49 protein-coding genes and 1 riboswitch (2 of these 50 running past the window's edge) are annotated in these 57671 nt (G+C 36.2%); of the genes, 30 read left to right on the top strand and 19 right to left on the bottom strand.

Features of this window, described 5'->3' with window-relative positions:
• From RA0C_RS09780 to RA0C_RS09790, 3 genes are all read right to left on the bottom strand, one after another.
• Positions 1-1335, bottom strand: the 5' portion of a protein-coding gene (locus tag RA0C_RS09780) for a metallophosphoesterase (RefSeq protein ID WP_004918614.1). The gene continues 75 nt to the left of window position 1, outside the view; the window shows 1335 of its 1410 coding nt (coding positions 1-1335); its start codon is at positions 1333-1335; its stop codon lies off the left edge, out of view.
• Positions 1336-1407: 72 nt separating this feature from the next.
• Entirely contained in the window at positions 1408-3051 is a 1644-nt protein-coding gene (locus tag RA0C_RS09785; RefSeq protein ID WP_004918611.1) for a peptide MFS transporter, read from the bottom strand.
• A gap of 140 nt (positions 3052-3191) precedes the next feature.
• The gene (locus RA0C_RS09790) at positions 3192-3752 is read right to left on the bottom strand and encodes a hypothetical protein (protein WP_004918609.1); all 561 of its coding nucleotides are present in this window, start codon (positions 3750-3752) and stop codon (positions 3192-3194) included.
• Between the two features lie 342 nt (positions 3753-4094).
• Here RA0C_RS09790 and deoC point away from each other — a divergent pair, with 342 nt between their 5' ends.
• On the top strand, positions 4095-4841 hold the full coding sequence (gene deoC / locus RA0C_RS09795; RefSeq protein WP_004918606.1) for a deoxyribose-phosphate aldolase: 747 nt from the start codon (positions 4095-4097) through the stop codon (positions 4839-4841).
• Positions 4842-4972: 131 nt separating this feature from the next.
• On the opposite strand, the gene RA0C_RS09800 is transcribed toward deoC, so the two are convergent.
• The 4 genes from RA0C_RS09800 to RA0C_RS09815 all read right to left on the bottom strand — a co-directional run bounded on the left by RA0C_RS09800 (position 4973) and on the right by RA0C_RS09815 (position 9087).
• The gene (locus RA0C_RS09800; protein WP_004918604.1) at positions 4973-6571 is read right to left on the bottom strand and encodes a 2-oxo acid dehydrogenase subunit E2; all 1599 of its coding nucleotides are present in this window, start codon (positions 6569-6571) and stop codon (positions 4973-4975) included.
• Positions 6572-6645: 74 nt separating this feature from the next.
• Positions 6646-7647, bottom strand: a complete 1002-nt coding sequence (gene pdhA, locus RA0C_RS09805; protein ID WP_004918602.1) for a pyruvate dehydrogenase (acetyl-transferring) E1 component subunit alpha — start codon at positions 7645-7647, stop codon at positions 6646-6648.
• A gap of 139 nt (positions 7648-7786) precedes the next feature.
• Complete coding sequence (locus tag RA0C_RS09810) at positions 7787-8428, bottom strand: hypothetical protein (protein WP_004918601.1); 642 nt, start codon at positions 8426-8428, stop codon at positions 7787-7789.
• Between the two features lie 35 nt (positions 8429-8463).
• Complete coding sequence (locus tag RA0C_RS09815; RefSeq protein ID WP_004918598.1) at positions 8464-9087, bottom strand: hypothetical protein; 624 nt, start codon at positions 9085-9087, stop codon at positions 8464-8466.
• A gap of 107 nt (positions 9088-9194) precedes the next feature.
• Here RA0C_RS09815 and RA0C_RS09820 point away from each other — a divergent pair, with 107 nt between their 5' ends.
• Positions 9195-10193: a helix-turn-helix transcriptional regulator gene (locus RA0C_RS09820; RefSeq protein WP_004918596.1), complete on the top strand. Its 999-nt coding sequence runs from the start codon at positions 9195-9197 to the stop codon at positions 10191-10193.
• 69 nt (positions 10194-10262) lie between these two features.
• On the opposite strand, the gene RA0C_RS09825 is transcribed toward RA0C_RS09820, so the two are convergent.
• On the bottom strand, positions 10263-11765 hold the full coding sequence (locus RA0C_RS09825; RefSeq protein ID WP_004918594.1) for an APC family permease: 1503 nt from the start codon (positions 11763-11765) through the stop codon (positions 10263-10265).
• A gap of 199 nt (positions 11766-11964) precedes the next feature.
• On the opposite strand from RA0C_RS09825, the gene pnuC reads away from it, so the two are divergent.
• From pnuC to RA0C_RS09885, 12 genes are all read left to right on the top strand, one after another.
• Entirely contained in the window at positions 11965-12633 is a 669-nt protein-coding gene (pnuC, locus tag RA0C_RS09830; RefSeq protein ID WP_004918592.1) for a nicotinamide riboside transporter PnuC, read from the top strand.
• 3 nt (positions 12634-12636) lie between these two features.
• Positions 12637-12873, top strand: a complete 237-nt coding sequence (locus RA0C_RS09835) for a hypothetical protein (RefSeq protein ID WP_004918590.1) — start codon at positions 12637-12639, stop codon at positions 12871-12873.
• 137 nt (positions 12874-13010) lie between these two features.
• The gene (locus tag RA0C_RS09840) at positions 13011-16142 is read left to right on the top strand and encodes a SusC/RagA family TonB-linked outer membrane protein (protein WP_014411376.1); all 3132 of its coding nucleotides are present in this window, start codon (positions 13011-13013) and stop codon (positions 16140-16142) included.
• Positions 16143-16153: 11 nt separating this feature from the next.
• Positions 16154-17626 carry a RagB/SusD family nutrient uptake outer membrane protein gene (locus RA0C_RS09845; protein WP_013447181.1) on the top strand — a complete coding sequence of 491 codons (1473 nt, stop codon included), beginning with the start codon at positions 16154-16156 and terminating at the stop codon, positions 17624-17626.
• Positions 17627-17634: 8 nt separating this feature from the next.
• Positions 17635-18543, top strand: coding sequence for a putative zinc-binding metallopeptidase (locus tag RA0C_RS09850; protein ID WP_013447182.1), 909 nt, complete (start codon positions 17635-17637; stop codon positions 18541-18543).
• Between the two features lie 6 nt (positions 18544-18549).
• A complete protein-coding gene (locus tag RA0C_RS09855; RefSeq protein WP_013447183.1) occupies positions 18550-19461 on the top strand; it encodes a DUF4302 domain-containing protein in 912 nt (303 codons plus the stop codon).
• 14 nt (positions 19462-19475) lie between these two features.
• Positions 19476-20084: a hypothetical protein gene (locus RA0C_RS09860; protein WP_013447184.1), complete on the top strand. Its 609-nt coding sequence runs from the start codon at positions 19476-19478 to the stop codon at positions 20082-20084.
• A gap of 17 nt (positions 20085-20101) precedes the next feature.
• On the top strand, positions 20102-21283 hold the full coding sequence (locus RA0C_RS09865; RefSeq protein WP_013447185.1) for a DUF4856 domain-containing protein: 1182 nt from the start codon (positions 20102-20104) through the stop codon (positions 21281-21283).
• A 35-nt stretch (positions 21284-21318) separates the two neighbouring features.
• Complete coding sequence (locus RA0C_RS09870) at positions 21319-22080, top strand: T9SS type A sorting domain-containing protein (RefSeq protein WP_013447186.1); 762 nt, start codon at positions 21319-21321, stop codon at positions 22078-22080.
• A 10-nt stretch (positions 22081-22090) separates the two neighbouring features.
• Positions 22091-23254 (top strand): imelysin family protein, encoded by a 1164-nt coding sequence (locus tag RA0C_RS09875; protein ID WP_013447187.1) that lies wholly within the window; start codon positions 22091-22093, stop codon positions 23252-23254.
• A complete protein-coding gene (locus RA0C_RS09880) occupies positions 23244-24617 on the top strand; it encodes an HTTM domain-containing protein (protein ID WP_013447188.1) in 1374 nt (457 codons plus the stop codon). Before RA0C_RS09875 ends, RA0C_RS09880 begins: the two co-directional genes overlap by 11 nt.
• Positions 24598-26811, top strand: coding sequence for a TonB-dependent receptor family protein (locus RA0C_RS09885; protein WP_013447189.1), 2214 nt, complete (start codon positions 24598-24600; stop codon positions 26809-26811). The genes RA0C_RS09880 and RA0C_RS09885 overlap by 20 nt, the downstream gene beginning before the upstream one ends.
• A 101-nt stretch (positions 26812-26912) precedes the next feature.
• Here the strand turns inward: RA0C_RS09885 and RA0C_RS09890 are convergent, their stop codons facing one another.
• Positions 26913-28031 (bottom strand): leucine-rich repeat domain-containing protein, encoded by a 1119-nt coding sequence (locus RA0C_RS09890; protein WP_013447190.1) that lies wholly within the window; start codon positions 28029-28031, stop codon positions 26913-26915.
• 335 nt (positions 28032-28366) lie between these two features.
• Here RA0C_RS09890 and RA0C_RS09895 point away from each other — a divergent pair, with 335 nt between their 5' ends.
• Positions 28367-28939: a PepSY domain-containing protein gene (locus RA0C_RS09895; RefSeq protein ID WP_013447191.1), complete on the top strand. Its 573-nt coding sequence runs from the start codon at positions 28367-28369 to the stop codon at positions 28937-28939.
• A 227-nt stretch (positions 28940-29166) separates the two neighbouring features.
• Here the strand turns inward: RA0C_RS09895 and RA0C_RS09900 are convergent, their stop codons facing one another.
• From RA0C_RS09900 to RA0C_RS09935, 8 genes are all read right to left on the bottom strand, one after another.
• A complete protein-coding gene (locus RA0C_RS09900) occupies positions 29167-29553 on the bottom strand; it encodes an HU family DNA-binding protein (protein WP_004917454.1) in 387 nt (128 codons plus the stop codon).
• Positions 29554-29583: 30 nt separating this feature from the next.
• Positions 29584-31347 (bottom strand): hypothetical protein, encoded by a 1764-nt coding sequence (locus RA0C_RS09905; RefSeq protein WP_004917457.1) that lies wholly within the window; start codon positions 31345-31347, stop codon positions 29584-29586.
• Between the two features lie 552 nt (positions 31348-31899).
• Positions 31900-33201 (bottom strand): glycosyltransferase family protein, encoded by a 1302-nt coding sequence (locus RA0C_RS09910; protein ID WP_004917458.1) that lies wholly within the window; start codon positions 33199-33201, stop codon positions 31900-31902.
• Positions 33188-35713: a YfhO family protein gene (locus RA0C_RS09915; protein WP_013447192.1), complete on the bottom strand. Its 2526-nt coding sequence runs from the start codon at positions 35711-35713 to the stop codon at positions 33188-33190. Before RA0C_RS09915 ends, RA0C_RS09910 begins: the two co-directional genes overlap by 14 nt.
• Before the next feature lie 25 nt (positions 35714-35738).
• On the bottom strand, positions 35739-35960 hold the full coding sequence (locus RA0C_RS10600) for a hypothetical protein (protein ID WP_004917461.1): 222 nt from the start codon (positions 35958-35960) through the stop codon (positions 35739-35741).
• Between the two features lie 90 nt (positions 35961-36050).
• Positions 36051-37100, bottom strand: coding sequence for a DUF6263 family protein (locus tag RA0C_RS09925; protein WP_013447193.1), 1050 nt, complete (start codon positions 37098-37100; stop codon positions 36051-36053).
• A 38-nt stretch (positions 37101-37138) separates the two neighbouring features.
• Positions 37139-37915 (bottom strand): 23S rRNA (guanosine(2251)-2'-O)-methyltransferase RlmB, encoded by a 777-nt coding sequence (gene rlmB / locus RA0C_RS09930; protein WP_013447194.1) that lies wholly within the window; start codon positions 37913-37915, stop codon positions 37139-37141.
• Between the two features lie 10 nt (positions 37916-37925).
• Entirely contained in the window at positions 37926-38390 is a 465-nt protein-coding gene (locus RA0C_RS09935; protein ID WP_013447195.1) for a DinB family protein, read from the bottom strand.
• 215 nt (positions 38391-38605) lie between these two features.
• Here RA0C_RS09935 and RA0C_RS09940 point away from each other — a divergent pair, with 215 nt between their 5' ends.
• From RA0C_RS09940 to RA0C_RS09980, 9 genes are read left to right on the top strand one after another with little or no spacing between them, the layout of a single operon-like run.
• A complete protein-coding gene (locus RA0C_RS09940; protein ID WP_004917468.1) occupies positions 38606-39610 on the top strand; it encodes an AAA family ATPase in 1005 nt (334 codons plus the stop codon).
• A 30-nt stretch (positions 39611-39640) separates the two neighbouring features.
• Entirely contained in the window at positions 39641-40504 is an 864-nt protein-coding gene (locus tag RA0C_RS09945; RefSeq protein ID WP_004917470.1) for a DUF58 domain-containing protein, read from the top strand.
• Positions 40501-41403, top strand: a complete 903-nt coding sequence (locus RA0C_RS09950) for a BatD family protein (RefSeq protein WP_004917472.1) — start codon at positions 40501-40503, stop codon at positions 41401-41403. Before RA0C_RS09945 ends, RA0C_RS09950 begins: the two co-directional genes overlap by 4 nt.
• Positions 41396-42388 (top strand): vWA domain-containing protein, encoded by a 993-nt coding sequence (locus RA0C_RS09955; protein ID WP_004917473.1) that lies wholly within the window; start codon positions 41396-41398, stop codon positions 42386-42388. The genes RA0C_RS09950 and RA0C_RS09955 overlap by 8 nt, the downstream gene beginning before the upstream one ends.
• A 24-nt stretch (positions 42389-42412) precedes the next feature.
• Positions 42413-43420, top strand: coding sequence for a VWA domain-containing protein (locus RA0C_RS09960; RefSeq protein ID WP_004917475.1), 1008 nt, complete (start codon positions 42413-42415; stop codon positions 43418-43420).
• A 22-nt stretch (positions 43421-43442) separates the two neighbouring features.
• Positions 43443-44204 carry a tetratricopeptide repeat protein gene (locus RA0C_RS09965; RefSeq protein ID WP_004917478.1) on the top strand — a complete coding sequence of 254 codons (762 nt, stop codon included), beginning with the start codon at positions 43443-43445 and terminating at the stop codon, positions 44202-44204.
• A gap of 5 nt (positions 44205-44209) precedes the next feature.
• Complete coding sequence (locus RA0C_RS09970; protein WP_013447196.1) at positions 44210-45898, top strand: BatD family protein; 1689 nt, start codon at positions 44210-44212, stop codon at positions 45896-45898.
• Positions 45899-45940: 42 nt separating this feature from the next.
• A complete protein-coding gene (locus RA0C_RS09975) occupies positions 45941-46543 on the top strand; it encodes a MarC family protein (RefSeq protein WP_004917482.1) in 603 nt (200 codons plus the stop codon).
• Between the two features lie 14 nt (positions 46544-46557).
• Positions 46558-46752, top strand: a complete 195-nt coding sequence (locus tag RA0C_RS09980) for a hypothetical protein (RefSeq protein WP_004917483.1) — start codon at positions 46558-46560, stop codon at positions 46750-46752.
• Positions 46753-46795: 43 nt separating this feature from the next.
• Here RA0C_RS09980 and aroB read toward each other — a convergent pair whose 3' ends face one another.
• On the bottom strand, positions 46796-47839 hold the full coding sequence (aroB, locus tag RA0C_RS09985; RefSeq protein ID WP_004917485.1) for a 3-dehydroquinate synthase: 1044 nt from the start codon (positions 47837-47839) through the stop codon (positions 46796-46798).
• Between the two features lie 737 nt (positions 47840-48576).
• Here aroB and RA0C_RS09995 point away from each other — a divergent pair.
• The 4 genes from RA0C_RS09995 to metF all read left to right on the top strand — a co-directional run bounded on the left by RA0C_RS09995 (position 48577) and on the right by metF (position 54787).
• A complete protein-coding gene (locus RA0C_RS09995; RefSeq protein ID WP_004917491.1) occupies positions 48577-49749 on the top strand; it encodes a proline dehydrogenase family protein in 1173 nt (390 codons plus the stop codon).
• A 177-nt stretch (positions 49750-49926) separates the two neighbouring features.
• A riboswitch (SAM riboswitch) is annotated at positions 49927-50029 on the top strand.
• Positions 50030-50096: 67 nt separating this feature from the next.
• Positions 50097-51110, top strand: a complete 1014-nt coding sequence (locus tag RA0C_RS10000) for a homocysteine S-methyltransferase family protein (protein WP_004917492.1) — start codon at positions 50097-50099, stop codon at positions 51108-51110.
• Entirely contained in the window at positions 51107-53797 is a 2691-nt protein-coding gene (gene metH / locus RA0C_RS10005) for a methionine synthase (protein WP_004917494.1), read from the top strand. Before RA0C_RS10000 ends, metH begins: the two co-directional genes overlap by 4 nt.
• A gap of 33 nt (positions 53798-53830) precedes the next feature.
• Positions 53831-54787, top strand: a complete 957-nt coding sequence (gene metF, locus RA0C_RS10010) for a methylenetetrahydrofolate reductase [NAD(P)H] (protein WP_004917497.1) — start codon at positions 53831-53833, stop codon at positions 54785-54787.
• A gap of 44 nt (positions 54788-54831) precedes the next feature.
• Here the strand turns inward: metF and RA0C_RS10015 are convergent, their stop codons facing one another.
• Positions 54832-56016 (bottom strand): beta-ketoacyl synthase N-terminal-like domain-containing protein, encoded by a 1185-nt coding sequence (locus tag RA0C_RS10015; protein ID WP_004917499.1) that lies wholly within the window; start codon positions 56014-56016, stop codon positions 54832-54834.
• Positions 56017-56123: 107 nt separating this feature from the next.
• Between RA0C_RS10015 and RA0C_RS10020 the strand changes: the two genes are divergently transcribed.
• Positions 56124-57281 carry an aminotransferase class I/II-fold pyridoxal phosphate-dependent enzyme gene (locus tag RA0C_RS10020; RefSeq protein WP_004917501.1) on the top strand — a complete coding sequence of 386 codons (1158 nt, stop codon included), beginning with the start codon at positions 56124-56126 and terminating at the stop codon, positions 57279-57281.
• A gap of 4 nt (positions 57282-57285) precedes the next feature.
• On the top strand, positions 57286-57671 hold the 5' portion of the coding sequence (gene bioD, locus RA0C_RS10025; RefSeq protein ID WP_004917503.1) for a dethiobiotin synthase. 232 nt of this gene lie beyond the right edge of the window; 386 of the gene's 618 nt are visible here — the first part of the coding sequence; the start codon lies at positions 57286-57288; its stop codon lies off the right edge, out of view.

Below are 57671 nucleotides of genomic sequence, written 5' to 3' on the forward strand. Positions count from 1 at the left end.
GCCTTGGAAATAGAGAAGGTTAATAGGGTGGTAACCCTTTTCTAGGACTAATTCTTTTGATAAAGTTTTGGCAGAGTGTCCTCCATCATTATTAATTTGTTCTTTGCTATGTAAGTAAAGAATGCTTCCATCATCACTGCGGAGATTTAAACGGTAACGGTTCGTTTCGGGAATCAATAGATAACCATTAAATTCTAATCCAAAATGAGTGTTGCTTACATTATGTGGTATTTCTATGGTAGAGGCTATCCCTATTGATGAGGTTTTTAGCTTTTTAATTTCTTGTGCAGAAGTTATTTTGCCTTCTGCATATCGGTATGATATTCCTTTCTTGAACTCTATATGTGCACTTTTTGATATGGATTTTATAAGGGTGTCTTTGTCTGTAACTTCTTTGAGCCCAGAGGGATGGTGATAAGTTGTAGAAAACTGCAAGGGTATTCCTGATAAAATTTTGGTACGGAATGAGAGTTCATTTTCTTTTAAAGTAATTAATCTTCCTCCACGAGGTAAACTCCCATAGGCCTCTACTCCAGAAACATTTCCATAGACCAAAGATTTTCCTTGGTGTAAGATTTCAAAATTGTTATCGTGGTCGTGTCCGCAGAATGTTCCCAAAAATGTTTTGTAAGGTAAAAGGTGCGAAAATAATCCAGAATTAACTTGAGGCGAAGCAATACTTTCCTTTCCGAGACTTTTTCCTGCCTCATATTCGGGTAATGGAATATGAAGAAATAATAAAGTTGGTAAATGATATTCTTCGCTATGTTGAGCTTCTTTTTGTAACCATTGGATTTGGTCAAGTTTTACCCAATCGTATTTTCCAAAAGCGGAGTTATCTACATAATCGTGAGAATCTGCTAATAATAATTTAGCCTTTGAAATAGAGGAGTCTTTGTTAGAATAAATGTTTAACGAATGATTGAGTACTCCTGATACAGGCAAATTATAACCTTGGAAATATGGACATTTTTTTAAGTGGGACGCTATTTGGTCTTTAGTCCATTCTGCCTCGTGGTCATGATTTCCGAGAACAATAGTCCAAGGGAGTTTCTGTTTTGAGAAGAAGGTGCAAAAGTTCTCCCATCCCTTTTGAGATGGTGATGCTGTTACAATATCTCCTGTCAATATCACGAGGTCTGGCTGGGTTTTATTAATCAGATTTTGAAAGAGTAGAAAATTTTTATTGTCATTTATAGAGTTGGGTTCACTATGAATGTCCGTTAACTGAAGAATTTTAAATTCTCCGTTTGGATTAAATTTCAACTTTTGAGTTTGACCTAGAATAAAGCCCCAGAAAAGCAACAAAATTAGGCAAACAGAATGTGTTGTCATAGGAGTTTTTTTATACTATGAAAATAATTCTTTTTCTACTAGTGTATGTTATATGAAATATTGTTTTAAAATTTACTCTTTCATTGCTTTGTTCAATTTTTTCAGGATTGATAAGCCTAGTAGAGTTGCTAGTAAAAGCAATACAAAGTTTACTAAAAAGAAGTTAGCTTTGTTATCGTAGTTGTACCACATACTAGATAGCACTCCCGAAAGTTTGTTACCTATGGCTGTAGATAAGAAAAACCCACCCATCATCAAAGCTGTAATTCTAGGAGGTGATAGTTTAGACACTAAAGATAATCCCATGGGGGAGAGGCACAATTCTCCAACTGTAATCACGCCGTAAGCTGCCACGAGCCACATAGCAGAAACTTTTACTAAACCATTATCTCCTGCATATACCGCACCTACCATAACCAAACAGCTAAGAGCAGAGATGAATAGCCCTAAAACTATTTTAGCTGGAGTTGTAGGTTCTTTTCCTTTTTTCCTAAGCATTACAAAAAAGCCTACTACTATTGGCGTAAGCAAAATTACCCAAAATGGATTGATGGATTGGAATAATTCCGTGTTATAAAGATATACATTATCGTTAGGATTAGCTTCTAGTTTTTGTTTTTGTACCTCATCTATATTTCTAAAGTAGATATCTTTCCCTTGTTCTTTAATAGGGTTGCCATTTGCGTCTTTTACCGCTTGGTATTGCTCGTCATATACAGGTACCTCTTGTGTCTTGTAATCTTTAGTATCTACTAAATATACATTAGCCAAAGGTTTTTCTATGGCAGCAGGTACACTTCTATCAGTGTAGTACTTTGCCCACCTTGTGAGTGCAGTTCCGTTTTGTTTAAATACAGCCCAAAACATTAGGCTAACTGCAAATATAGCTAACAATGCACCGATAGGGGCTTTATCTTCCTTATTGGCTTTTATGTAAAGAGAAACATAGAATATAATTACAGGGATACACGCAAAAATAAATGCATCTGTACTATCAGCTCCAAAAATATTACCAGGAATAACCCATCCTAACACTCCCACTAAAATCGCAGGTAAAAATACTTTTGTGAGTATGGCACTAATCTTAGTATCACCTTCCTGAACAGGTTTAAGGATATTAGCATTTAAAATATGTTTTCTTCCTAAACTAAATATAATAAGTCCTAAAAACATTCCTACTCCTGCAGTGATGAAAGCCTCACCCCAGCCAAATTTATTCCTCATAAACGCCGCAATAATATTACATACAAAAGCACCAATGTTTATTCCCATATAGAAAATGTTGTATCCTGCATCTTTGTTAGCTTTATAAGGTTCTTCCGAGTATAAATTTCCAAGTAGGGTAGAGATACTAGGTTTAAAGAAGCCATTTCCTATAATGATTAGTCCTAATGAAGTATAGAACATCGGCATATCTTTAAAAACACCTAAACCAATGTAGCCTAGTCCCATAAGTAACCCACCGATGTAAACAGCTTTAATATAGCCCAACAGTCTATCCGCTAAAAAACCACCGAGGAAAGGCGTGAGGTAAGTGAGAGCGATAAAAGTACCAAATATATCATCGGCATTTTTATCATCAAAAGCGAGACCTCCTGTTTCCGTAGGGTCTATCATATAAAGCACAAAAATTCCCAAAATAAGGTAATAGCCAAATCTTTCCCACATTTCGGTAAAGAATAAAAAAGGAAGTCCTTTAGGATGTTTTGTTTTCATAAAATTATTGTTTTGTTTAATGGGTAACAAATATAGTTATTTTCTATAATAAATTTCAATTATATAGAAATAGCTAAAAAACAAATGCGATGTGGATTTTTTCCGCATCGCATTGTAATGTATAAAACTAAATTATAATCTTAGTTTCCTAAAGGAATGTTGTAAGAGAAACCAGCTCCTATACTTCCTGTATCGAAAGCTTGATTACCAATCTTACCGTTGTCTCCTGTAAATACCTTAGTATATTGGATAAAGAAATTCCAATCTCTATTATGGTAACCAATTTCTGGTCTTAAGTAGAAACCACCATCAGGCATTGCTGTTGTATAGTTAGAAGCTACTTTATCATTACCTACGATAAATCCGTAGCCCAAATCAGCACCACCATAGAAGCCAGTCTTTTGAGGATATACCCTCACTAACGCAGCAACAGGAACTACACCAAAATCGTTATTTTTTATGGCACCATTATCTTTAGCAAAAAAGTGATTGTATCCTGTAGCCAAACCTAGACCGAAACCTGGAGTTACTAGGTGTTGATAAGAGATGTTACCTCCGAGGTTCGCAGAAGTGTTATCTCCTGTAGCCACACCTGCGTTAAGACCTACTTTAATCATGTTCTTCATGCTACTACTTTGAGCACTTGTTACTCCTGCAGCTAAAATACCAGCTAAAAGAAGTGTTTGTTTAATCATTTTCATTGTAAAACTTATTTTTAATCTTACTTGCTGTATGTCAAAACTGTGCCAAACTTTATTGGTGAATGTGGTGCTTAATTGAAGCTTTTATACTGAAATAATATTAATTATATCTTGTAAATAATTTTTTCAATAGTTTGTTGGTTTAATTTAAATAAACGATTGTTTAGAGTTGTAGAATAATTAATTTGTATTTTGCGTAAATTAAACATATTATTGAGATTAATAGATGTGGATGGAGCTTGATTATCTTTTTTATTACTAAAGTCATTAGGTGATTTCAATTAGAAAAGGAGAAACTTTCGTATCTTTGACCTCCATTTTAACCTTATAAAAAATAAAGCGATGATAAATGTAAAAAACTATCTAGACTCTACTTATCTTAAAACCCCTGAACAATCTGGACTTACTCTAGAAGAAACTAAAGCAAAGGTAAGAGAACTAACTGATGAAGCAATTGATAATGGGCTTTTTGCTGTGATGATTCGTCCTAATTTTGTTAAAGAAACTAAAGATTATTTAGCTCAAAAAAATGCAAAAGTAGTATTAGGTACTGTAATTGGGTTTCACGAAGGTACGGCAAGTATAGAATCAAAACTAAATGAAGCTCAAAAAGCAATAGAAGATGGTGCTGATGAACTAGATTTTGTTATCAATTATACTGCTTACAAAAACGGCGAAAATGATTTAGTTAAAGACGAATTTTTGCGTTGTACAGAACTTTGCTTAAACCACAAAAAGATAGCAAAGTGGATTATTGAAATCGCTGCTCTTACAGATGCTCAAATAGAGGATTTGACTAAAAAAATAGCAACTTGGGCTACAGATACTTTTAAGGAAGAAGACCTAGAAAATATTTTTGTAAAATCTTCTACTGGTTTCTATCAAACAGAAGGTGGCACGCCTAATGGTGCTACTTTTGAAGGTATTGAAATAATGCTAGAAAACGCAGGGAAACTTCCTGTGAAAGCAGCAGGCGGTGTAAGAACACCAGAAGACGCCGAAAAAATGATTGCTCTAGGCGTGAAAAGAATAGGTACTTCTTCAGCAATGGCTCTTGTAAAAGGTGAAAACGCTTCGGAAGGATACTAAGAAATAAAAACATATTATTAAAAATAACCTCTGCTTCTTAACAGAGGTTATTTTTTATCCTAAATACAAACCATAAAAAACTCCATATCCTTTTGATATGGAGTTTTATTTTTATTAAAGTATTGCAAATATTAAACTAATAATGCAAACGGATTTTCTAGGTAAGTCTTTAATGTTTGTAAAAACTCTGCACCAGTAGCACCATCTACCACACGGTGGTCACATGCTAAAGACAACTTCATAGTATTGCCCACTACAATTTGTCCGTCTTTAACCACAGGCTTCTCTATAATAGCACCTACCGAAAGTATACAAGAGTTCGGTTGATTGATAATAGAAGTAAATGTTTCTATTCCGAACATTCCAAGGTTGGATATTGAGAATGTAGAACCTTCCATTTCGTTAGCTTTAAGACCTTTAGATTTTGCTCTAGAAGCCATATCTTTAACTCCTGCAGAAATTTGACTATAATTCATAAAGTCTGCACTCTTCAATACAGGTACTACTAATCCGTCTGGGATAGCCACTGCCACGCCAATATTGATGCTACCATGATGAATAATCTTATCTCCCGCCCAGCTACTATTGATTTGGGGGTGCTTTCTAAGAGCCATAGCTGTCGCCTTAATCACCATATCGTTAAACGATACTTTAGTGTCAGGAAGTGAGTTAATTTCCTTTCTAGCAGTGATGGCTTTATCCATATTCACCTCTACCATTAAATAGTAATGAGGTGCTGAAAACTTACTTTCAGAAAGTCTTTTTGCGATTACATTTCTAACTTGAGAGTTAGGTGTTTCTGTAGTTTCTCCAGCAACAAAATTCATAGCTACTTGTGCAGCTGGCGTTACAGAAGCAGAACGCTGTTCTGTTGCGTTTGGCTGATAGTTTTCTATATCTTTCTTTACTATTCTTCCGTTCTCTCCAGAACCTTTTAGATTTGTAATATCTATACCCTTCTCCTCTGCCATTTTTCTAGCCAATGGAGAAATAGCCACTCTATCTGTTGAAACACTAGCATTAGATGTTGAAACATTTTCTGCTTTTGAGCTAGAAGCTACACTTGACTGTTCTTGTTGAGCTTGAGGCTTACTAACCACTCCGCCATTAGAAACTATAGCAGAAACATCTGTTCCAGCAGGTCCTATAATGGCTAATATTTTATCTACTTCTGCTGCTTCTCCTTCTCCTACACCTTGGTATAAAAGAGTTCCGTTAAATTCTGATTCAAAATCTTGAACGGCTTTATCTGTTTCTATTTCAGCTAAAATATCTCCTTCTTTTACTGTATCTCCCACATTTTTATTCCATTTAGCTACTTTACCTTCTGTCATTGTATCAGACAGACGAGGCATATTAATTACCTCAACACCTTTAGGTATCTCTACTGATGACGTAGCTTCTGTTACTGTATTTTCTACAGAAGTATTTTCTGATGAAGCTGGTTGAGGTGTACTTTGATTACCGCCCACAAGCCCTGAAATATCTTCGCCTTCTTTCCCTATAATTGCCAAAATAGTATCCACAGGAGCTGCATTTCCTTCACTTACACCTACATAAAGTAGTGTTCCGTTAACCTCTGATTCAAAATCTTGAACGGCTTTATCCGTTTCTATTTCTGCAAGAATATCTCCTTCCTTTACAGCATCTCCAACCTGCTTATGCCATTTGGAAACCTTACCTTCTGTCATCGTATCAGAAAGGCGAGGCATTGTAATTATTTCTGCCATGTTGTTTTATTTATTATGTTTTAGATTTAATTCAAAGAATGAAAAATATTCCTTAAAATAATCTGCACTTAATTTTAGTTTTCTAATTTATCTAAAAAAGGATAATCTGGTGTAGAATAAACATATTCATAAACCTTCTCAGCATCTGGGAATGGAGAGTTCTCCATAAATTCCACACACTCTTCTACAAAAGCTCTAGAGTTTTCATCAAGTTGCTCTAGCTCTGCCTCTGTAGCCCATTTGTTATCTAATATTCTTTGTTTTACAAGTTCAATAGGGTCCTGCTCTTTATGAATAGCTACTTCCTCTTTAGTTCTGTAAGGCTCTGCATCAGACATTGAGTGCCCTCTGTAACGATAAGTTCTAGCCTCTATAAATGTAGGTCCATCTCCTCTTCTTGCTCTTTCTATAGCTTCAAAAGCAGCCTCAGCAACTTTCTCAGGATCCATAGCATCTACTGGTAAACAAGGCATTTCATAACCTAAACCTAGTTTATAGATGTCTTCGTGGTTAGCAGTTCTTTTCACAGACGTTCCCATAGCATACTGGTTGTTTTCACAAACAAACACTACTGGAAGTTTCCAGTTCATTGCCATATTAAATGTTTCATGTAAAGACCCTTGACGAACGGCACCATCTCCCATAAAACAAATATTAACCGCTTTTCTATCAAAATATTTATCAGCAAATGCAATACCTGCTCCCAAAGGAATTTGCCCACCAACGATACCATGTCCACCATAGAAACGGTGTTCTTTACTAAAAATATGCATAGAACCTCCCATACCTTGCGAAGTCCCCGTAGCTTTACCACATAGTTCTGCCATAATTCTCTTAGGGTCTACCCCCATCGCCATAGGATGTATGTGGCAACGGTAAGCAGTTATCATACTATCTTTGGTTAAATCCATAGCATGAGTAAATCCTGCTGGTATCGCTTCCTGCCCATTATAAAGGTGTAAAAAACCTCTAATTTTCTGTTTTAAGTAAAGAGAACGACACTTATCTTCGAAGCGTCTCCACATAGTCATATCTTCATACCATTTAAGGTAAACTTCTTTGGAAAATTCTTTCATAGCTATTTTCAAATATATTGCAAAAGTAAGAAAAATCTCATTTAATATAATACTCTTTCAAAAAGTTTATTGATAAGCAAGACTCTATATCTTGTAAGTCTTGATTATACGCGAAAAACATCTAACTATAAAAAGTATTCTAAAATGTATAGCCAAAACCTAAAGAAGCGGATATATAATTACCAAATTTTATACTATATTCTCTCTTTGACAAAAAATCAGTCCATGTATATTGGTAAACATGACCATAACTATCCTCTGGAAAAATAGGCATATTGTATTTTGCTCCTCCATAGATTACAAAGCTAGAACCATACTTATGAGGAATACGATAGGCTAAACCTAACCTAGGACCGTGTATAACTGTAGTAAAGCCATAGGTTTTTAAATCATAATCTAATGATGGAACTAAAGCTTTCTTGTTATTTAGTTTAATAGGGATTTGAAAGCCAACCATACCACCAACCATTGCAGAAAGTTTATTTTTTACTACATAATCATCTATAGATTCTGGAACATTATCAAAATAAAGAGGTAGTTTTTTCTCATCTATAGAGTTTGCAAACCCAGCTCCTACGCTAATTCCCCAATATAAAAACCTACTAGAAAACATAGGCACCTTAAACTCAATAAAAGCACTCTTAGGTGTTCCGTTTTGTATCCCAGATTCTACTGCTATCGATGCTAAAACAGATGCTTCTATGTCATCTTGAAATCTTCTTGTTGTAGAATCTTGAACCCTTTTAGTATATCTTATTTTACCTGTGTTGTAATCATTCACTACATCACATATATCATCAAATGCAAGTCTTGAATCTATATATTATCAGATAGTTTTTCATCATCGCTTAAGTACTTTACCATCCCTCTTCTTAGAGAAGAGTCTTCGTTAGCTACTCCTTTATGAAGACCTATAAAATGTGCGTAGTCTCCCTTCTTTTGAAGATATACCGAAAAACTATTAACAGAATAATTATTACCTATATTAACTAGATTGATTTTATCCTTTTCTAAAATATAGTTATCCCCTCGAATAAATGCTCTTAAATTTGGACCTTCACACATTTTTACCATCCAGTACTCTCCACCATTTTCTTTTGTACTAACAGAATGCAGGAAGTTAGGTTCCTCAGAAACAACTCCCTTTCTCTTATTAGCGTAGTAAAATTCCAAATAATCAACCTCTTTTGGACTAAAAGATTGAACTCTCCCTGTTTCCTGATGATGTAATTTTAATTTATTCCTTTTCTGAGGTAATGCTGCATATCCTTCTAAAGTTTTCTCATTCTTTAAATGAACTGTTACTGGATATTTTTGACTCGTTTTGTATGCTATTTTTAGAGTTTCGCAACTTGATAGTGATGAAAGTGTAAAAGCGATTACAAACCACGATAAGAAGTAAGAGAATACTTTTCTAAGGGGAGATTTTTGAGAACTCATAACTGTTTTTAAAGTTCACAAAATTACAATTAAATCATTATCTCTCAAAATTAGAATGATTTCTATATTTTGATAAATTGATGTAGCTTCGCAGAAACTAAAATATTATGTCCACTAATAAGAATGCTCAAATCCGTTATAAGGCTTTAGATGAATGTTTTTCAAATATCTATCATAAATATTTTATTGAGGATCTTATTGCCTATTGCAATGAAAAACTAACAGACCATTTTATGGAGGAAACGTCTATATCAAGGCGACAGGTACTGGAGGATATTAAATTTATGGAAAGTCAAGCGGGGTTTGAAGCCCCTATTGTTAGGTATAGAGAGGGAAAGCGGGTCTATTACCGTTATGAAGATGCGGATTTTTCTATTCTTAAGAAGTCTATGACCGATACAGAGCGCAATACTCTTAGACAGGCCTTAGAGACTCTTAATCGTTTAAACTCATTACCTGGTTTTGGCTGGGTGCAAAGCATACAAACCAAATTAGATATAGAAATAACGGAACTGCAGAGGCAGAACAAGATTATTGATTTTCAGGAAAATGAATATTTAAAGGGATTGGAGTTTTTGAATCCATTATATCAATTTATACTGAAAGAGCAGGTTTTAAGCATCCATTATAAAAGTTTTAGAGATAGGTTGAGCGTTTTTACAATGTCTCCATATTTTTTAAAACAATTTAATAATCGTTGGTTTCTATTTGGTTGGGAGCATCATTTTCATAAGGTACAGAATATTGCTTTGGATAGGATTGTTAGTATTGATGTTATTTCGGAGGTATATCATATCAATGAGATAGATTTTGTAAATTATTTTGATGAAATTATCGGAGTAACAAATGTTGAAAATGATGAAGTAGAAGAAATTAAAATAGAACTTACAGATTATATCCTGCCTTATATAGCTTCTAAACCGTTACATAGTTCACAGCGGGTTAAGGGTCATGTTTTACATCTATCTGTAAAAATTAATCAAGAGCTTAAGGCTTTGATACTTTCGCACGGCGAAAATATGAGGGTAATTTCGCCTTTATCTTTGGTAGAGGAACTTCAAAGAATTATCCAAAGAATGAAAAATAATTATGATTTCAAAAAATAAGATTTATAAAAAAATGATTCTGAAAAGCATTACTTCAGAATCATTTTGTGTGATTTTATTTACTTTTAATTATTCGTATTCATCGTAACCTCCATTATTCAGTACAGAGTTGCGTTTTCCGTAGAGTAAGTAAACCAAAATACCAAATACCAACCAACCTATCGCCATATAAATAGCGGAGGTCTCTAAGTTCCAAATGAGATAAATGTTGGTTAAAATCCCTAGACTTGCTATCACAGGTAGCATAGGTGTTTTAAAATCTCTTTTAAGTTCAGGTTTTTTAACTCTCAATAACCAAACAGCAAAACAAACCATTGCAAAAGCGAAAAGTGTCCCAAAACTACACATGTGTACTAAAGTGCTAATTGGCGTAGAAGCAGCTACTGTCGCTACAATAGCACCTACTAGCAGAGTGTTCTTATAAGGTGTTTTTCTTACAGGGTGAATATCTTTAAACATTTTTGGAAGCAGTCCATCTTTTGCCATGCCTAAGAAAATTCTAGACTGACCAAGCATCATTACTAACAGAACAGAGATAAGACCTACTGTTGCAGCTACGGTGATGAGAATTACTGCCCAACCCATTCCTGTCGCTTTTTCAAAAGCGATGGCAACAGGCGCAGTAAGTGCATCAGGTACAGAACCAAAATCTTTATAGTTCATCATTCCTGTAAGGACTAACGACATTAATATGTAAAGTGCTGTACACACCAAAAGAGAGGTGATGATGGCAAAAGGAATGTCTTTTTTAGGATTTTTAGCTTCTGCAGCTTGAGTAGAAACGGCATCAAATCCGATATAAGCAAAAAATACAGCAGAGGCTCCTGCTATAATTCCCGAAATACCATAGGCTTTACCGAGATGTCCATCGGCTTGTTTAATCAGTGTTTCTTCAGGAATAAAAGGCGTAAGATTATCCATATTGATGTACAATGCCCCAACAATGATAATGAAAACCACTACTGAAGTTTTTAATAACACAATCATATTATTAGCTCCAGCAGCTTCTTTAGTGCCTCTCACTAAAATAGCAGTTACTAACAGCACAATAAGAAAGGCAGGGAGGTTAAAAGCAAAAGAAGGTTCAGCTAAGCCGTGGTTAATTGCATATTGTTTGGCACTAGCAAAATCGTTAGTGAGGTAGTAAGGGATTTCTATGCCTATTATTTTTAATAATTTATTAAAGTAGCCCGACCAAGACACAGCCACTGTCATGGAGCCCATAGCATATTCTAGTACAAGTCCCCAGCCGATAAGCCATGCGAAAATTTCACCAATGGTACCATAAGCGTAGGCATACGCAGAGCCTTCCACAGGAAGTAATGAGGCAAATTCGGCATAGCACAAAGCTGCAAAAATACACGCTATACCAGCGATTACAAATGAAAGTGCTAAAGCAGGACCAGCGTGATAGTAAGCTCCTGTACCTGTAAGTACAAAAATACCACCACCTATAATGGCTCCTACTCCAATAGCGGTAAGACTCCATTTTCCAAGAACTCGTTTGAGTTCACTTTTTTTCATATCAGCTTCGTAGGCACCGATGGGTTTTTTCCTCCAAATATTAGACATAGTTTATAGGGTTAAATTTTATTAAACATTGCGAATATAAAACAAATTAGCTTAAGTAACTTATCTTTATAATAAAAATAATGAATGATAGGTGCGTTTTAGTTGATTTTATTTTTAAGTAATTGATATTTTTTTAATCTGTTTTTTGATGATTTTTAAATGACTATAAGGCTCAATATTTTGTACTATATTTGGGGCTATGAATTTTGAAGAGCTTTTTTTGAAACCTTACGAAACCTATGCGACTTATCAAATTATTTTGGAAATGGTAGCTAGTACTTTTGGATTGCTGAGTGTTTATTTTTCTATGAAGAAAAATATTTGGGTATATCCTACAGGTATCGTAAGTACCATTATCTATGTCTATCTTTTGTTCAAATTTGGGCTTTTAGGAGATATGATGATCAATTTCTACTATACTGTTATGAGTATTTATGGTTGGATATTATGGTCTCAGAATTCGGTGGATAATGTTTATATTCAATCAACTAAGGCTACGGCAAAAGATTGGTTAATATCGTTTGGGTTATTTGTGTTGAGTGTGGTTTTGGTAGGGATTGTCTATTACTTTAAACCTTATATAGACCAAAATTTTTCTATGGAAGGCGTTGAGTTAGGTTGGTATCATCTAGACTGGATGAACTATACCGATATTGTAACAACCGCTATATTTTTAGTAGGTATGTGGCTGATGGCAAAAAGGAGAGTAGAGAACTGGCTGTTTTGGATTTTGGGAGATTTTATTAGTGTGCCTATGTATCTCTATAAAGGGCTAGGGATAACCTCAGTGCAGTATTTTATATTTACCATATTGGCAATTATAGGGTATATAAAATGGAAAAAAAATATTTCAGTTGAAAATACATAACTTATGAAAATAGTACATATAAAAGCGAATGATTTTTTTGAATTACTAAAGTTAAAAGATGTTTCTATGTGGGATATTTTTGCCCAAATGATAAATGGTGAAGAAAAACAACTTCAGTTCATGGATAATAACGATGAAGTTTTGTTTTCTTATAATCTACCCACCACAACGGAACAACTACAGGAAGATAAAGCTATTTTCTCTAAACAATATGCTGAAAAACTAGCTCAGAATAACTAAGTTTAATTTATTCTTATTCTAAATAAGCTGATATTTATCATATAAATTTATTTATACTTATTCTAATTAATCTTTATCTTTGTCAAAAAAGATAAGACTTGAAAACGAAAAATTATTTTTGCAGGACTGCTTTACCTTTGTCTGTAGTATTCTTTTTGGGGCAGAGTGTTTATGCTCAAAAGGATACTTTAAAAAATAAAGTTATTGAGGAAGTAGTACTTACGGGGTACACCAAGGTAAAGAATAGAGTGTTTACAGGGTCTGCCATTCAGGTAAAAATGAAAGATATACAACTGGATGGAGTACCTGATGTTTCCAGAATGTTAGAAGGTCGTGTCGCAGGGCTGAATATTCAGAATGTAACGGGAACTTTTGGAGCGGCTCCAAGGATTAACATTCGTGGAGGAGCGTCTATCACGGGTAATGTACAACCGCTTTGGGTGGTAGATGGTGCTGTTTACGAGGATATTGTGAGTCTCACTTTAGACCAATTGGTTTCTGGAGATGCCGTTACTTTAGTAAGCTCTGCCATTGCGGGGATAAATCCTTCGGATATACAAGATATTCAGGTGCTTAAAGATGCTTCTGCAACCTCTATGTATGGGGCAAGAGCCCTTAATGGAGTTATTGTAATTAGTACAAAATCAGGTAGAAGAAATACACCAAATAAAATTTCTTACAACTACGAGCAGACTTACAGAAGCAGTCCGTCTTATGCAGATTATGATTTGCTTAACTCACAAGAGACGATGTCTATCTATCGGGAAATGGAGAAAAAAGGGTATTTCTCTATGGCAAATGCTTATTATGGAAGAAGGGGAGGCGTTTATTATAGAATGTATGATGCCATCAATACCTTTAATCCTAATACCAGTACTTTTTTATTGCAAAACACCGAAGAAGCGCGTTTAGCTTTTCTTAGAACTCACGAATATGCCAATACCGATTGGTTTAAACAATTATTCAATATTACGCCAACCCAAAATCATACCATTAGTTTTTCTGGAGGCGGTAAAAATACAGCCAATTATGCTTCGTTAGGATTTTTCAATGATGCGGGTTGGTCTGTTACGGATAGGGTCAGTCGTCTTACGGCCAATTTGAGAAATACTTTTTACCTTAATGATAACCTCAAGTTGGATATTGTAACGCAAGGAAATATAAGGGAACAGAAAGCGCCAGGCACTTTTTCTCAAAGAAGAAATACCGTCATTGGTTCTTTTGAGAGAGATTTTGATATCAATCCTTTTTCTTACGCCCTCAATACCAGCCGTACATTGCGTGCCAAAGACCAGTATGGAAATTTGGAGTATTATCGGAATAACTGGGCACCATTCAATATTCTTAACGAATATCAAAATAACTATATGGATATTAAAGTTTTGGATTTGAAGGTGCAGACGGAACTTGAATATAAACTCAATAAAAAATTAACAGGGAATTTATTAGCGGTAGCTCGCCGTGCACAGACGGAGAATAAGCATTATGTTAAAGAAAATTCTAATACCATTTTGGCATTTAGAGCCAATGATAATGCGGCTGTGGGAGCAGAGAATGTATATTTATTTAAAGATGCAGACCATCCTTTGGCTCAACCGCAATCAGTATTGCCACACGGAGGAATATTCAATCAAACCACCAATACTTTAGAAAGTTACTTGGTGAGAACATCGTTAGATTATAACAATAAATGGAACGAACACGATTTAAAACTATTTGGATTTGGAGAAATTAGATATGCTGACCGAACAGTAACGCCTTTTCAAGGTTATGGAATACAGTATGATAGAGGAAATCAGGTGCGTACTTCTCCATTGGTATTTCAAAAATTAATTGCAGATAATTTAGATTATTTCGGATTGATGACAAGGCAGGACCGAGGGGTTACTTTTTCGGCTAATGCCACTTATGCCTATAAGAATAGATATGTTTTTAATGCGGTGGGTAACTATGAAGGTTCCAATATTGCAGGAAAAGGGGCAAAGACTCGTTGGTTGCCTACTTGGAATGTGGGTGCGAAATGGAATGTGGATAAGGAGCATTTTCTTGAAGATGTGGCTTGGCTTAGCACACTGGCGATTCGTTCCAGTTATGGTCTAACGGCTAAAATGAACGAAAACGCCATCAATTCTTTGGCGGTCTTCAGAAGTGGTGTTACCAATCGTTACCAAATTACCGATAGGGAAAATATACTTAATATTTTGCATTTGGAAAACAGGGATTTAACTTGGGAAAAAATGTACGAACTCAATTTGGGGTTGGATTTGGGGCTGTTCAGAAATCGCATCAATGCTACCGTAGACGTTTATTCCAGAAAATCTTTTGATTTGATTGATTTGGTGAGAACTTCTGGGATTGGCGGACAGTATTACAAATATGCTAACTTCGGAGATATGGAAACCAAAGGGATAGAACTCACGTTTAATACCACCAATATTAAAACTGAGGCATTCCAATGGAAAACCAATTTGAGTTTGAGTTACTTTAAACAGAAAATCACGAGATTGCTTAATAATCCAAATACTTTTGATTTGGTTTCTGGTACAGGACGAGGCAATGTGGTAGGCTATGCCAGAGGGTCTATTTTCTCGTTTCAGTTTCAAGGGTTAGATGGGCAAGGTTTACCCACTTTTGATTTTGGGAATTATCCGTTTCAAGGAGGCGATTTATACGCTCACATTTCGGGAGCCGATTTTGCTGATACCAATTATTCTTTGTCCTATCTAAAGTATAATGGTGCGGTAGAGCCCAACTTTACGGGTGGTTTTTCTAACTCTTTTGAATACAAAAATTTTGATATTTCGTTTTTCATCACTTTTCAAGCGGGAAATAAAATAAGACTTCAGCCGACTTACGACCCTGCTTATGGCGACCTTAATGTATTTTCAAAATATTATTATGACCGTTGGCTCAATCCAGGAGACGAATACAAGACCAATGTACCTGTAATTCCGTCTCAAGATTTAATAACCCTTATGGGGAAAGAAAATATCGAAAGAGCTTATAATACTTATAATTATTCACAGTTGAGAATTGCGGACGGAAGTTTTATAAGAATGAAAAATATTTCCGTAGGATACAAAATTCCGCAGGAATATATCCAAAAGTGGGGAATGACTTCATTGGCGTTTAGGTTTCAAGTTACCAATCCGTTTTTAATTTATTACGATAAAAATCTAAGAGGGCAAGACCCTGAATTTTATCGTGCGGGAGGGGTAGCTACTCCGATTGCAAAACAGTATTCGGTAAGTCTCAATTTAGGATTTTAAAATCAATAGAAATGAAAAAAATAATATACTTTTTACTGGGAACGGCAATGCTTTCTTGTAACCGTTATTTAGATGAAATGCCAGATTCCCAGTTGGATATAGAAATAGATTCGGAACAAAAAGTAGAAGAGCTACTTACAGCGGCTTATCCCAGAGCCAGTTATTTCCCGTTTTTAGAACCAATGACGGATAATGTAGATGTGGTAGAAAAGGGAGTACATACAAGGCTAAACGAGGCTTCTTTTTATTGGAGAGATTTTGAGCAGGAAGATTTGGATACTCCATTGAATTATTGGAACGATTGCTACCGAGGCATTGCCCAAGCCAACCACGCATTGGAATATTTGAAACAGTTTCCCGATAAAACGGACAGAATTAAAGCCCTTTACGGAGAAGCGCTGTTGGTGAGAGCGTATCTGCACTTTATGCTCGTTAATATTTGGGCAGAGGCTTACAGTCCTAACTCTACGGCTTTGGGTATTCCTTATGTAACGCAACCTGAAAAAAAGGCATTACCAGAATATAAGAGGTTAACAGTGGCCCAAGTCTATGACAAGATAGAAGAAGATTTGCTATTGGGTTTGGCGGCAGTTGATGACCGCTACTATAAACTACCGAAGTATCATTTCAATAAAAAAGCGGGTTACGCTTTTGCTTCCAGATTTTACCTTTACAAAGGGGAATGGGATAAAGTCATTGCTTACGCTAATTATGTTTTGGAAGATAATCCATTGGCTAAAATAAGAGATTGGGCGGGCAAATATCAAACTTTTTTATCCACGCCAGAACTTATTCCTCAAGTTTACTCTTCGGCAGATGAAGAGTGTAATTTGCTGATTACCTCAACGGAATCTCGTTGGAAAAGAGAGGTATCCAAACTAAAATATGCCGTTAGCGAGAATAAAAGAAAAGAACTTTTCTCTAATTATGCTCCCAAATACTCGGCTTCGTTTTGGTACTTAACGAGAGGGAGTAATATGGGAAACCGATATGTGAATAAATTCAGAGAATTACAAAAATTCCAAGATGTAAGTGCCAATCCAAGAGAGCTTTATGTAGATAATGTTTTATTCACGACCGATGAGGTGCTCCTAAACCGTGCAGAAGCTTATACGATGAAGCAAATGTACGATTTTGCGACCAACGACATCATTATCTTTATGAAAGCCAAGTCGCAAAAAACATTCATCAAAGACGAGCTGATGGTGGCGTTTCAGTCAGGGCAAGAAAATTATACCCCATTTTATCATCTTACCTTCTATCAGGGAGCGTTGGTAAATGCTATTGCGGAGCTAAGAAGACGAGAGTTTGTGCACGAAGGGTTGAGATGGTTTGATATTAAACGCTTTTACCTTTCTGTGAATAGAAATACAGCGGGCGAAACTTATAGCCTTGATAAGATTTTAAGAAAAGAAGATTTAAGAAAACAGATTCAAATTCCGCTTCAAGCTCAAAAATTAGGCTTGGAGGCTAACCTTAGATAAATTAAAAGATGAAAAATATATTTTGGATATTGGCAATTATGACAGGTTTGGCATCTTGTAATGATAGAGATACCTTAAACTCGGAATCGGTGCTTGTGCCAGAAATCAAAAATACAGATGAATTAGATGGGTGGCTTTACCAAACTTATACTCAACCGTATAATATAGAGGTGAAATACCGTTGGGACGCCAATGTATCGGGGCTTAATAATGCGGCTACACCTCCGAGCAGAGCACAAGTGAAACCTGTGATGGAGGCGATGCATTCTCTGTGGTTACAAGCCTATGAGAATATTGCTGGAACTCAATTTGTAAAACAGTACGCCCCGAAGGAAATTTATGTTTACGGAGATAAAAACTTAGATTCGGAAGGTTACGAGCAAATTAGGAGCAATCACGCTCACGGGCAGATGCCATTATACCGAGTGAATGAGTTTTCTAAGTCCGATTCGGCAAGTGTGGTAAAGGTAATGCGTATGGCTCACCATCAGTTTGTGAAGGCTTTAATACAATCTAAACCTTTCGATAAAGAAGCGTTTTCCAAACTCAATTTCAATGCTTATAGCGAAACTTGGGGACAAACAAGTCCCAACAATCTTTACGACCTTACAAGCAGGGCTTCGGACTTCGGTTATTATAGCCTATTAGCGGCGAGAGGAGGAGTAGAGGAGGATTTTGCGGAAACGGTGAGTGCTTTACTTTGCAATACCAGACAGGAGGTCGATTATATGATATACAGCTATGCGGGGTACGAAGACCCTTATGATGCTGCTGATAGGGAGCGCGCTAAAAAAGCCGTAAAAACCCTCACAGAAAAAAGAGCTTTTGTGATTAAATATTTCAATGAAAATTTTGGAATTAACTTCAATAGGTTGCAGTTTGAAACCAATGTGAAATTAAAAACTTATTTAAAATAAAAATTTATGAAAAACACGATAATCGTCTTTGTAAGTTTGTTTCTATTAGTGGGAGCTTGTAGGGATAAAGATGAAACTATTTTCAGCGAAACACCTTCTCAAAGAACTCAAGAGCATATCGCTGCATTGAGAAATGAGTTGGTTTCAGCCGAAGAAGGGTGGTGGTTTACCTATTTTCCAGACGTAGATTCTTTGCGTTTTTCAGACCCGAATAAAAATATTAAAACGAGTGATAACGCCATTGTCTTTTTAGAAAGACAATTCGGGCAAGGAGGCTATACATTCTATATGAAATTTAATGAAAAAGGAACGGTAGAAATGCTAAGCGATACCGATTATAACGCTGCAAATAACCTCAAAATGAGTGATTTTGAAGTGAAACAAAGCTCCTACACTCAACTTAGTTTTACCACTTATAATTACATACACCAACTGAATAAAAGTGATTTTCTATTTTGGAAAAAAGATAGTGAGGGCAACTTAATATTCCGTACCAACCGTTATTTGGATACCAACAGAGAATATTTGGTAATGAAGAAAGCCATACTTAACGGAAAACAAGCATCGGATAGAATGAATTTGATGTATCAAAACAAAATAAATTACGAGAGACTCTACAATCCTATTTTAACGATAAAAGATTCGGAGGGCGGTGTTTTGTTTCAAAGCAATTTACCTTATAAAAAGCAAGATGTAAAGAATAGATACCAAGCCTTTGTTAAGAACTGGCAACCTAATCTTTACAATAGTTCTTATTATTCTGGGGTGGCTTCTGGTTATGTGGCTACGCAAGAGGGGTTGTTTTTCTATCCAGGAATACAGCTTACAGACCAAACGAAATTTAGGGTTTTTACTAAAGAAGGTGAGGCTTACAAATCGGTGGTAAACGGTTACGAAGCCTTAATTACGATAAAATAAAAAATACTAATCTTATGAAAAAAATAACTTATTTGTGGAGTTTGCTTGTTGTTATTTTATTTTCGTGTAACGAAAGAGTTGCCGATTTGCCAGAAGAAGACTATCACGCTTTATTTCCAAACAAAGGTAAAATTGATAAACCCAATATAGATTATACCAATATGACTCCTACGGTCTGTGAGCCTACGGAAACCGAACTTAATTTTGTTTATCCAGGGGTTGATATAGACCAAGACCTTAGAGATTATACTGTAACACTAAAGTTTAAATACACAGAGCAGCAGACCTTTCCTTTAGGACAGAAAATGTCCCAATTTGATTTGAAGTATGTGGGAGCGGATAAAAAATTGGTGGTTTTACGAAGCTATAAAGATAATAGAGGAACACCTCCAACCATAGAAGAAGGCAAGGACTACGAAATTAAATTTAAAGTTAAATCAGGGTATCCGCTTTATCTTTCCGTCCACGGGGGTGGGTATGATTTATTTTCCCTTAATGCGAGTATTCAAGCCAAATCGGACGATGGGATAGTGGTTTCTCCCGTTATTAAATACGAAACATCGGTTTATTCGGACGGTTTTACAGAGCTTACACCTTACTGCGAAAAAATCATTTTACCGTAATAAAAATAACTTGATAAATGATAAAAAGTTTAATTATGAAGAATAAAATTATTTTAGCTTTAATGCTTTCTGCATTGTGTTTTACCTCTTGTTCAAGAGAAACTTCTGGAGTGGAAACGCCTTCGGTTCTTCCGCCCGTTACTAAAGAGTCTTACGAGTACAAATTTTCAAGAAACGGTCTTTCCACAGTAGATTTGGAAACAGGAAAAGAAATGATAGACTTGTTTTATTTGTTGGATAACGGAATGAAAATCGCCAGTTCTCAATCCAGAAATTATTACGAAAGGAAGGGAAGTGTCTACGCTTTGAGTATGAAAGATATTACGGCAGCTTCCAGTTATTATACCTCCAAAACAGCTTTACAAACTGCAGTTCGCAACGAAATAGAGGTAATGTTTGGTGAGTTGAAAGCCATATCAGATAATAGCGGATTGGAAGCTAAAAAAGGTCAAGCAGGGTTCGTTGGGTACGAAGAAGAACGAAGATATGTAGATGCTTACGGTATAGAAACGGGGCAAGTATTGCAAAAAGCACTTATGGGAGTGGCTTTGTTAGACCAAGTACTCAATCAGCATTTAGGAGAGGAAATCCTTAGCGATGCCCAATTACAGAAAGATAACAGCAACTTAGTGATGGTTTCTGGGAAGAGATACACGGCTTTAGAGCATCATTGGGATAGGGCTTATGCGTATATGGGAAGGGAAAACTCTAAGTTTACGCCATTGTTTATTGCCTATTATTTGGAGAAAGGAACTAAAGATATGCCGTTTTTGGCGGGGATAGACGAAAGAGTTTACACAGCGTTCTATAAAGGAAGAAAAGCGGTAGTGGATAAAGACTATACCGAAATGAAAAAACAAGCAGCCATTATAAGAGGTGAATTAAACAAACTCTTTGCGGCCAGAGCTATTTATTATCTTAAGAAAGGCATTCCAGATTTAAGAGAAGATGTTCGAAATGCATTTCACGGTTTGTCGGAGGCTTATGGCTTCATCTACGCCCTTAATGCTGCCAGAAAAGAAGGCGGTTCGTCTTATTTATCACCAGCGGAAATCCATCAAATTTTAACCGAATTTAAGGGAGAGCACGGTTTTTGGGACGTGGACCGCTTAGCGGCTGATGAAAAGACCAAAGGTTCACTACTTAATTTGTCCAAACAGATAGCAGATAAATTCGGATTTAAAGTCAATGAAATTTAAAAATAAACACTAATCAATCTAAAAACTATAAAAAAATGAAAAAGTTTTTACTAACCATAGGGGTACTAAGCTCCTCGTTATTATTTTCTCAAAACCTGATAACCAACTCAAGTCTGGAGCAATGGAGTAGTAGTTGCTATTTAGGGAATTGCAGATATTATCCTAAAGATTGGAAAGGTAATGCTAAACAATCAGCGGAAAATCCGAAAGAGGGAACATATAGTGCAGAGTTAGGTTCTGGTAGGAATATAGAATTTGAGTTGAGACAAGGGATAGAAGCAGGTCAGAAATATATTTTAAGTTATTATGTGTATTCTACAGGTGCAGAAAGACAATTGGTTCATCGTTTCAGATGGAGAGATGCGAATAGGACAACTATAGCAACAAACGGAGATGACTATACTCATTCTGTAACGACTTTCGGACAGTGGGAAAAAGTAGAAAAAGAGTTTGTTGCCCCAGGGGGTGCAGCAGGATTTTACATTAACCTCAATACTTTGGGGAGTGGCTCGGAAGTCATCCGATTAGACGATTTCAAATTTTATAAGCAGGGAAGTTTGGGAACACAAGAGTGGTCTTCGCAAAAAGAAGTACAGCTCCATACCCAAGGAAAGGAACTCCAAGTTTTTACAACCAAACCCGTAACGATTAAAGTATATGGCGTTGGAGGACAATTATATGTTACAAAAACGGTGAACTCCAATGATAGGATAACTTTGTCGGCTTTACCTCACGGTATTTATTTGGTGTTGGTAGAAACAGATAAAGGGACATTCAGTAAAAAAATAAGATTATAAAACAGTCGTGATGAATTATTTTAAACTATTTTTTTCAGCACTCTTTTGTTTGGTATTGTTTTCTTGTGGCGGTAACGATTCCCCTACGGAAAACGCAAAGGTGGACGATGGATTTGACCGAAAAGAAATGCTCAGGCATTGGGCAGATAACTTTATCATTCCCTATACGGAAAAGTTTAAAGATGAGGCGACCAATTTGGATACAAAGATTAAAGCGTTTGCGCAAGAGCCCAATCAAACTCATCTTACTGCGGTGAGAGAAGCCCTTAACAAGACTTACGAAGCCTACCAGTATATTGGTTTTTATCGTTTGGGTAAGGCGGAAGAAGTTTCTATGAATTTTCTGTATAGGGTGAATACCTACCCTACCAATACGGAACGGATAAAACAAAATGCGAAAGACCACAACTATAATTTCCGTCAACTTTCGGAAATTCAGGGGGGTAAAATAGCCCAAGGGCTTCCTGCGATAGATTATTTGGTGAATGGCTTGGAGCCCGAAGATAACGCTATTTTAATGGAATACACTTCGGGGCAAGAGGCAGCGGATTATAAGGCTTATTTATCGGCGTTGTCTGCGGAAATTTTAAAATCGGCTACCGAAGTTTTAGCAGATTGGAAGGGCGGTTACCGAAACAAATTTGTAGAAAATACGGATAGCAACGCTTCAGGAAGCATCAGTCTAATGGTAAATGCCTATGTGCAGTATTACGAGAAAAATCTTCGTGCAGCTAAGATAGGTTATCCATCAGGTGTTTTAACGCCGATGTTTCTGGCACAAAGCGAAGCTCCTAAACCTCATTTGATAGAAAGCCAGTTTGCTCCCCAGTACAGTAGAGCGTACGCCCTCTTGGGAACGAAAGCAATGCTGGAATTTTTTCAAGGCAAAGGGATTAACGGTAAAAGTGGCAAGTCGCTACAACATTATATAGACTATATGGCGACCAAGAATGCTCATCACAAGACTTTATCACAAGACATTGTCCGCCAGTTTGAGGAAGCCATAAAAAATATAGAAGCTCTTAATCCTAATCTTAAAATCCAAATAACCCAAGATTTGGCTCAAATGAAAAATGCCTATTTCAGTCTTCAGCAGAATGTTTCTAAACTGAAAGTGGATATGGTACAATCGCTCAATATCACCATTTCTTATATGGATACCGATGGAGATTAAAGACTGGAAATATCAGTATTTTAAAAAGCCTGTAAGTTCTGCCGTTTTGGGGACTTATAGGCTGTTTTTCGGATTGCTAATGCTGGTAAGCATCGCTCGGTTTTTTCTGTACGGTTGGATAGAGCGTCTGTATATAGAACCTCGTTTTTTCTTTAGTTATTACGGTTTTCAGTGGGTAAAACCTTTGGGGAATTATACCTACGCTTTATTTTTGTTTGCAGGGCTAATGGCTTTTTTAGTAATGGTGGGGCGGTATTACCGAATGGCAATCGTTGGTTTTTTCCTTTCGTTTACTTACATCGAACTTATGGATAAGACTAATTATCTTAACCATTATTACTTTATCAGTATTTTGAGCTTTTTGTTGATATTTTTACCGATGAACGTGGCTTTCTCTGCCGATGCGGAAGCCAATCCCGAAAAGAAAAGAGAGTTTGTTCCAGTATGGACGATTAACGCCATTAAGTTTCTGGTAGGCTTGGTTTATTTCTATGCAGGTGTGTGTAAGCTCAATTCCGATTGGCTATTGGAAGCAATGCCGCTCAAGTTATGGTTGGCTTCAAAGTTTCATCTTCCGCTGATAGGTGGTTTGATGGATAAAACTATAACCGCCTATTTGTTCAGTTGGGCAGGAGCATTGTACGATTTGAGTATCCCTTTTTTACTATTATATCGTAAAACCAGAGGCTGGGCATTTGGGAGTGTGGTGGTTTTTCATACGCTCACTTGGTGGTTGTTTCCTATTGGTATTTTTCCTTTTGTGATGATGTTTGGAGCTACGATTTACTTTTCTTCCGAATGGCATCAGAAGTTTTGGTACAGGCTGTACTCTTGTTTCAAATGGGATTTTAAGGCTTACTTTAATGGCAAGGTTTACCAATATGCGCCGTATTTCAAGAAACCTATCTGTGGAATTTTGGTTTTATTTTTTACCGTTCAAGTGTTACTGCCTTGGCGGTATTTGCTTTATCCGGGGGAATTATTCTGGACGGAGGAGGGCTTTAGATTTTCTTGGCGGGTGATGCTGATGGAAAAAGGCGGTTATGCAGAGTTTAAAGTCTATAATCCTAAAACTAAGGAATATTACCGAGTGGAAAATTCGGATTTTCTCACCCCTACACAAGAAAAACAGATGGCATTTCAACCTGATTTTATTTTAGAATACGCCCACTTTTTAAAGGATTATTTTGAAAGGGAAAAAGGAGTAAAAAACGCCAAGGTCTATGCCGAGGTGTATGTGGCTCTCAATGGTAGGAGAAGCCAGTTGTATATTAACCCTAATGTAGATTTAACTAATGAAGAAGAATCATTTTTACCAAAGAAATGGCTATTACCTTTCAACGATGTTATTAAAGGCTTGTAACATTGCATTGCTTACCGCACCATTATTTTTGAATGCTCAACACAAAGAAAGAATCAAGGATATACAGGAGGTAGAACTGGTTAAAAGAAAGTTGGAAGCCTTTGAATCCAGAAAATTGAGGGAAGTGGAAGGCACCAGCATCTTTGCCGCTAAAAAAACGGAAGTGGTGCTAATGGATTTAAAGTTGGCTAATAAAGCCCTTAATAATCCCAGACAGGTCTTTTCCCAAGTATCGGGCGTTAATGTTTTTGATAGTAACGACGGGGGGCTTCAGCTCAACATAGGAGGGCGAGGGCTTAACCCTAACCGTTCAGCTAACTTTAACACCAGACAGAATGGGTACGATATTAGTGCCGATGTATTGGGTTATCCAGAGAGCTATTATACACCACCCGCAGAGGCATTGGAGGAGATTCAGGTGGTGAGAGGAGCGGCTTCGTTGCAATACGGAACACAGTTCGGAGGGTTGCTTAATTTTAAACTAAAAACGCCAACTAAAACACAACCGTTGGAGCTTATCAGCAGGAATACTTATGCAAGTTTTAATACTTATACGAGTTTCAATGCTTTGAGCGGAACGGTGGGCAAGTGGTCTTATTATACCTTTTTTAATTATAAGCAAGGGGACGGATTTCAAGAAAATTCGGAATATAATGCCAGAAACTTTTATGTTCATTTAAACTATGAGATAACGCCTCAAACAAGTATCAGTACGGAGTTTACCCGTTTTAATTATTTGGCACATCAACCTGGGGGGCTTACCGATTTTCAGTTCTACCAAAACCCTTATCAAAGCAACCGAGCAAGAAATTGGTTTAAAGTGGACTGGAACCTTTGGAATGTGTCATTAAAGCATCAGTTTACCCCTCGTGCCAAATTAAGTTTAAGTGGGTTTGGCTTGGGAGCGTCCCGTTATTCTTTAGGGTATCGTCCGTCCAGAGTTGCAGATGTGGATTATGAAGGGGCTATACGGGATTTGATTACAGGAGATTTTAAGAATTGGGGAGTAGAAGCAAGGTTCCTGCAACAATATGGGAATAAAAACCATACTTTTTTGGTAGGAGGTAAATATTATAAAGCTCAAAACTCGGGGAAGCAAGGACCGGGAAGTACTTTTTCTGGGGCAGATTTTAACTTTGACCAGACTAATAAAAACTATTTCTTTCAGTCGGATTATAGCTATCCTAACCGAAATATAGCGGTGTTTTCAGAGAATATATTTAAGTTGGGAGCTTCTTGGTCGGTAGTACCCGGTGTGCGTTGGGAGTTTATAGATACTGGTGCAGATGGGGCGTACCAAAGGGTGATAGAAGATAATGCAGGAAATGTAATCTATAACAAACGCTTTGAAGAACAAGAGAAACGCCAAAGAAATTTTGCACTATTGGGATTGGGTGTTTCTTATAAGCCTACCAAAGCGTTTGAATTTTACACTAACTTGTCCCAAAATTACCGCTCTGTAACCTTTAGTGATATTAGAGTAGAAAATAATTCCCAAGTGATAGACCCCAACATTAAGGACGAAACAGGCTATACGGGAGATTTGGGGATAAGAGGGAATTGGAAAAATACACTGTCTTACGACATCAATATGTTTGGATTGTGGTATAATAACAGAATAGATAATGTTTTTAGAAAAAGGGAAGGCTTGTTCTCCGATGTAGCAAAGGTACGAACTAATGTAGGAGCGGCATTTATTGCGGGGTTAGAATCGTTGGTAGACGTAAATATCAACAAACTTCTTTTAGGGAATTTGCAACATTGGAAATGGAATTTGTTTTTTAATACAGCACTCACGCATTCTCAATATGTAAAGTCCGAGATACCTGGGATTAAGGGCAACCGTGTGGAATATGTACCTAAAGTCAATTTAAAATCGGGGCTTAACTTTGGGTACCGTAACTTTTTAGGAAGCCTTTTGTTTACCTATATGTCGGAGCAATTTACCACGGCAACTAATGAACCTACGGATAAAACAGACCATCTGTGGGGGATACGAGGGAGCATACCAGCTTATAAGCTATTAGATGCCTCTTTTTCGTACCGCATCACACCTAATATCCGATTGGAAACAGGCGTGAATAATGTACTGAATGAAGTCTATTTTACCCGAAGAGCCACAGGGTATCCAGGACCGGGGATTATTCCTTCCGCTCCTCGCCAATATTATTTCACTTTGGAAATGAAGCTGTAGGCGGTTGGGGATAGGTTGGTTTTATGGAAAATAATATTTTAATGAAAAAGCCGCTGTAACAAATGTTACAACGGCTTTTTCGATATTCTATTTTTAGTAGTTTATTGTTTTATGATTTTTTTGGTTATCATCTTTCCGTCCACTTTTATTGATAGGAGGTAAACTCCTTTTTTTAGGTGATTTAGGTCAATAGTTTTGCCGTGGGCATTGGATAAAATAAGCGTTCCGGAAGCGTCGTAAAGGTTTATTTCGGAAACTGTTTTCTTGGAAGCAATGTATAGAATATCTTTTACAGGGTTAGGATAAAGCGTTACATCATCGCTTGAAGAAGATAAGTTGGAGGTGGACATAGTACCGCAATCTGTATTATAGGTTACACCACTATCTTGTTGCCACGTAGAACTTACTTTTTCGCCTTCGGTAATTTTTACACAAGTTAAGTTAGGGTTATTGGTAATATCTAATCCCGAAAAATTAGCATAACTTCCGAATGCAATGTTTAGACTATTGAGGTTATTGCTTGCCAGAGATAAATTAACCAAATCTGGATTTTTACTGGCGTCTAAAGTTTCTATTTTATTATTGCTTAAATCTACACTTACAAGTTTGGGGTTCTTATCAATGCTGATATTGGTAAGGCTGTTCCCGTAGCAAGATAGGCTGGTAAGTTTTGTATTGTTATCTATGTTTAGCGAAGTTAGTTGGTTGTTATAGCCTTCTAAGGTAATAAGTTCTGGGTTTTTGCTTAGGTCTATATTACTGATTTGGTTGTCGCCAAAATTTAAAATCTTTAGCTTTTTGTTTTGGCTTACGTCTAAGGAAGTTAAATTGTTATAGTAGCTGTTTAAATCCTCCAATTCTGTATTTTGACTAATATTTATGGAAGAAATATTAGACCCTTCTAAGTAAACTCTCTTTAGAGCTTTGTTCCCGCTGAAGTCTATTTCTGTAAGGCTCCCTGTATTGTAGTATAATTGTATTTCTTCCACATTTTTGAAGGCTTCTAATCCCGTAAGATTGTTGATTTTTTTATCTGATAAATCCAATCTATCAGTTAGGGCTTCTGCCTCTGTTACGCTAATTTCCCCATCGCCATTTGTATCAATTTTTGGGTAATGCTTAATGAGAGCTTGCTTGAATTCTGAATCAGGAATGTTCACATTTTGAGATAGAACTACGATATGCGATAGTACTAATCCACTAAGTAATAATTTTTTCATATTTGCTTATTTAGATTTTGTAAAAATAAAAATAACGATAAAGAAAATCCTAATTAAATACCTACGAAAGGATATATTATGATAAATATCAGTTTTAATAAGTTCAGTAGTTTGATTGTGAATGATAGATATTGTGAAGAATTCTAACGCATATAAGTTTTTTCTATATAAAATATAAAAGGATAAAAATGGAGAATGGTTCATCTTTTTTTAGGTCTGGTGAAAGCATCTTTATTATGATGAAGCAGGTTTTGTAAAGTTATGTTATATTTGTCCCAGTGATTTTAGGGGGACTAATGACCAGATTTTGCTTACTAATTGTGAAATAGATAAAGATGATACAGAAAGACAAAAGAAAGAAACAAGCTGCACTACTTAGGAATTTTAGAAAAATACATAGGATAACAGGAGCTTTACTATTTGTATTTTTCTTTTTTATATCCGTTTCGGGGCTTCTGTTGGGTTGGAAAAAGCATAGTGGCGGGCTTATTCTGTCTAAATCCTACAAAGGCACTTCCATCGAACTCAAAGACTGGCTTCCGTTGGACAGTCTGCACCGTAATGCTTGTAAAATATTGCACGATTCTATTTCGCCAGACTTATCTCTTGAGTTGGATAGGATAGATGTCCGCAAGGATAAGGGTATGGTAAAGTTTGTATTCAGCCATCATTTTTGGGGCGTTCAGCTTGATGGTTCTACGGGAAAGCTATTGCATATTGAACGGAGGCGCTCGGATTATCTTGAAAAAATCCACGATGGTTCTATTATCGACTTTTATTTGGGAACCGATGGCAGTCTGTTTAAACTAATATACACCACCGTCATGGGGATTGCTCTTTTGATATTTACGATTACAGGCTTTTGGCTTTGGTATGGTCCTAAAAGAATGAGAAAGATTGCCAGATAATAGTTAATAGTAGGATTACCAACACTTATAATAAATCAAGGCTGGTTCTATACAGAACCAGCCTTGATTTTATCTAAAAGGAGGCTTCTAATTGGTAAAGAGGAAGCCTCCTTTTAGACAAAAAGAAGCTTCCTTTTGTAATGCCTATGGCTAGGGACTTTCCGAAGATAGGTTAAGTAGGCTAAAAAACCTGCGGTAGTTTTTTTAAGGCGTATAGATGGGGCGGGTTATTTCGCTTTTTCAAAGCCTGCCGCAGTCATACTATCTAAGATGCGTTTACCGGGGTGATAGTTTACGCCTACCGATTTAATGAGACTTTGATTAAAATCTTTCTCCGTAGCCGCTCCGCCACTGCTAAGGGTAGGATAGAGGGTGCCTAGCTTTTCTAAACGAACCATATAGCCATTGGCTAAGGCTTCTTGGGCTACATTTTCTAAAGCAACCAATACCCCTTTGATATCCGCCTCACTTAGAGCAGAGAATTTTTCTATTTGTTTTACCATATCGTCTATGGTGAGCTCGCCTGCACTTACAGCTTGGGCATACCATTTTTTAATGCCACCACCTGCTACCCCAGGCTGTGGTTTTTCTACTACTGTGAATTTTATTGCCATAATTTATTAAGTTTATATTGTGGTTTATTTTTAATTATTAAGAAGTACCCAACCTGTGGATTTACAACCATAAAAATTATCACTCTCAAACTTGATAGCCCCATAGTTTGCAGAAGTACAAGTACTAGTAGTGGTGCCTATTTTTATAGCTCCAGCTATTTCTAATTTTTCACTTGGGGTGGTTATTCCTATCCCCATATTACCATTAGCTTGTATTCTCATCTTTTCCGTAGGTAAGGTAAGGTTGGGATTGGTTCCAGGTGTAGGGCTTTGGGTTTTAAATATCAGGTTAGATCCCCCATCTCCAGAGCCATTCATTTGATCTATAATTTGTGAAGTAGCGATTCTTGTTTCAATATTATTGGAGTCTATTATTTTTTTACTAGAGCCATTTTGAAATTCTAAGATGGCTTCTTGATTAGCTGCCCATTTATCGTTTCTTAATGATAGTTTATCTCCTAATGAGCTACTTCCTGCATTGGTATAGATAGCATAATTACCATTTGAACCACCAGAAATATTCTCTACAAATACCCCATAATTATTTATTGGAGCAGTTGCAACTGTTGGGTCAGCTACTGTACTTCCAGCATAAACCCCTGATTGGGTTTTATACTGAGTCCTACCTGAATTATAAACAGTAAAACAACCCGCCACTAATCGCTCTCCAACAAAAGTGGTATTTCCAGAGTCTTTGCCTACAGAAACCTGTCCTATAGTTCCATATACATTAGTATTTAAGCCTTTACTTCCGATATTTGAAAAGAAATATCCTCCTACGGCGTTAGTTACATTCCCTGTAGCCGCAGGTTTTAAAAAAGCGGTGCCCTGTGAACCATACAGATTATCTACATTTCCAGAGGTATCAAACGAAGCTTGTAGAAAACCCCCTCTTAAAGTGCCTGCTGACTGACCATTCCCCACATTTCCATAAGATTGTATTCCATCTAAAATAGAAACAGTTCCTCCTCCAATAGCATTGGCAAGAAATGTAGACCCTAACACTGAACTATAACTATTATTATTCCCTTCAAGAATATCTATTTGGTTTCTGCCTCCCACAACACCCACGCCTGGTTGATACTGGTCTGAACTAGAAATACTTAAAAAATTACTCCTTTGGTTTTTCAGATAGATTGAAGCACCTGTAATAGGATGTTTAAAGGTATTTAGTGGTAAATTATCCAAGGTATCATACATAGAGACTTTCCCTCTAGCTGTTCCTTTGTAGGGTGTTGGGATATATTTTGTAATCACTCCCTTTACAGGGTCAGTTGCTGTAATTGCGAATATAACATCATCATCTTCAGAATGTCCTCCGTTGTAGGCTACCCCATTTTCATCATAATACACCTTGTTATTAAAGGGTGGTGTACCACTTCTCTTAAGCTCTATTCTTTTATTAGTGGGATTATATACCCACTCTTGCCCCTCTTTGCCTGCAGTTTTTACCCATTTGGTACCATTCCAAAAATAGTAGCCTTTTTCGGTAATGTCTATCACTTTGGCATCTGCTGGCGTGGTGGTATAGTCGCTTAAATCATTTACATAGATAAGGGTAGATTCTTTAATACTGGTATTTCCACCCATTTGTAGAGTTTTGTTAATACTCACATTAGGGATAACAAGCCCCTCCAAGGTATTGTTAGTATTATCAGATTTACCTTTAATTTCTAAAGTAGCGTTGGGTTTATCGGTGTTAATTCCCACTTTGCCACTGTAATCTTGTCCGTAGTAAGCTACAAAGCTTAAACCTAAAAAGGCGAACACACTCAATTTGGTTGTTGTTTTCATAAAATTTAATTTTAAAATTGTTGATATTTAATTGTTTAAGATTATAGATGTTAGATATTGGATTTTAGACTTAAGGGTTGAGGTGATACTAAGTTCTAACCTTAAAAAACGCCTTCCCTCTCTAAACACACACAGAACGAGAGGAAAGGCTAATACAGAAAGAGCAAAATACTCTCTCTGAACACTAAAAGCACCTAACAAGAACGACCATGTTGTAAGACAAAACAATGGTACTTTTAGTAAATAAGTATGAAAGCTAAAATTAGAATAGGATAAACACGAAAAGCTCCGAATGGTAGTTATTGGAAGAAGTTGGTTAAGCCTAAATTTAGGACTAATGATTAACGACGAAAATCTATATAAAAAGTAATATAATAGAACGCGTAGGCACGGTACTATTTGTGTGTATTTACACAATTATTTGGCTGTTCCAAATAATTGGGACACTTTTTTACACTTGGTTGTATGTTTTTGATATAGTGGGTCATAAAACTGGGGCAAATGTATAAGCTATTTTTTAGATATGCAAGTTTTAGGAGTTTGTTTTTTCTTTCAGAGGATACCATTATCCAATAGTTTTGCTAAAGACTGGGCTAAATTTTTTCTAGAAAAAGCAGAAATATCTTGTGGAGCTTTAGTAAAATCGGTTTGTTTCCAAAGCTGGTATTGCTGTAATAAGTACTGCTTTAAAGAGGTTTTGTCTTGGTAAGAAAAATGTTTGCCTGTTTGGGTTTCTTCTAATATCTTCTCTACATCAGCTTGGGCAGGTCCAAAGGAAATAATGGTATTTCTAGAAGCAAGATATTCAAATATTTTACCGGGAATAATCCCTTTAGAAGACTCTTGTGGGAAGTTGGTTATAAGAAGTAGCGTAGAATGATGCATCTCTTCCACGGCTTTATGGTGTGGGAGGTATCCTAAATCGTTAATGTGGTTTTTAAGAGGCGTGTGTTCCCAACTTTCGGAGATTTTGGTATCAATTCTACCCACCAGTTTTAGCTCAAAGTCGGCTTTAAAATCGGTAGATTCATTAAGTAGTTCATTTAGCGTTTCCCATAGTATTTCAGGGTTTCGCAGTTGTTCTAATACCCCAATATAGCTTAGTGTAAATTTGGTTTTGGGCTTTCTCTCGGTGGTATTGAGGGCTTCAGAATCGTAGCCATTGGTAATACATACCGCATTTGCCCCTTTTTTTCTAAAGTTTTGGGCATCGGTATAGCTGGTAGCAAGGGTAATATCCGCATGATTAAATACCTTCTGCTCCAGCTCCCGATGTTTTTTATCGGCTATTTTGGAGAGTTTAAGGTGTTTGTAGTAGGATATTTCTGTCCAAGGGTCACGGAAATCGGCAATCCATTTTAATTTTGGAAACTCTTTCTTGAGTTTAAGTCCAATTAAGTGCAGGGAGTGTGGTGGTCCTGTAGTTACTAAAGCATCAAAATGATGTTCCTCTAAATATTTTTTTAGAAACTTTACAGAAGGATTTACCCAAAATACTCTAGCATCAGGAATAAAAAAGTTTCCTCTTATCCAAATAGAAAGTTTAGATTTCCAACTTTGATTAGTGCCAATATCAAACTGTCCTGTCTTAAATTTTTTGTTGTTTTTGTTGAGTTTTTCGGCAATTTGGTAAGGCTCCCAGATTTTTGTTTTTATAACATCAATATCTTTTGGTACTTCTTTTAATAGGCTATCGTCTAATAAAGGATAGCTTGGGTTTTCTGGAACAAATAAGGTGGGTTGCCACCCAAACTCTGGGAGGTATTTGGCGAATTTGAGCCATCGTTGTACCCCTGGACCTCCTGCGGGAGGCCAGTAATAAGAGATGATAAGTATTTTTTTAGGCTGTGGCATTCTGCTCTTTGTAGAGTTTTAAAATTCCCAAGATACTTAGTAAGATGAACAGTCCAAAAGCTCCATAAGACCACAGTTTACCTTTGTGCAGAACTTCAGGGTCAAAAACCATTTTGATAGTATGATTTCCTGCAGGAACATAAACGGCTCTAAGAAGGTAGTTTGCCTTTATATAAGGGACTTCCTGATTATCCACAAACATTTTCCAACCTTTTGGATAGTAAATTTCGGAGATTACTGCAAGTTGAGGTGTTTTAGACTGGCTCTTAAGCTGTATTTCGTTTGGCTGATATTGGGTAAGCTGGATATAGGCGGTACTGTCAGGCTGAATGTTTTTGCCATTAAAGTAGCTTTTGTCTTCGGTGCTTACCACGGCTGTTCTTTTGTTATCTATTGTGCCGATGGCCTTGATTTCCTCGTTAGGCGTATTAGCCCATAAAATGTCGGAAACAAACCAAGCGTTGCCATTAGCATCAGGGTTAGGATAGGCTTGTGGATTGTCCGCACTACCTACCACGAAATACTTAGCGTTGAGCATATTCAATACTTTTGGTAATGCTACGGTGTCTTGTTTGCTAAAATATTCGTTGATTAAATCATCATATCTTCTCAGTTTAGCGGCACTATAACCTCCAATAGAAGCTTTGAAATAAGAAGTGTTGGTTTCGCCAAAAGTTCCTAAAGTATTATTGAAAATTCGGTAATGACTTTTATCTTTTTCGGCTAAAGTTTCCAAAGTCTTATTGATGTTCACTTGAGAAAGAAGCCCTTGTATGTAAGGATTGTCTCCTGCCTTTCCTATAAGGTAGTCGTTGTTTTCTGTTTGGAAAGGGTTTTCTGCGAAGGTTTTATCTACAAAATTACTGCTGTTAAGATAACGCTGATTTACCGTCCATAAATCAAATAAACTTACTAAACCAATGATAACTAAAGCGATATTTTGAGATAATTTTTCCTTTAAACTAAGCCAAAGTACTATGGCAGTAATGCCTACATATAAAATTGCTTTTATAGCATCAGCTCGGAAAAAATGCCATCTTTCGTCTTGTAGATAATTGAGTAGATAGGGTGGGAGATAGGTCTTTTCGGTATCATTGTAAAAGTTTAAAAGAGATTTGCCTCCTACGAGTAAAATCACCGTAAATCCTAACACAGAAGCCGTAGTATAGATGAGGTACTTTTGTTTTAACTCTTTGGAAAAATTTTGATTTTTAAAAAACTGATACAAACCTAAAATCCCAATGAGCGGAAATAAAAGTTCTACCACAACTAGGATAGAAGATGGTGCTCTAAATTTGTTGTAGAGCGGAACATATTCTATAAAAAAGTCGGTAAGTGGCATAAAATGATGTCCCCAAGCCAACATAATCGTGAGGGCGGACGCTCCCAAAATCCAATATTTGTATTTTTTTCTAGCAAACACAAATCCTAATACTGCAAGGAAACAAACCACAGCACCCTGATAGGCAGGTCCAGAAGTCATAGGCTGGTCTCCCCAATAGGTAGGACTGCTAAGCCCTTTGATGATGTTATTAACTTCCTCTTGTGAGGTTGCATTTTCTTGTACAAGTTCTTGGATACGCCCCATCATTCGTTCCGAGTCTTTTTCTTGGCTTCCGCCTCCCATAAGTCTAGGAATAAATAGGTTGAGCGTTTCTAGCTTTCCGTAACTCCACATGGTAATACTTTCTTTATCCATACCAGACTTTTCAGTATTGCCTTTTTCGGTGTCTAGAATTTGCTTTCCTCTTACGGTTTCCTTAACATATTCGGCATTTGCCATGAGCCTTTGAGCATTCATACCTACCCCTAAAGCAATAGCAAGGGCTAGTACACCAGAAGAAATACCGAAGTGTTTCCAAGTGGTATTGTCTTTAATGGCTCTAAAAAGCTCTGAAATAAATAAAAATCCTAATGCTATAAATAGGTAGTAAGTCATTTGGATATGATTCGCTGCTATCTGTAACCCCATAAACAAAGCGGTAACAATGAATCCTAAAATGTACTTTTTCCTGATATACACTAATAGAATACCTGCAAGTAGAGGTGCAAAATAGGCTACAGTGTGTACTTTACCATTATGCCCAGCAGCGATGATGATGTAAAAATAAGTAGATAGCCCAAAAAACGAAGCTCCAAGTAAAGCGTACTTCCAATTTCTCACGGCTACCATACCCAGTAGGAAAAATCCTGAAAACAACAAAAATAAATAATTGGCTGGTTTAGGAAGGAAGTTTAAGATATTATCCACCTGTTTTATAAGGTCGCCTCTAAACTGTGCACCTGTTTGGTAGGTCGGCATTCCGCCAAACATAGCATCGCTCCAATAGGTTTCAGTGCCGTATTTAGCTCTATAATCCAATAACTCTTTTGCACCGCCCTTGTAGTGTACAATATCGGGTTGCATAAGCTGTTTACCAGAGATAATAGGATTGGCATAAAGTACAGCGATTAGCACAAAAATAACCAAACTGCCAATGATAAAAATGAGGTTTTTGTTTTTCAGATTCATATCACTTCGTGAGTTTTGTAGCGTATTATTCCTTTATTTCTTCATAGTCTACGGTTTCGGCCTCCCATTTTATATTGCTCTTTTTGGAAGTGCTTTTTTGCCGAGACTGACTTTGAGATTGTGATTTATTTTGAGCTTTCTGATGAGGAAAATAATTATAGAATTTGTTAAAGAATAACCGTTTTAGGATATTCCAAACAAAAAATATAACAATAGTAGTCAAAATTATCTTTAAAATATATTGCATAATTTGTTGTAAATAATACGGTTTTAAAGAGTTAAAAAAATCAAAATACACCTACACTAAAGTAATAGAATAGGTGTATTTATAATATGATTAAGGATTAAGCGTAATGCTAGACTGTGTGGTCTGCGTCATCGTTTGGCTTTGTTTACCATCAGATAAACTTTCCTTTTGTGTAGTAGTCATATTTTGTTTAGACGAAAGAATCCAACCTGTGTTGGCATCTAAAATAATTTTACCATTCTGAGAACCTTCTACACTAATGCTGTGTGTGATACCTTCTTGCTTTTTAGAGTCAGATTTTTTTGGAATGCCACCTTTTATGCTTACTTCTGCCTTTCCATCAGCTACTTTTTCTAGTTTATAAGTGGTACTGATTTTTAGCTTTCCGTCAGGTGTTAAATTATCGGTTTCTGTCCAAGTTTCGCCTATTTTAACTCCTTTTTTAGGCAGAATGTTAAGGCTTTGAGTAAATTGTTCCTTAAACATTTTCTCATTAAACCCTTGCTTGAAACCGTCCATAAATTGTTTTCTTTCTTTGGCATCTTTGATAAGACTAGTGATGTTTTGTTCCACCTTTTTATAAACTGCATCAAATCCCGAAATAGAAATAACATTCCCCTTTTCGTCCATTTTCATTTGGAGTTTGTTACCAGAAAGAGCTTTGTTTACCGTCCACATACCTTTTAGTTGTTCCTCTTTTGGTGCAGCTTGTTTGGTATCAATAACTACTGTTTTGCCTTGGGAAGAAGATTTATTAACTTTTCCTACGAGGTTTACGGTAATATCGTAAGTGCCATTAACAAAATCGTTTACGGTAAAAGTAATTTCATCGGTCATTTCTTGTGTACCACTAATGCTTTTTCCAGAAGGGTCTTTTACAGTAGTAACATCTTTTTGAAAGGAAGTTAAAGGATAGGTTTTACCTTTTTCTAGTTTAAAAGATAAAGAGTATACCCCAGCAGAATCAGTGATGGCAGGTTTTGCCTCAGGAATTTTAGCTCCTTCTTCCTGCGGAGTATCTACTGTAATGGTTTCAGCTTTACCTGTTTCTTTATTGATAACCACTTTGGTTTCTTTGTCTTTTTTACAAGATGTTAATGCGAATGCAACGATGCTAAATGCAATTACTTTTTTAATCATTTTAAATATTTCAAATTTTAGTTGTGTTATTTTAATTTTTAAAGTCCCATTCTCTGTCTTACCACTTCGTACAAGATAGCCCCGCAAGCCACGGACACATTTAGGGATTGAGTTTTACCTTCTATTGGTAGTTTTATTTTTTCGTCAGAATGGTGAAGAACTTCTTTAGATATGCCTTTTTCCTCGTTCCCCATTACTAGGGCAAAAGGAATTTTAAAATCTACATCATAGATTAGTTTTTCCGCTTTTTCGGTTGCAGAAAACACAGAAACACCCGACTGTTGCAGAAAATCTACGGTGTGAGCTAGATTTTTTTCTTTACATATTTTAACATTGTATAGTGCCCCAGCAGAAGTTTTAATAGCATCTGAATTGATGGGAGCTGCACCTTTTTCTGGAATGATGATGGCATCTACGCCTACACATTCTGCAGTTCTACAAATAGCTCCGAAATTTCTAACATCAGTTAGCCTGTCCAAAATGACTAAGAAAGGCGTTTTACCTTGTTCAAATATTTCAGGGAGTACCGCCTCGATACTATGGAAAGGAATGTCCGAAATAAAAGCTACCACGCCTTGATGATTTTTTCTCGTAAAATGATTGAGCTTTTCTATAGGTACATAATTAGGACGGATTTTGTGCTTTGCTAAAAGTGCTTTGAGTTCGACATAAATGCTCCCTTGTAACCCATTTTGTAAGAATACTTTATCTATGGTTTTACCTGCTTCTATGGCTTCTATTACAGGTCTTAAACCGAAGATGAAATCTTCTTTTTTATCGTTATTTTTTTGGTGCGATGTATAATCTTGCTTCATTTTCTGTTGTTTAGTCAATCATCAATGCTCTTCTCTGTGCTAATATATAGCCGTAGTGCAAGCTTTCGTGTAAGTTGTTGAATATAATGGCTTCTTTGATACTTTTAATATCTATCCCAAAACTGGTAGAATATGGCGAGTAGTCCAAAAATAGACCATCATCATAGTCTTTCATTAAAACTCTAGAAGTCTCGGATAGTAGAAATCCTAAATCTTCCACTTCAGAATCCTTTACATCTAGGTTTGGGAGTGTGCCTTTTTTGTATCGTTCTATCCAGTAAGAGTCTATCCGAAAAGGGTTACCGCTAAGATAGTAGTGCAACAACTGTTGAGTGGCTACACAATGAGCAATGTTCCAATAGATGTTATTATTAAATCCATCAGGAATTACGAGCAATTGCTGCAAAGGAGTGCTTTGCAGTACTTTTAACAGATTTTTTCTGACAGTTTTATGGTTAGAAAAATGATAATTCATTTCAACTTTATTAAAAATGTATTTAATCCTCAAAAATAGTTTAATTAGTTGAAAATGCCAAAGTTTTATTATAAATTAACTATTTTCTAGGGAGAGCTTGGTTAAATACGATGAATAAAGGATTTAATTTAACAAACTTTAACACAAATTTAGCTTAATTTATTTTGAAAATATTCTCGAATTATTGCACTTTTACCAAATATTTTTGAATAAAAATGGCAGAATTACATCAAGCGGAAGAAATAAAGATTTTAACTGAACAGATTCAAGTTCAGAACTATCATTTTAAGCTCTTAAAAGAAGAGATGGGGAAGGTGGTTATAGGGCAGTCTTATATGGTGGATAGATTGCTAGTAGGGCTTTTGGGTAATGGGCATATCCTTTTAGAGGGCGTGCCTGGCTTGGCAAAAACTTTGGCTATAAAAACACTTTCGGAAGCCTTACAAGGACAGTTTTCAAGGATACAGTTTACGCCAGACCTTCTACCTGCAGATGTGGTAGGTACAATGATTTATAATGTTAAAGAGAATGATTTTTCTATAAAGAAAGGTCCCGTGTTTGCTAATTTTGTGTTGGCTGATGAGATTAACCGTGCTCCAGCAAAGGTGCAATCGGCACTATTGGAAGTGATGCAAGAAAAGCAGGTAACCATAGGTGATGAAACATTACAGTTGCCAAAACCATTTCTTGTAATGGCAACGCAAAACCCTATTGACCAAGAAGGAACTTACCTTTTGCCAGAAGCACAAACCGACCGTTTTATGCTAAAATGTAAAATAGAATATCCTGAATTTGAGGACGAAAGAGCGGTAATGAGAATGGTGTCTACATCAGATATTCCTAAGGTAACTCCTGTGGTATCTTTGGAGCAAATTTCAGAAGCTAAGCAACTTATCAATAAAATCTATCTAGACGAAAAAATAGAGAAATATATTTTGGATATGGTCTTTGCAACTCGTTTTCCTGAGCGTTATGGCTTATCCGATTTAAAAGATTATATCAGTTTTGGTGCGTCTCCTAGAGCATCTATCGGTTTAGCGGTGGCATCTCGTGCAATAGCCTTTATTAAAGGAAGAGCTTTCGTGATTCCAGAAGATGTTAAAGAGATTGCAAAAGATGTTTTAAGACACCGAATTGGATTGAGTTTTGAAGCTGAAGCCGAAAATATCACTACAGATGAAATTGTAGATAGAGTTTTAGCTAGAGTTCAAGCTCCATAAAACTTTATTTTATTTGATACAGAAAAATAGATGCAGGTAAAAGACATCATAAAGAAGGTTAAGCAGATAGAAATTCGCACCAAAAAAAGGATAGATGCGGCGCTTATGGGGCAGTATCATAGTGCTTTTAAAGGGCAGGGAATGGCTTTTTCTGAAGTGAGGCAATATCAGTTTGGAGATGATATTAGAAGGATTGACTGGAATAAAACTGCTCGTTTCAAAGAACCCTTTGTTAAGGTGATGGAGGAGGAAAGAGAGCTTACTATTATGCTATTGGTAGATATTTCTGCGTCTATGGATTATGGAACAAAGGTTCAACTAAAGAAAGAATTTGTAGCAGAGATTTGTGCTAGTTTAGGATTTTCGGCAGTAGGAAATAATGATAAGGTAGGTGTGGTACTTTTTGCAGATAAAGTATATAAAGTCATTCCGCCACAGAAAGGTAGGAAGCATATTTTAGCCATTTTGAGTCAAATTTTGTCAGCAGATTATGTACCTGCGAAATCTAATATAGATGTAGCTTTAGAATATGTGATGAATGTTTTTAAGAAGAAATCGTTTTTGTTTTTACTATCCGATTTTAATGATGAGATAGATGAGAAAACATTAAAGGTAGCATCAAGGAAGCATCAATTATTAGGAATAAGAGTAGCAGATGATAAGGATAACGAAATTCCAGATGTGGGATATGTGTTTTTTCAAGATGTAGAAACAGGAGAAAATATTTGGGTGAACACTTCTAACCGAAGATTTAGATATCATTTTGCCGAAGAACAAAAGCAGAATTTAAAAAAGATGAAGGAAACTTTTGATAAAAGTTCTGCCCATTTTATAGACCTTAAAACAGGTGCTGATTATACACGAGCATTATATCAATATTTCCAAAGGAGATGAAATTAAGAATAATTTATACATATATAGCAGTATTTTTTTTACAGTGCTTTGGGGCTCAAACACTTTCTTCTAGTCTTACAAAAAATAAAGTAGGAATGGGAGAGCCTACGGTGCTTAAAATAACCATCAATGGTCTTCAAGGGAAAGATGTAGTGTCTGCTCCTAAAAATGAGTTGTTACCCTTTCATTTTGAAGAAATTAAAGATGATATAGATAAAAAAGAAGACCAATACACGAGGCTGATAGAGTTTGCCATTTTTGAGGAAGGAACTTTTAAGATTCCACCTTTGGAATTCAAAATTGGAGGGCAGGTACAAACAACGATACCTTACGAAATACAAGTGGTAAATACAGCTCAACAAGGAGATGAGGTGAAGGATATTGTGAATAACAAGCAGGTAGAGCTTGGAGTAAGAGATTATTGGGAGTTGTATAAATATTATGTGTTGGGTATTTTGGGCTTTTTAGCGTTGGTATTTCTGATAGTGTTCTTTATTAAATATGGAAGAAAAAAATCGGCAGAGGCTAAATTACCAACTAATAAAATCCTAAAAGCACTAGAATTATTAAAGAAGAAAAAGTATATACAGTCGGGTAATTACAGAAGTTTCTATGTGGAACTTATAGAGATTAGTAGGACTTTTTTACAAGAGCAGTACCATATTCCTGCGGAAGTTTTACTAACAGATGATTTGTTGGCTTTAATGAAAGAAGACTCTAAAATATCAATAGAAAATGAAAAAGTGATAGAGGATGTCTTTTTGAGAGGTGATTTGGTGAAGTTTGCTAAAACCATTCCTGATGCAGATTTAATGGAAACCGACTATCAGAAAATAGTGGATTTTGTGAAGCGTTCATATCAAGATATAGAATTTGAAAACTTAAGGAAAGATGTTTAATTTTGAGTTTCATAATCCTTGGTTTTTATTACTTTTTTTAGGTTTTATACCTCTTGTTTTTAGAGATTTAAGTCATAAGAAAAGAAAAGGAGTTGCTGTGTCTTCTACTAAGAATATGCAAGTGATTTCTTATTTTGGAGCGGTGTTATGGCTACTTAAAATTTCTAAATATATCATTCTTTCAGCTCTTATTTTAGCAATAGCAAGACCTAGAACTTTTAGTATTTCGGAAGATAGAGATGAGACTAAAGGTATGGATATTGTGCTTTCCATAGATGTGTCGTTGAGTATGTTGGCTAAAGATTTAGAGCCTGATAGACTAACGGCTCTTAAAGAGATTGCAAGAACTTTCATTAAGCAAAGAACTACGGATAGGATAGGCTTGGTGGAATATTCTGGAGAGGCGTTGATGAGAGTGCCATTGACTTCGGATCATAGGGTAGTAGAGGAAGAATTGATGAGTTTTAATCCGATGGATTTAGAAGGAGGAACTAATATCGGCGATGGTTTGGCGGTAGCTGTGAGCCATTTAAGAAAATCTAAAGCAAAGTCAAAAATCATTATTTTAATGACAGACGGCGTAAATACAATAGATAACGCGATGTCTCCACTAACAGCAGCAGAACTGGCACGAAATAATGATATTAAAGTCTATACCATAGGTATTGGAAGTAATGGTTTGGCATTGATGCCTACACAGCAAGATATTTTTGGTAATCTAGTGTTTACAGAGGAACAGGTGAAAATAGATGAATATCTTCTGAGAGATGTAGCCCAAATTACAGGAGGTAAGTATTTTAGAGCGACCTCTAATGAGAGTTTAAAGCAGATTTACGAAGAAATAGACACTTTAGAAAAGTCTAATATTAAAACCTCTAAGATTTACAATTATCAAGAGTATTTCAGATGGTTTTTATGGATAGCATTGGTAACTTTGGTTCTAGATGCTTTGTTGAGATGGAGGGTGTTTAGAGTATTAAATTAACAAGAGAAACTTTATGTTATAGTGATGGATTGGTATTTGGGTAATTATTGGTATGCATTATTGATGCTTTTGTTACCATTATTGGGTTATCTTTTGTTTCGTTATTTAAAATGGAAAGAAAGGGTGAGAGGCTATTTTGCAGATGAACGCTTTCAGAGTACATTATTTGAAAAAACAAAATGGTATCCTAAGTTTTTCTTGGTGATGTATTTTGTGGCATTTTTGTTTTTAATTTTTGCGATGATGGATTTAATAGGTGGTAAAGAAGAAATTAAAGTACAGCAAAAAATGAATAATGTGATGTTTCTTGTAGATATTTCTAATTCTATGAATGCTCAAGATGTTGCTCCAGATAGACTTTCGTTAGCGAAAAATATTGTAATATCATCTATGCAAAAAATGACTAATGATAGAGTAGGGTTAGCCGTTTTTGCGGGAGAGGCGTTTTCTGTAATGCCATTAACTACGGATTATTTGGCGGCGGAATCTTTTGTGTCTGGTTTGGAAACTTCGGTGGTCTCTACGCAAGGGACAGATTTCTATAAAGCAATGCAGGTGGCGGTTTCTAAATTTAAGGCGGTTTCTAAGGGTTCTGGTAGAATAGTATTGATAAGTGATGGTGAAGATAACGAAGGCAATGAAGCTGCAGCAATAAAAGAAGCTCAATCTAATGGAATACAAGTTATTACCGTAGGTGTAGGTACAGAGGAAGGTGCTCCAATTCCCGAATATATTTTTGGACAATTGATGGGATATAAGTCTAGCCTAATGGGAGAAACGGTAATTTCTAAAAGACAAACTCAGGCTTTAATAAATATTTCTGAAAAGACAGGAGGTGTTTATATTGATGGTAACCATATAGATAAAGCGGTTGATGGGATTTTAGAAAATCTTAAAAAGCAATCTTCCACAACAGAAAGTTTTGTGAAATCTCAAACGGGGGTACATTACTATCAATACTTTTTGGCGGCGGCTTTGCTCTTATTTTTTATCATTTATTTAACAAATCCTAAGCGAGATTTTAACATTTAAAATCGTTATTTTTGCATAGTAAATGACTAGGAATCTATTTATTAGTTTTTGTTTAACTTTCTTTTGTATCTGTATCTTGCAAGGGCAGGGTAGTTATAATGCTTTGTCCTATAAGGGAAATAGAGAATATGATTCTAAAAACTATGATAAAGCCTCGTCTTACTTCTTAGAGGCTATTAAAAAGAAGCAGGATTTTGGAGGTTATTATAATTTAGGCAATACTTTGTATAAGAGAGAAATGTATTCTGAAGCAAAGGCAGAATATCAGAAAGCCTTATCTCTAGCAAAAACTAAGGAAGATAAAATGGCTGCTCTGTACAACTTAGGCAATGCAGAAATGAAGGCTCAAAATTATGATAAAGCCGCTGAATTTTATAAGAAAGCTTTACAACAAGACCCTTACAATGAGTCTATAAGAAAGAATTATAATATTTCTAAGTTAAAACAAAAGGAGAAGAATCAATCAAAATCAAATAATAAATCTCAAAATCAAAATTCGGAGCAAGATAAATCACAAGATAATCAGCAAAAAAAATCTGAACAAGAGTCGCCTCAAAACTCAGATAAAAATAAAAATGGTGGAGCTAATGAGAAAGATAAAGGTCAGGGTACAGGACAGACGCCTAAACCTGATAATAACAGCTCTGAAAATAAAAGAGGAATGTCTAAGGAAGAAGAAAATAGAATTATGCAACGCTTGGAAAGCAAAGAGCGTGATGCTGCACGAAGAATTCTTAATAAAAATTCATACATAGACCCCAAAAGTAATGAAAAGGATTGGTAGCTATAATGCGTAAGGAGTTTTGGAGTATATTACTATTCTTATTGTCCGTAAAATTGTACGGGCAAGTCTCTTTTTATGCAGAAACTAATACCAAAGAAGTCAAAGCAAATGAGCCTGTATTATTTACAATAATGCTAGAGCTTAATGGTAACGAATACAGACAAGAGTCTCTGATAAGGTTGCCCGACCTTTCAAAATTTGAAGTTCTAAGCGATGGTTCCTCTAGAAATACTTTCTTAGACCCTGATAAAAATATTACGGTAGATCAAATTATTTATCAGATTTTGATAGCACCCAAAAAAACGGGGAAAGTAAAAGTAGGTAGTGCACTTGTAACGGTAAATGGGAAAATATATAAAACAGAACCGTTTGAAGTATCTGTGACGGGAAGAGAGGCGTTGAGTAATAATAAGATTTCTGATGATATTCAACTAAAACTACAGGTTAAAAGTCACTCTGTTTATCAACATCAAGGAGCGGTGGTAGAGCTCAAAGCGTATGCTAAGAATATAGACTATTTTCAAAGAATCCATGATATTAAACTTCCAAAAGATGGGGATAATAGGTTTTACCTTGTATCAGGAAGATCAGATGATATAGAACCATTAGAAGGGAATATACTTTTGTCTCAAGTGTTGGGAGTGTATGTAATGTTTCCTGAAAAATCTGGACAGGTGGAGCTTCCTAAAATTTCTGCTGAGGTAGCAGGAACGGGGAAAGATGAGGTTATTTATTCTAACTCAAAAAATTCTATAAGGGTTAAGCCTTTACCAAAAGAGGCTCCTGTTGGGTTCAAAAATGCAGTTGGTCAGTTTGAAATAGCATCTGATAGTGTTGTAAAAGAGGTAAAAAAGGGAGTACCGTTTTATTTTACGGTGCGTTTAAAAGGGGTAGGGAATTTGGATAGGTTGCAATTTCCTGCACTTGTATCAAACAAAGACTATAGGGTTTATCCTCCAAAAATCACAAAAAATATAGCCGTTACCCAGCACGGAATGAAGGGGAGTTTAGTTGCTAAGTATTTAGTAGTGCCTAATGTACTTGGTGATATAAAACTAGAGTTGGAGCCTTTGGTTTATTTTGACCCTAAAAAAGAATCTTATCACACATTAGAACTTAATGAAGTGAATGTGTTGGTAGCTTCCGATAGTTTAGATAAAGCAAAAACTAACACTTTGGATAAAGTGATAGACAATACCAACTATGTCTTAGAAACCGTACAACTTCCTAAAATTAAAAATGAAACTTTTAAAAGCTCTGAAAATACTAAATGGTATCTTCTAGGAGGGTTACTATTGTTAAGTAGTTTTTTAGGAGGTTTTTTATTGAGTAAGAGATTGAAGAAAAATGGTAATGCAACTGATGTAAAATCTGATTTGAAAGTACAACACTACAGTATAATTGATTTTGAAGATGATTACAGAGTTCTCAGAGAATCTTTGGAGTATAAAAACTATCCAATGTTTTTTGATACTTTTGATAAAATGAAGATAAAAGTTCAGCACTATTTTAACACAAACAGTATCAATATCCAATCTGTGATAGAGGAGAAGAAAGGATATTTTATAGCTGAAGAATACAGGCAATTGGTTTCTAATATAGAAATAGAAAAGTACGCTCCTGTGAAAGACGAAGAGCAACTAAATGAACTGTATTACAAAATCATCAATTTACATAATAAGATGATGGTATAATCATTTTTTATTCCTATTTTTGTGCCCAAAAATGTAATACAAATGGAGTTTTTAGAAGAATTTTCACTTAAAGAGTCAATGACGAGTTTCATGGTATTGTTTGCGGTAATAGATATTATCGGTTCTATTCCTGTTATTGTATCATTAAGGAAAAGGTTTGGTCATATAGAGTCAGAAAAGGCATCTATAGTATCGGGTATTCTAATGATTTCTTTTCTTTTTATTGGAGATAAAATTTTGCAATTTATTGGGGTAGATGTTAACTCATTCGCAATAGCAGGGGCGTTTGTTATTTTTGTGATTGCTTTAGAAATGATTTTAGGAATTGAAATCCACAAGGCAGGAGAGGTTAATGCAGCTTCCATAGTTCCTATTGCATTTCCTTTGGTCGCAGGAGCAGGGACGCTAACTACTACTCTTTCGTTAAGAGCAGAATATCATATTGTAAATATTATTATAGGTATATTACTCAATATTTTAGTGATTTATCTTGTACTTAAATCTGCTAACTGGTTAGAGAAAAAACTTGGAGATGCTACACTTATGATTTTCCAAAAGGTGTTTGGGATTATATTATTAGCTATTTCTATAAAACTATTTACAGCTAATTTTGCACAACTAATAGCAAATTATATCAATATCTAAAAAGTGATATGAGTATGAAACTAGTATATAAAATATTTTTAGGATTATTTATTGTATTTATAGGTCTTAACCTTTATGCAATAGATTGGGAATTAGGATTTATGGATAATGAGAATACCAAGTTTGTATTTTCTATTTCTGCGGCGTTGTTGGGAGTGCTTTTAGTTTTTGTACTCAATACATGGAGTAAACTGTCTCCTAAAAAATAAAATTGAAAGAGGGCTTTTCAAACAGAAAAGCCCTCTTTTTTATTTACTTCTCTAAATTTCTGTAGTAATCAAGTGCAGAAATTACTTGTTTTTCTTCTACTTTATAATCAAATAAGCAACTACCTATCCCATTGATGAGTGCGAAATTAACAATACCATTTTGGTTTTTCTTGTCGTTTTTCATTAAGGTTATAATGTTGTCGTTAGAAAATTCTTTTATAGAAATATAGGGGTAAAAACGAAGCAAATGTTTCTCTATATTATGATAAGTTTCGTTATCTATAAGCCCTTCTGTAAGGGCAAGGTAGCTTTCTGTAATCATACCTAGTGCTACGGCTTCACCGTGAGGGATAGGCTTTTCTAGTGCCATAAAAAGGCTTTCTACAGCGTGTCCAATAGTATGTCCAAAATTGAGCGTTTTTCTTACATTTTGTTCCTTGAAGTCTTTATTTACGACCTCTTGTTTTATTTTCATAGAAGTTTCTATAAAGGGAGCAACACTTTCTGGAGTGAGTTCGCTAATAGAGCTTAGAACGTCCCAATGTTGTCTATCAGCTATGAGACCATGTTTCAGCATTTCTGCAAAGCCACTTCTTAGCTCAACAAAAGGTAATGTTTTCAAAAAATCCGTATAAACAAATATCTGTTCAGGAAGTGCAAAAGTCCCCACGATATTTTTAAGGTATTGGTGGTCTATCCCTGTTTTTCCGCCTATGGAAGCATCACACATAGAGAGGAGCGTGGTTGGGAGGTTAATAAAACTAAAACCTCGTTTGTAAGTAGAAGCAATAAAACCACCTAAATCACTAATAACACCACCGCCAAGGTTAATGAGTAATGATTTTCTATCTACTTTAAAATCCGATAGTATCTCCCAAATCTGTACGGCTGTACCGATGTTTTTATTCTCCTCACCAGCTTCTATTTCTACAATTTCAAAATGAATATCGGTTCGTAAATTTCCTAGAAGAGTGGGGAGGCAATATTCGTGAGTGTTCTCATCTACCAAGATGATAATTTGGCTTGGTTGGGTCTTTTCTAAAAACTGATTAAGACTACTAAAATCGGAATCTAAACGACTAATCATAAGTGCTAAATTTCAGCAAAGATAACTATATTTTTGGAGTAGATATTTTAAAATAGAGCTTTTAAAAAGATGATACTATCAAGTTGAAAATTCTAAAAATGCCATAATCCATAAAATTCATACTCCAAAGGATAACTAAAAATACTAATAGAATAATGGTTTGTTGTTTTTTATCAAATCTCCTCCAATACGAAGTAATGGTATAATACAATAGAAAGACACTGCTTGGAAAGTTAATAACCCTAAGTATGTAACTTTGTTGAATATCTTTATCACAATGAAGGCTAAACGCGTCAATTATATTAAAAGCTGATAAGCATAATACCACAATAATAATTGATATTATTGGGATATCATCAAAGAATAATTTATGCACAACTAACAGTAAAACAGAACAGAGAAACGGTATAATCCAAACATGTACGGCAGCTAAGCTATAGATACGGATATAAAAGTCAAGAATTCCTATTCCCCAAATAATAAAAGAAGAGAGAATTAGATTTTTAATAAAATGATAAGTAAAACCTAAGTTAATTTGCATTTAATAATATGTTGTTTGTTATTGTAAAGTCATTTTCATCACAGCTAAATTATAAAAATAAATTAAACTCTATTGGCTTATTTGGAGTATTTGCTATTATCAACGATTATTTAAAAGGAACTAAATTTTAATAAAGAAATTAGTTTTAAATCGAATAAATTAGATAAATTTGCCGTCATATAAAAAACAACTAATAATGAGTCTTTTTAACGATACCAAAGTCGCTTTTGCAGATAAAACAACAGAACAGCTAGAGAAAGCAAAGTGGATGTTTACTATGATTAAGTTTCCACAATTGACTAGTATAGGGATAAACCTTCTTAACTTTAGTATTAAAAATAATTTCCCTTTTGTGGAGGGGGTTGTCGAAAAAACATTATTCCAACAGTTTTGTGGTGGCGTTACTAGAGAGCAAAGCCAGAAAGTAGTTAATGAGATGTATCAGCGTCATATAGGCAGCATCTTTGATTATGCCATAGAAGGTAAAGAAGAAGAACAAGCCTTTGACCATACTTGCGAAGAAATAAAACAAAATATTCTATACGCTGCGGGGAATCCTGCCATTCCTTTTGTAGTTTTTAAACCAACAGGATTTGGGAGGTTAGATTTATATGCAGAAGTTCAGGCGAAAAAAGAGCTAACAAGTTCAGAAAAAGAAGAGTGGAGCAGGGTAGTGAAACGCTACGAAGAAGTTTGTCAGTTAGCATACGACAAAGGTGTGATAGTAATGGTAGATGCCGAAGAGTCTTGGATACAAACAGCCGTAGATGATTTGGTAAACGAAATGAAATCTCGTTATAATAAGGAGAGAGCCATTGTGTGGAATACCATTCAGATGTATAGAACAGGAAGATTGGAGTATCTAGCCGAAGACTTAGAAAGAGCTAAATCTAAAGGTTACTACTTAGGCTACAAATTTGTGAGAGGGGCTTATATGGAGAAAGAAAGAGAAAGAGCAGAAAAAATGGGCTACCCATCACCTATCCAACCAACAAAACAGGCTTCTGATGATAATTATAATGCGGGGATAGATTTTGTAATGACGAATTTAGACAAAGTTTCGGCGTTCTTTGGAACTCACAACGAGAAATCTACGGAGCTAATAATGGATAGAATGAAAGAAAAAGGGCTACCGAATGACTTCCAACAAATCCATTTTGGACAACTGTATGGAATGAGTGATAATATCACTTACTATCTAGGAAACCAAAAATATAATGCATGTAAATATCTGCCTTACGGTCCAGTGAAAGATGTGGTGCCATACCTTACGAGAAGAGCTCAAGAAAACACTTCCGTGGCAGGACAAACGGGTAGAGAGCTATCTCTAATAGAAAGAGAACTGAAAAGAAGAAAAACAGAAAGATAAAATCTATCCAAGATATACAAAAAAGCCAAAGTAAAGCCTTTTACTTTGGCTTTTTTATTTTAGAGCAGGGTTATTAGGTTAAAGTTGTACTTGTTTCAAAAAAAAATTTGTTTCTTTTGGATATTCAAAACCTAAGGTCTATATTTGTGCTGTATTTGTACCTTAACATCATCGGAAATGTTATCAAGAAAGGCGGAGGGACTAGACCCTGTGAAGCCTTAGCAACCCTTTCATCAAGAAAGAAGGTGCTACATTCTACCTATTTGGGGATAGATAACTAAAAGATTTCTACTTTACCTTTTGAGCTTTCTTTTTAACATTTCAATGATTTTTTAAACTTTATTGAAATGGAAACTAATATATTTAATCAGCTCGATGCCTTGCTCCAAAAAAGGATACTTATTTTGGACGGTGCTATGGGCACTATGATACAACGGTATAATTTTACCGAAGAACACTATCGTGGCGAACGCTTTAAAGATTGGGAGCACCCTGTTAAAGGGAATAACGACTTGCTATCCCTCACACAGCCACAAGCCATAGAAGAGATACACCGCCTATATTTGGACGCAGGGGCAGACATTATAGAAACCAACACCTTTTCTAGCACTACCATTGCAATGGCAGACTACGCAATGGAGTCTTTGGTGGAAGAACTCAATTATGAATCGGCTAGAATTGCTAAAAAACTTTGTGAAGTTTACACCGAAAACAATCCAGATAAACCTCGTTTTGTGGCAGGGGCAATGGGACCTACTAACAGAACGGCATCGTTGTCTCCAGATGTTAATGACCCAGGGTATAGGGCAATTACCTTTGAAGATTTAAGAAAAGCCTACAAGCAACAGGCAAAAGCATTACTAGAAGGTGGTGCTGATATTTTACTCGTTGAAACCATCTTTGATACGCTTAACGCCAAAGCCGCTTTGTTTGCCATTGATGAGTTGGCGGAGGAGAGAAATACCAAAATCCCCATTATGGTATCAGGTACAATTACCGATGCGTCTGGGAGAACCCTTAGTGGACAAACAGCGGAGGCTTTTCTTATCTCGGTTTCTCATTTAGACTTGCTGAGTGTAGGGCTTAATTGTGCCTTGGGAGCTAAGCAGCTTACGCCTTATTTACAGGCTTTGTCAGAACATTCCAACTTTTACATTTCGGTGTATCCTAACGCGGGGTTGCCCAATGCTTTTGGAGCGTACGATGAAACGGCAGAGCAAACGGCAGAGCAAGTTAAAGAGTATTTAGATAAACGGTTAGTCAATATCATTGGGGGCTGTTGTGGTACAACGCCAGAGCATATCCGTGCCATTGCCGAATTGGTACAACATTATGAACCTAGAAAACTTAATCTCGTATGAAAGGAAATCATCATCAATTAGAACTTCCTGCGAGACCACTTAAATTGTCAGGATTAGAGCCGCTTATCATCACTCCCGAATCTAACTTTGTGAATGTTGGGGAAAGAACCAATGTTGCAGGGTCTAAACGATTTTTAAGGCTGGTAAAAGAAGGCAACTATTCCGAAGCATTAGATATTGCAAGGCATCAGGTAGAAGGTGGAGCTCAGATTTTAGATGTCAATATGGACGATGGACTTATTGACGGTAAAGAAGCTATGGTAAAATTCTTAAACCTCATCGCTTCCGAGCCTGATATTGCTCGTATTCCGATTATGATAGACTCTTCCAAGTGGGAGATTTTAGAGGCTGGGTTACAGGTCGTGCAGGGTAAAGCGGTGGTCAACTCCATTAGCCTTAAAGGTGGCGAAGAAGAATTCATCAATCAAGCTAAAAAAATAAAAAGATACGGTGCGGCGGTTATTGTTATGGCTTTTGATGAAGTGGGGCAAGCCGATACTTATGACAGAAGGATAGAAATCGCGGAGCGGTCTTATCGCCTTTTGGTGGATAAAGTCAACTTTGCTCCAGAGGATATTATTTTTGACCTTAATATATTTCCTGTAGCTACGGGAATGGAAGAACACAGACGAAACGCTATAGATTTTATTGAAGCGACGAGATGGGTAAGACAAAATTTACTGTATGCTTCGGTAAGTGGAGGCGTGAGTAATGTGTCGTTTTCTTTTAGAGGTAATGATACCGTGAGGGAAGCCATGCACTCGGTATTTTTATACCACGCCATACAAGCAGGAATGAATATGGGGATTGTAAACCCTACTATGTTAGAGGTGTATGACGAAATTCCTAAAGAACTTCTAACCCTAGTAGAAGATGTTATATTAGACCGAAAAGATGATGCTACAGAACGCCTACTAGAATATTCAGAAACGCATAAATCTACCAAAAAGGAAAAGGTAGAAGATTTATCGTGGAGAGAACAATCTTTGCAAGAACGAATTACCTACTCATTAGTAAAGGGTATCGACCGCTTTGTAGAGGAAGATATGGACGCCGCTCTTAAAGTGAGTGAAAAGCCTTTAGATATAATAGAAAATAACCTTATGACAGGTATGGGCGTAGTGGGTGATTTATTTGGAAGTGGGAAGATGTTTCTGCCTCAAGTGGTAAAATCGGCTAGAGTGATGAAAAAAGCCGTGGCTTACCTTCAGCCTTTTATAGAGCGCGAAAAAGATGCTACACGACCGTCCAATGGTAAAATTTTAATGGCAACCGTAAAGGGAGATGTACACGATATTGGTAAAAATATTGTGAGTGTGGTGTTGGGTTGCAACAATTACGATATTGTAGATTTGGGCGTAATGGTACCTGCTGAAAAGATAATCCAAACAGCGATAGACGAAAAGGTAGATGTTATAGGACTTAGTGGACTGATTACTCCGAGTTTGGACGAGATGGTACACATTGCCTCTGAATTAGAAAGGCAAAATCTAGAATTTCCTTTAATGATAGGCGGTGCTACGACTTCAAAAGCCCATACAGCGGTTAAAATTGCTCCTCAGTACCGCAATACGGTAGTTCATGTTAATGATGCGTCTAGGGCGGTAAATGTGGTAAGTTCTCTACTTAATAAAGAGAAATCTAATGCTTATGCTCTTAATTTGAGAGAGGAATATGATGAGTTTAGAGAGAAATTTCTTGGTAGAAAAATAGAGAAGGAGTATGTCTCAATAAAAGAAGCAAGACAAGAACGCTTTAAAATTGATTGGGATAAAGAAATCATTTCCAAGCCTAATAGTTTAGGAATAAAGGTAATTGAAAATCAAGATTTGGAAGCTTTGTTACCTTATATAGATTGGTCGCCGTTTTTTAGAAGTTGGGATTTACACGGTAAATATCCACAGATTTTAGAAGATGAGGTCGTTGGTGTTCAGGCTCGAGAACTGTATCATGATGCTCAAAAAATGCTCAGCCATATTCTAAAGGAGAAAACACTTACAGCAAAAGCTGTTTTTGGGATTTTCCCTGCTCAATCTAATGATAAAGACGATATTATCATCAACAAAAATGAGGAAAAAATAGCCTTTAGAACATTAAGGCAACAGCTTAAAAAATCCAAAGGAAAGCCTTACTATGCTTTGTCGGATTTTATTGCTCCAGAAAGCACGGGTAAGCAAGACTATTTGGGGTTGTTTTGTGTAACGGCTGGCTTTGGTACGGAAGAATTGGCTAAAGCCTACGAAGCTCAAAATGACGACTATAACGCTATTATGGTAAAGGCTCTTGCGGATAGATTTGCAGAGGCTTTTGCAGAATATCTGCACCGTGAGGTAAGATTAAAATATTGGGGATATGCCCAAGATGAAAGTTTAGATAACGAGGCGCTTATTGCCGAAAAATATAGAGGAATTCGTCCAGCTCCAGGGTATCCTGCATGTCCAGACCATTTGGAAAAAGAAACCATTTGGGAAGTACTCAAAGTAGAGGAAGAAATAGGGGTTTCCCTCACCGAAAGTTTAGCGATGTTTCCTACGGCATCGGTGTCGGGGTATTACTTTGGAAGTTCTCACGCCAAATATTTTGGAGTGGGCAGAATTACAGAAGACCAGTTAGAAGATTACGCTAATAGAAAAAACATCAGTATAGAAAAAGCAAGAAAATGGCTTACTCCTAACTTATCAGAGTAGTTTAGTTTTTGTGTAAAATATTAAAATTTGATTATGAAAGTAACAGAACATATAAAAAAATCAGAAGGTAAAACCTTATTTTCGTTTGAGATATTACCTCCATTAAAGGGACAGAATATACAATGTATTTTTGATGCCATAGACCCTCTTATTGAGTTTAATCCTAGCTTTATAGATGTTACCTACCATAGAGAAGAGTATGAATATGTAGAGGTAAGAGATGGCTTGTTAGAAAAAAGAGTGGTAAGAAAACGCCCTGGTACAGTGGGGATTTGTGCTGCAATACAGAATAAATATAAGGTAGATGCTATTCCGCATATCCTTTGTGGGGGCTTTAATAGAGAGGATACCGAGAATTTTTTAATTGATTTAGATTTTTTGGGTATAGATAATGTGGTGGCATTGAGGGGAGATGCAGTAAAGTCCGAAATTTATTTTAAACCTGAGAAAAATGGTCATACTTATGCTTCAGATTTGGTAAAGCAGATACAGGATATGAATAAAGGGATTTACTTAGATACTAGTTTGGAGAAAGCAGCTCCTACCAATTTTTCTGTAGGTGTGGCTGGTTATCCAGAGAAGCATATGGAAGCCGCTAGTTTTTCTCAAGACATAGGTCATCTCAAGAAAAAAGTGGAGGCAGGTGCAGATTATATTGTGACCCAAATGTTTTTTGATAATCAAAAATACTTTGATTTTGTAGACAGATGTCGTTCCGAAGGGATAGGAGTCCCAATTATACCAGGGCTTAAACCTATTGCGACTAAAAGTCAGTTGAGTCTTATTCCGCATAGATTTAAGGTAGATTTGCCAGATGATTTGGTAACGGCTATTACTAAAGCCAATAATAATAATGAAGCTAAAGAAATTGGTGTAGAATGGTGCATAGAGCAAAGTAAGGATTTAATGAAAAACGGAGTGCCTATTCTCCATTATTACTCTATGGGCAAAAGTGAAAGTGTGAGAAAAATAGCAGAAGCTATATTTTAAGGTTGATATTGGTTCAGGCTATCGTAAGATAGCCTGAACGCTTTTTATTCAATTTCCTTTGAAATCAATAGGCTTACGGCATTTCCTCCAAATCCAACGGCATTTACCAGTATATTGTTGATTTTCTTTCCTTTGGTTATCTTTTCTTTTTCAATAAAAGGAACCTCAATGAGTTGTTGGTGTTCTAACATCAGTAAAGCCAATTCTAAACTCAAAATTCCAGATGCTCCAAAGGTGTGCCCTATTTTCCATTTATTAGTGGTAAGGAAAGGCGTGTTATGATGAGCAAAAACATCTTCTATGGCAAATCTTTCGGAGGTATCACCTTTAATAGTTCCTGGGGAGTGCATCACGATGGCATCTACTTTAGACTTGTCAATATTTTGAGTCGCCATTTCCATCGTCATCCTAAGACATTCAGCCCTTTCGGAAATAGAAATGTTATGAGTTAAAGGCTCCGAAGCAACGCCTATCCCTGTAATATAAGCGAATGGTTGTCTTTCGCCTGTGAGTTTACCAATCGCCATAGCACCAGCACCTTCGCCTAAGACCATCGTATTTTCTGTTTTAGAAATATCTCCAGCAAGGCAAGGATAGTTTTCGCCTAGGCGATGAGAGTAGATTTTAAGGGCTTTCATTTGAGCGATACTAAACGGCGTTAAAGAAGCCTCGGCACCACCCACCAGAAACTGATTGGTAAATCCTGCTTTTATCCATGCAATACCGTTGACCACAGAATGCAAAGCCGTGGAGCAAGTAATGGAATGAGAAAAGTCTGGACCTGTAATGCCTAAATCCTGAAGCACCCAAGTTGAAATATTACCCAAAGTGGTAAGTGGAGAGGTTAGGGTAGGAGTTTTTCCTGTTTCTAAAAAAGTTTGGTAGAATTTTTCAAAACTTTCAGTAGCACCTCTAGAGGAACCTAAATTTACCCCAATATTATCGTTAGTATTCCATCGGGCTTCTTTAAAGGCCATTCTTGAAGCAAGTATGCCGTACAGTACAGAAGGATCTAGCTTTTTGTAAGAGGGGTGTTCCTCTTTTAAAGCATTTAGATGAGGTATTACGCTATCGTGCAGTTTTCCCATTAAAGCAATCTCTCCGTTGGAAAGTTCTTTTTTTAAGTAAGATTTGTAATCGCAATAGGCATTCCAAATGTCTGTTTTGTTCATACCTAGAGCAGATATACTGCCAAATCCGTAAATACCAATAGCTTCGTCTAGCTTCATCTGTCTAAATCTATGTTAAGAAGGAGCAAAGATAAAAATATGCGATGGACTGAATCTACTTTTTAGTGATATTTTTGTACTTTAGCCCCAGAATTATTCCCTTTGAAATGAATATTCCCAAAAGATTGTTAGATAAAATTTCCGAACGAAAAGAAAAAAATGCGTGGCGAGTGTTAACGGAATACACAGGCGAATATGTAGATTTTTTTTCTAATGATTATCTAGGTTTTTCTAAAGAATCTCTGTTAGAAGATGATAAAGTTACCTCGTATCCAAAGATATTAGGAGGCTCTACGGGGTCTAGACTATTGTCTGGTAATTTGTCTATTTTTAGAGAAGTAGAAGAGGTTATCAAAGACTTTCATCAGTCGGAAGCAGCTCTTATTTTCAATTCGGGATATAATGCTAATTTAGGGGTGCTTAGTGCTTTACCTCAAAGGAACGATTGGGTGCTGTACGATGAACTTTCTCACGCTTCCATACGAGATGGCATTCGGTTGTCTTACGCACAATCTAAAAAGTTTAAACATAACGATTTAGAAGACTTAGAACATTTACTTAAAACCAAAAAAGAAACATCGGCTACAGGAGAGATTTACATCGTTACAGAATCTATTTTCTCTATGGACGGTGATGCTCCTGATATTGAAGCTCTGCTCAATCTTGCTCAACGCTATGGAGCTTATGTTATCATAGACGAGGCTCACGCTTTGGGTGTTTTTGGAGAATATGGGAGCGGACTAAGCCAAATATGGTGTCAGCATTCGGCTTTGCTTTGTAGGGTGGTTACTTTTGGTAAAGGTCTAGGGTGTCATGGGGCGGCGGTGCTTTGTTCGGAATTGTTGAGGGAATATTTTATCAACTTTGCGAGGAGTTTTATTTATACTACGGCTTTGGATAGGCATTCGGTACTCTCTATTTTAAAGGGATATAAAGCCCTTAAAACTCAAACCCACCAAAGAGAAAAATTACTTACTAATATTGCTTTTTTCAAAAGTGAGGTAGAACGCTTAGAGCTTAGTAATTATTTTATTCCTAGTGAGGCTCCTATACAAGGTATGCTGGTGCAGGGCAATAGCCAAGCTAAACTATTATCTAAAACTTTAGAAGAAAACGGCTATATTGCCAAAGCGATACTTTCGCCTACCGTTCCCGAAGGCAAGGAACGATTGAGGTTCTGCATACACGCTTACAACACATTTTCGGAGATAATGGGAGCTTTAGAAATTGCCCACAATTTTATCATTTCTAATTTAAAGAAATAAATTTATGAAACTATTTGTTACAGGCATAGGTACAGAGGTAGGCAAAACTATGATTTCTGCCATATTGGTAGAGGCTTTAGGAGCCGATTATTGGAAACCTATACAAGCAGGAGATTTAGATTTCTCGGATACAGATAAAGTGAGAAGTTTGGTTACTCGTACAGATGTATCGTTTCACCCAAATGCTTATGCCCTTAATACACCTGCTAGTCCGCATTATTCGGCAGAATTAGATGGCGTGTCTATCAAACTTGAATCTATGCTAGAACCTCGTACCGATAACGATTTGGTGATAGAAGGTGCAGGTGGTGTGATGGTTCCCATCAATGATAAGGATACTTTTCTAGATTTTATTAAGGAAGATTATAAAGTGGTTTTAGTTTCTAGAAA

Source organism: Riemerella anatipestifer ATCC 11845 = DSM 15868, assembly GCF_000252855.1.
GTDB classification, from domain to species: Bacteria; Bacteroidota; Bacteroidia; order Flavobacteriales; family Weeksellaceae; genus Riemerella; species Riemerella anatipestifera.

What these genes read in the sequence shown, in the direction of transcription:
- RA0C_RS09800 (WP_004918604.1), bottom strand. Translation starts at nt 6,571, where the DNA reads ATGGCAGAAATAATTACAATGCCTCGCCTTTCTGATACGATGACAGAA.
- RA0C_RS09935 (WP_013447195.1), bottom strand. Translation starts at nt 38,390, where the DNA reads ATGAATTATCATTTTTCTAACCATAAAACTGTCAGAAAAAATCTGTTA.
- RA0C_RS10600 (WP_004917461.1), bottom strand. Translation starts at nt 35,960, where the DNA reads ATGCAATATATTTTAAAGATAATTTTGACTACTATTGTTATATTTTTT.
- RA0C_RS09845 (WP_013447181.1), top strand. Translation starts at nt 16,154, where the DNA reads ATGAAAAAAATAATATACTTTTTACTGGGAACGGCAATGCTTTCTTGT.
- RA0C_RS09980 (WP_004917483.1), top strand. Translation starts at nt 46,558, where the DNA reads ATGAAACTAGTATATAAAATATTTTTAGGATTATTTATTGTATTTATA.
- RA0C_RS09950 (WP_004917472.1), top strand. Translation starts at nt 40,501, where the DNA reads ATGAAATTAAGAATAATTTATACATATATAGCAGTATTTTTTTTACAG.
- RA0C_RS09785 (WP_004918611.1), bottom strand. Translation starts at nt 3,051, where the DNA reads ATGAAAACAAAACATCCTAAAGGACTTCCTTTTTTATTCTTTACCGAA.
- RA0C_RS09960 (WP_004917475.1), top strand. Translation starts at nt 42,413, where the DNA reads ATGGATTGGTATTTGGGTAATTATTGGTATGCATTATTGATGCTTTTG.
- RA0C_RS09910 (WP_004917458.1), bottom strand. Translation starts at nt 33,201, where the DNA reads ATGCCACAGCCTAAAAAAATACTTATCATCTCTTATTACTGGCCTCCC.
- RA0C_RS09850 (WP_013447182.1), top strand. Translation starts at nt 17,635, where the DNA reads ATGAAAAATATATTTTGGATATTGGCAATTATGACAGGTTTGGCATCT.
- RA0C_RS09905 (WP_004917457.1), bottom strand. Translation starts at nt 31,347, where the DNA reads ATGAAAACAACAACCAAATTGAGTGTGTTCGCCTTTTTAGGTTTAAGC.
- rlmB (WP_013447194.1), bottom strand. Translation starts at nt 37,915, where the DNA reads ATGAAGCAAGATTATACATCGCACCAAAAAAATAACGATAAAAAAGAA.
- RA0C_RS09965 (WP_004917478.1), top strand. Translation starts at nt 43,443, where the DNA reads ATGACTAGGAATCTATTTATTAGTTTTTGTTTAACTTTCTTTTGTATC.
- metH (WP_004917494.1), top strand. Translation starts at nt 51,107, where the DNA reads ATGAAAGGAAATCATCATCAATTAGAACTTCCTGCGAGACCACTTAAA.
- RA0C_RS10015 (WP_004917499.1), bottom strand. Translation starts at nt 56,016, where the DNA reads ATGAAGCTAGACGAAGCTATTGGTATTTACGGATTTGGCAGTATATCT.
- RA0C_RS09835 (WP_004918590.1), top strand. Translation starts at nt 12,637, where the DNA reads ATGAAAATAGTACATATAAAAGCGAATGATTTTTTTGAATTACTAAAG.
- RA0C_RS09900 (WP_004917454.1), bottom strand. Translation starts at nt 29,553, where the DNA reads ATGGCAATAAAATTCACAGTAGTAGAAAAACCACAGCCTGGGGTAGCA.
- RA0C_RS09895 (WP_013447191.1), top strand. Translation starts at nt 28,367, where the DNA reads ATGATACAGAAAGACAAAAGAAAGAAACAAGCTGCACTACTTAGGAAT.
- aroB (WP_004917485.1), bottom strand. Translation starts at nt 47,839, where the DNA reads ATGATTAGTCGTTTAGATTCCGATTTTAGTAGTCTTAATCAGTTTTTA.
- RA0C_RS09865 (WP_013447185.1), top strand. Translation starts at nt 20,102, where the DNA reads ATGATAAAAAGTTTAATTATGAAGAATAAAATTATTTTAGCTTTAATG.
- RA0C_RS09855 (WP_013447183.1), top strand. Translation starts at nt 18,550, where the DNA reads ATGAAAAACACGATAATCGTCTTTGTAAGTTTGTTTCTATTAGTGGGA.
- pnuC (WP_004918592.1), top strand. Translation starts at nt 11,965, where the DNA reads ATGAATTTTGAAGAGCTTTTTTTGAAACCTTACGAAACCTATGCGACT.
- RA0C_RS09925 (WP_013447193.1), bottom strand. Translation starts at nt 37,100, where the DNA reads ATGATTAAAAAAGTAATTGCATTTAGCATCGTTGCATTCGCATTAACA.
- deoC (WP_004918606.1), top strand. Translation starts at nt 4,095, where the DNA reads ATGATAAATGTAAAAAACTATCTAGACTCTACTTATCTTAAAACCCCT.
- RA0C_RS09955 (WP_004917473.1), top strand. Translation starts at nt 41,396, where the DNA reads ATGTTTAATTTTGAGTTTCATAATCCTTGGTTTTTATTACTTTTTTTA.
- RA0C_RS09815 (WP_004918598.1), bottom strand. Translation starts at nt 9,087, where the DNA reads ATGAGTTCTCAAAAATCTCCCCTTAGAAAAGTATTCTCTTACTTCTTA.
- RA0C_RS09945 (WP_004917470.1), top strand. Translation starts at nt 39,641, where the DNA reads ATGCAGGTAAAAGACATCATAAAGAAGGTTAAGCAGATAGAAATTCGC.
- RA0C_RS09970 (WP_013447196.1), top strand. Translation starts at nt 44,210, where the DNA reads ATGCGTAAGGAGTTTTGGAGTATATTACTATTCTTATTGTCCGTAAAA.
- RA0C_RS09880 (WP_013447188.1), top strand. Translation starts at nt 23,244, where the DNA reads ATGGAGATTAAAGACTGGAAATATCAGTATTTTAAAAAGCCTGTAAGT.
- metF (WP_004917497.1), top strand. Translation starts at nt 53,831, where the DNA reads ATGAAAGTAACAGAACATATAAAAAAATCAGAAGGTAAAACCTTATTT.
- RA0C_RS09885 (WP_013447189.1), top strand. Translation starts at nt 24,598, where the DNA reads ATGTTATTAAAGGCTTGTAACATTGCATTGCTTACCGCACCATTATTT.
- RA0C_RS09790 (WP_004918609.1), bottom strand. Translation starts at nt 3,752, where the DNA reads ATGAAAATGATTAAACAAACACTTCTTTTAGCTGGTATTTTAGCTGCA.
- RA0C_RS09915 (WP_013447192.1), bottom strand. Translation starts at nt 35,713, where the DNA reads ATGAATCTGAAAAACAAAAACCTCATTTTTATCATTGGCAGTTTGGTT.
- RA0C_RS10000 (WP_004917492.1), top strand. Translation starts at nt 50,097, where the DNA reads ATGGAAACTAATATATTTAATCAGCTCGATGCCTTGCTCCAAAAAAGG.
- RA0C_RS09870 (WP_013447186.1), top strand. Translation starts at nt 21,319, where the DNA reads ATGAAAAAGTTTTTACTAACCATAGGGGTACTAAGCTCCTCGTTATTA.
- pdhA (WP_004918602.1), bottom strand. Translation starts at nt 7,647, where the DNA reads ATGAAAGAATTTTCCAAAGAAGTTTACCTTAAATGGTATGAAGATATG.
- RA0C_RS09975 (WP_004917482.1), top strand. Translation starts at nt 45,941, where the DNA reads ATGGAGTTTTTAGAAGAATTTTCACTTAAAGAGTCAATGACGAGTTTC.
- RA0C_RS09875 (WP_013447187.1), top strand. Translation starts at nt 22,091, where the DNA reads ATGAATTATTTTAAACTATTTTTTTCAGCACTCTTTTGTTTGGTATTG.
- RA0C_RS09825 (WP_004918594.1), bottom strand. Translation starts at nt 11,765, where the DNA reads ATGTCTAATATTTGGAGGAAAAAACCCATCGGTGCCTACGAAGCTGAT.
- RA0C_RS09860 (WP_013447184.1), top strand. Translation starts at nt 19,476, where the DNA reads ATGAAAAAAATAACTTATTTGTGGAGTTTGCTTGTTGTTATTTTATTT.
- RA0C_RS09940 (WP_004917468.1), top strand. Translation starts at nt 38,606, where the DNA reads ATGGCAGAATTACATCAAGCGGAAGAAATAAAGATTTTAACTGAACAG.
- RA0C_RS09820 (WP_004918596.1), top strand. Translation starts at nt 9,195, where the DNA reads ATGTCCACTAATAAGAATGCTCAAATCCGTTATAAGGCTTTAGATGAA.
- RA0C_RS09995 (WP_004917491.1), top strand. Translation starts at nt 48,577, where the DNA reads ATGAGTCTTTTTAACGATACCAAAGTCGCTTTTGCAGATAAAACAACA.
- RA0C_RS10020 (WP_004917501.1), top strand. Translation starts at nt 56,124, where the DNA reads ATGAATATTCCCAAAAGATTGTTAGATAAAATTTCCGAACGAAAAGAA.
- RA0C_RS09890 (WP_013447190.1), bottom strand. Translation starts at nt 28,031, where the DNA reads ATGAAAAAATTATTACTTAGTGGATTAGTACTATCGCATATCGTAGTT.